Origin of the sequence: Streptomyces sp. NPDC019531, from assembly GCF_044903305.1 — a bacterium.
Lineage (GTDB): Bacteria > Actinomycetota > Actinomycetes > Streptomycetales > Streptomycetaceae > Streptomyces.
Genome location: NZ_JBJDQL010000004.1, coordinates 113042 through 169752, shown reverse-complemented (window position 1 = coordinate 169752; position 56711 = coordinate 113042). Strand labels below are relative to the sequence as shown.

Here is a 56711-nt window from a genome sequence, read left to right as displayed (position 1 = left end):
GATACTGAGTGCGGCAGTCCCGGTAGCGGACGGCGTCCAGCGCGTTCTGATAGAGCTCTCGGACCGCCAACTCCCGGTCTCCGTAGAGCTGTTCTCCCATCAGGAGTTCCTGGACGCGGTCCTCGGCAAGTTGGAAGCGGATGCCGTCGGAGAGCCGGTCGGGGGAGTTCCCGGTCAGGCGAACCAGGCTGCCGTCGGCGTAGGGCGGCAGGGTGCCGAGCGGGACGAGGGCCGGGTGCCCGCCTCGGTTGATGTCCCGCAACAGTTCGTCGACCCGCCCGGCGTGCGCGCGCAGGGCGATCTGGACGGCCGGGTGAGCGCATACGGCGTTGAGGGAGCGGCCCATGCCGGAGATACGCCAGTCGGAGCCACGGACGGTGTCCAGGAGTGTGCCAAGGCCGACGCTGTCGTGGATGCCGATGTGCTCGACCACGATCTCGGGCAGGTCGACCGGGTCCACGGCCATCGCGTACGCCGCCTTGACCAGGGCCGAGACCAGAGCCATGCGCACCTCGTGCTCGTCCCCCGTACTGGCGGCGATGACGTCATCGTCCTCGCCGCGGTCACCCGCGGGGGGCGCGGGCTCCGGGATGCGCCGTGTCGAGAACGGCGCCGCGCGGTGCTCCTTGAGCAGCCGCATCAGCCGGTCCGCCGAGAGCGCCTCGGCCACCCAGGAAGGCTGGTCGGGTCCGGTCGTCGCGTCCCCGATGAGGGCCTTGAGCGCCACCGCCGAGTACAGCTCCGGCTTCTGGATCAGCCAGCGGTGAAGCAGCCACCACCGGATGCCCTCCACGGACGCGCTCGCCGCCTTCTCGTCGCGCAGGGTCAGCAGCCTGCGCTTGAGCCGCGGGAACTGCTGGGCGAACTTGCGGAAGCGAGTGTGCTCGGGTACCGAGGCTCCGGTGTCCGTCAGCAGGGTTCTGCGCTGGGTGGTCTCCTGCGCCCAGAAGGTCTGCTCCACGAGGGGCACCAGCACGGCGAGGGCGGCCTCGGTGGGGGACAGGGGCGCGTCGGCGGCCAGTCGGCCGGTGAGGAACCCGAGCCTGTGGTGGGTGCGCTCGGCGAGCTCGGTGTCGTACCAGGGGTCGTCGTGGAGGGCGTGCGTGGCGTCCTCGTACGCCGTGGCCAGGCGGCCCGCGAGAAGGACGCAGGCCTGCTGGAGCGACTGGCGGGCGTTGCCTTCGGGGGTGCGGTGCCAGACAGGGTGCTTCTCGACCGAGCGGATCCACGGGTGGGTCCTGGTGAGCCGGTCAGGGCCGGGAAGCAGCGGGAAGTCGCCGTCGCCCGGCGGGGTGTCGGCGCGGACCGTGATCTGCTGCGCGAGGCCGTCCTTGCCGTAGCCGCGGTGCAACTCCGTGACACGGTGCTGGACCCGTGCGGAGAAGTCGTGCAGCCGCAGCGCGTGCGGATCGGCCGTGATCGTATCCGCGACGGCGCGGGAGAAGAGGCTGAACGACTCTCCTGGCTGGGTCCCGGTGTCGTGCCCCGGCTGGATCTGGTCGCTCGGCCGGACGAACCGCGCGAACTGCGGCGCCGTGCAGGCGTACACGTACGCGACCTTGCGATGCAATGCCTCGGCGACCTTGCGTTGTGACCAACGGCGCAGGCCTGGCGGGGCCATGGTGTCCGGGTCGATGCCCTCACGGCAGGCGTCGATGAGGAAGACGACATGCGCGGCGGGAGATTCCTCGATCTCCCGCTCCCACCCGATCTCGATGCAGGTCTCGGCGAAGACCTCCACGTCGAAGGAGGCGTCCTCCGGGATCAGGTAGTCCTTCCCTTTGAAGTGCTGGCCGTGTCCACTGAGGAGGATCAGCACGGTGTCGCCTCGGCCCGCCTCGCGCAGAAACGTGCGGATCCGGCTGTTGACCGTGTTCGGCGTGATCCCGCGTCGGCTCTCGACGATCTCGGCGGTCTGGAATCCGCGGTCGGCCAGCGCGTCACGCATCCGTTGCAGGTCGTCGGGAACGAACGGCAGGTTCTGGATCCGCGGATCGTCGTACTCGCTCGCTCCGATGAGCAGCGCCCTGTGCTGGGGCATCACGCCGTACCTGTCCCCCTCAGCCATGCCATGCCCGCCATCAGCTGTGCCGGAGGAACAACTCTAGTTCCACGAGGGACATTTGTGGCCAGGGATGGGCAGTCCGAGGGCTAGGTCCCTAGGGCGGGTGTCGGACGCCCTAGGCGGGCCGGACGTACAGCCGTAGACCGGTCTCCATCTCGCCGTACGCCTGCTCGTCCTCCACACTCGCCCGTGCGAATCCGGCCCGGGCGATCACCCGCTGGGAGGGCGCGTTGTCCGGCTCGATGGTCGCGCAGAGGCCGCGGACGTCGTCGCGGGCCAGGGCCCAGTCGCTCAGGGCGCGCAGGGCCTCGGTGGCGTAGCCGTGGCCGCGGGCGCTTTCGGCGAGGTCGTAGCCGACTTCGGTGCGGCCGTCCTCGTCGGGGGCGCCGTGAAAACCCATGCCGCCGATCGCGCGGCCGTCCTCCCTGCGTACGAGGGTGAAGAGGCCGAACTCTGGGCGGTGGACGCCTGCTTCGTAGGCCTTGATGGTCATGCCGGCGGCCTCGCGGGTGCCGTCGAAGGGGCCGTCCTCGACCCATTCGAAGCCGCCGTCGCCGCCCGCCGCGAGGTCGGCGGCGGAGGCGGGGGTGACGCCCTGGAGGGTGAGGCGTTCGGTGGGCAGGACGAGGTTGTTGCTCCAGCGCCACTCCGTGCGCGGGGCGCGGCCGGGGAGCTCGCCGCGGCCGGTGGCCCACAGGAGGGTGTGCCAGGCGTCGGGGCCCGGCTGGACCTCGGGGAAGATCCGGGTCAGTACGTATTCCGGGAGGTGGGCGGGGGGTTCGTACGTCCGGCCCAGGCCCTCCATGATGTCGTGCGTGTGCAGCAGGACCTCGGCGACGCCCATCGCGGCGAAGCCCTCGCGGTTCGCGCTGCGGAAGGGGTACGGGTGGAAGGCGCGGACCTCGCGCGGGGTGCTGCGGATCGTCGCGGCGAACAGGACACCGGTCGTCTCGATGACCTGGAGGGCGCCCTCGGCGTCGGTGCCCTCCTCCAGGAAGAGGTTGAAGGGGACGTACGCCTTCTGCGCCCGCCCCGCCAACTGGCCCGCGTACGAGATGAGATCGCTCGCGATGTGCTCGGCCACCTGCAGACAGGTCCACTCCACCCGGCCGGCCAGTACCTCGCCCCAGTCGTCCCGGTCCACCGTCGTCCGCAGCGCCGCCACCGCGTCCGCGACGGCCTCCGTCACCCGTTCCCCGCCCATGTTCTGCATGTGGGGCAGGGTAGAGGCCGCGGGTGCCTGGAGGTACCCGGTTTTCCGGCGGGGTTAAGGGTAGGCCCGTCAGGGCCACCAGTCCTCGGCCTCGTGCCGGAAACCGAGTTCCGTCGCCTTCGCGGCGACTTCCCGGAACGGGCGGCGGACGCGGAGGGCGGCTGAGGCGATTTCGGCGAGGGTGGCTCGGTTGGCTGTGTCGTAGCGGGGGGCGCGGCCGTGCTGGAAGGCACGGATCAGGATTTCGTCGACGGCCGCAGCGGGTGTGCTGGCCCCGTGCAGGGCGCCGGACAGACGGTGGTAGCCGGGCAGGGCCTGGGCCAGGCGCAAAGGGTCCCGCCAGGCGGATCCAGGGGCGACCGTAGCCTTGTCACGGTCCGGGAAATCGAAGTCTTTCATCGCTGCACTGAATTCCGCGCTGCCCGGCTTCGGCAGAGTGGGGTTGATCCGGCGAAGTCGATTGATCCCCGCAAAGTCCATGGGCACGTTGGCGCCCCTCCTGTTGAGCGCTGCCGCGTATCCGTGTGCCGGCGTGAGTTCGGGGAGCGGCGGCTCGGGCAGGACGAAGCCGAGGCCCCTCAGCGTCCGGGCCACTGACTCCGTGGGAGAACCGATGCGAGCTGCCGCGTAGAGCAGCTGACCTCTGCTGACCTGTCGGGCCTCCTCGGGCGAGATCCGTTGTTCGTAGGAATGCCCCATCAGGTTCCGGGCAAGTGAACGCACCGTCTCGGCCGTCCCGTCGGGCTCGACGAGGGTGTCGAGGACGGCCGCGGGAATGACGTATCCCAACTCCTGGAGGCGGTTCGCCGCCTGACGCGGGTGGTCCTGCGCGTAGAGGTGCGCCAGGTGGATGCAGTCCCCTGGGAGGACGAACTCGGACGAGGAAGCGGCTCGTCTTCCGTTGCCGCTCAACTCGCGGATGTCCCTGTGCGAGGTGAGGAGGGGCAGGTCGTCGAGGGAGGCGTCCTTCAAGGGGCCCAATTCTTCCACGGCGTAGCCGAGTGAGTGCAGTCGTGAGGCGACTCGGCCCGGGGCGCTCCACCGGCTCACCGCGGTGGCGAGCACTTCACACACGGGGACGGTGAACTGGTCGGGGCGCCATGGCCTGAGGTCGTGTATCTCCCTCGTCAGCGACCTCTGGTGCCCATGAGTGGTGGATCTGCCCGTGACACGCACGGCATAGGCTTTCGTGACGTCGTCCAGGGCCCGTGCCCAGGCATCGCGATCGCTCCCGGTGAGCAGCATCAGGTCCGACGGCTGGGCCGCCGGCAAGGACCCCATGGGCAGCTCAGGGTGGAGGGCCGACAGCCGCCAGCGCAACACGTTCTCCGGCATGCACAGGATCAGCAGTGCCGCGACCGTGTCATACGGTCCCTCGGGCCACGGGAAGGAACCTGTGGCCACCGGCAGGAGGAGCAGGTCCGGTGGGAAGAACCCGGTTCTGCCGGCGTCCAGTGTCCAGTCGTAGCTCTTCCAGGAGATGTCCTTCTCCACCGCGCGGATGGTGATTGCCTCCGCCATCTCAGCGTCCTGTTGCATGAGGGCGTCCAGCCATGCGGGAGACAACAGGCCAGGTGCGTCGAAGAGTTCGTCAAGAGCGGCCAGACTGCGCACGCGCACGAGTTCCTCGTCGTGTCGGCTGAGCTTCTTTCGGTCGACGGAAAGGGTCGCCGCGGCACCGTGGAGGTCGACCACACGGCCGAACAGAGTGGTGTCATTGGAGATTCCGTCGACGAGGACTGCGCCCTTGCCGTCGGTCCACCACATGCCGCTCTCCCGGCATGCCGCCACCGAACCGGGTCTGGACGCGGTGGCCGAGGTCGAGAACTGCCGACCCAGTTCACGGGACCAGACGTAAGGAGAGGTGTCCGAGTCCGGCCCGTAGCGCAGGCGAAGGCGCTCGGGTCCCGACGGCGGCTCACCGCTCGCCCCTTCCTCCACCGGCGCCGCCAGCGCCCCCGGCTCCCACCGCAACACTCGTCCACCCACGGGTGCCCGCACCACATACGGCGACACCCACAGGTACTTCTCCAACTCCTCCCCGCTGGACGGGATCTTCTTGCCCGGCACTCCGTACAACCGCACCCGAGTCCCGGCCTCCCGCCCAGGCCCCAGGTCCTCCACCCGGAATAGGTTTCCGGGCCCCGCGATCGTCACCTTCAGTTCGTGCCCCGGCCGTCCAGCGCGGTCCAACCGGCAGGTCCACACCGAGAGTTCGTCGGCGATCATGAAGTAGCTGAGGACTCCTAGGCCGAAGCGGCTCACCGGGACGTGCGAGACGGGTGGGTCGAGGGCGGCCCACAAGGCGCCCTCCTCGCGGTACTCGGGCAGGTCGACGAAGCGGGAGCCGCCCTGGGCGAAGGCGCGGCTCAGTTCGGTGACGCCCATGCCGATGCCGTTGTCGGCGCACTCCAGGTAAGGGCGGCCATCGGGGTCCACGCCCTCCGTGAAGACGATCTCACCCCGCCACTCGGGGGGTGTCACGCCGGTGCGGCGTAGGTACTCCGTGCGGGCCGTGCGGTAGCGGAGCGCGTCCAGACCGTTCTGATACAGCTCGCGGATCGCCAGCGCCCGGTCGCCGTAGAGCTGTTCGCCCATGAGGAGTTCCTGGACGCGGTCGTCCGCGAGCCGGAAACGGATGCCGCTGGAGAGTTCAGCGGGGGCCGCTCCGCTGGGGCGGACCTGCTGGGCGTCGGCGTACGCAGGCAGGGAGGCCAACGGGGACAGGGAACTGCCGCGCTTCGCCGCCTCCTTGTTGATGTCGCGCAGAAGCGTGTCCACCGTCTCGGCGTGCCGTCTGAGGGCCAGTTCGATGGCGGGGTGCCCGCACAGTGCGCTCAGCGAGCGGCCGGCGCCCGCGGACACCCAGTGCGACTGGCGCAGTGTGGAGCGCAGATCGGTGAGGGAGACGCTGTCGGAGATGCCGAGGTGCTCGACCAGGACCTCGGGCAGGTCGGCCGGGTCGACGGCGAGCGCGTGGGCGGCCTTGAGAAGGGCGGAGACCAGTCGCTCGCGGACCGTGTGTTCGTACGGCGTGCTGGGGGCGACCTGGCGTTCGTTGTCCAGGGCGGTGCTGCGGACGGTGCCCGCGACGGCGGCGGGGGCGACGCGCTGCTCCTTCAGATAGGCCAGCAGGCGTGGGGCCGACAGCTCCGAGACCGCCCACGCGCGCATCGGCACGTTCGCGTCGTCACAGGCGAGGAACTCGCAGGTGAACGCCTCCGTGTGCTGGACCAGCCAGCGGTGGACGCCCCACCAGCGGATGTCGGAGAGTGCCCCCGACGGCTTCTGTGTCAGCGTGCGCAGCCGTCGGCCCAGTCGTGGGAACGAGGTCAGGAACACGTCCAGCTCGGCCTCGGACAGGTCATGGTGGGCGGCCTGCTGCGCCCAGTGCGCCTGCGCGGCGAACGGCAGCACGGCCAGCAGCGCGGCCTCGGTCGGGGAGAGTTCGGTGTCTTCGGCCAGGCGCAGCAGCAGGAAGCCGACGCGTTCCGTGGTGCGCTCGGCCAGCTCGCCGTCGTACCAGGGGTCGTTGACGATCTTCTGCTCGGCGGCGGCGCAGGCGCGCGCATAGCGGGCTGCGAGTCGGCCGCAGACCGCTTTGAGCGCCGTCACACTCGGCTCCTGGGCGGGGGCGGTGAAGCTCCAGGAGTGATGATTCGTGACTGCCTCGGTCCAGGTCCGTTCGGCGCCCTTGAGGTCCGCGGTGCTCTCGGTCGGTGGGAAGAGCGTGAAGGTGTCCCGATCCTCCTCGGTGCGGACGCGGACCCGCTGCGCGGGCCCCGGTTTCGCGTATGCCGTGTGGAGGGCGTCCACGCGCTCCTGGGCGGCCGTCTCGAACTCGGCCAGCGTGCTGACCGGGCCGGCCAGCAGGTCGGTGACCGTGCGGGAGAAGAGGCTGAAGGTATCGCCGGGTTTCGTGCCCACGTCATGCCCGCCGCGGACCCGGTCACTGTCCCGGACATAGCGGGCCACCTGGGCCTGCGAGCAGGCGTAGACGTAGGCAACCTTACGACGCAGGGTGGCCGCGACGGTACCGCTCGACCAGGGCGCCGTACCCATGGTGTCGTCGCGGACGCCCTCTCGGCAGGCGTCGATGAGGAAGACCACCTGGGCGGCCGCCGTGTTCTCCAGATTGCGGCCCCAGCCGATTTCCACGCACCCGTCGTGCGCGGCGAGCATGGTCGGATCGAAGTCCTGGGGGACCAGGTAGTCCGTGCCGTCGTCGTGCACCCCGTGGCCGCTCAGTACGACGAGCAGACGGTCGTCCTGGCCGGCTGCGGCGAGGAAGCGTGACACCGCGCCGTTGATCACGTTGGGCGTGAAGTACGGTGCCTGGGCCACCTGGACCTGGTGGAAGCCGCGCGACTTCAAGGCGGACGCCATGCCGTCCAGGTCCTCCCGGACGAAGGGCAGCGAGCTGATCCCCGCCGCCTCGTACTGGGCGACCCCGATGAGCAGAGCCTTGTAGCGGGTCAATCCGACAACCGCCCTCAGGGCCGCTTGAAGACCAGTGTCAGCCCGCGGGTGCCCTGCACTTGGCCGGTGCCGATGAGCTGGATGCCACCGCTCGCGGTGACCTGGAAGGACAGCTGGGCCTCGGCGAGGGGCAGAGTGCCGCCCCGGGCCTCGGCGTCGGCGAACAGCTGCTGGAGGGCGTCGACCGTTTCCGCGAGGTTCTTGCGGAGAGGGCCGAGCGGCACTGACCGCAGGACGGGGCCACCGCCACCGCCACCGCCGCCGCCGCCGCCGCCGAAGATGCTCAGTGTGTCGCCTTCGCCCTCTTCGGTGTCGCTGACCCAGAACTCCAGGCTCGGCTGGGTGAGTTCGGTCTCGTTGTCCATGCGCAGGCTCTCCCCGTGACGACGCTGCGCCAACCTTATGGCTTCACAGGCCGGTTGAGGAGATGAAACGACAGACGTCAGCCGAGCTCAGCCATGGAGGAGCTCCAGCTCGGAAGCCAGGTTGTAGCGGGCCGTCGCCTCCCATTCGCGTTCCCCGTACGGCGTTCTGAACAGCCGGGGCAGATCCAGCAGTTGACGCAGGATTCCGGACCGGCCCTCGCGGAAGGCGTCGGTCGGGACGAAGCCGTACTCCTCGCGTACGGCGGCCGTGTAGGCGGCGTACGCGGAGGGCGGGGCGGCGAGGATCGCGAGGTCGGCGTCGCAGAGGACCTGGCCGTTGCGGTCGTCGGCGGCGGGATCGTGGCTGACGGTGAGGCGGACCAGGCGGGCGACCTCGGCCGTGGCCTCCTGGGGGACCCCGGCTTCGGCGAGGGCGCGTTCGGCCAGGCGGGCGGAGCGGTCCTCGTTCTCCGAGCGGTCCGGGAGATAGACGGCGTCGTGGAACCAGGCGGCGAGGCGGACCAGGTCCGGGGCGTCGGCGTACGTCTCCAGCACGTCGACGTGGTCCAGGACCGCCGTGAGGTGTGTGAGCGTGTGGTAGTGCCGCTGCGGCTCCTGCCAGCGGGTGAGGAGGTTGTCGGCGTACGGCAGCGGGTCGGGGCCGTCGGAGCCCCTGGCCGCGTTCAGGGCGTCGGTGAAACGGGCGCGGAGGGTGTCGAGATCGGCCATGGCCTCATTGTCTCGCGTGTCGCTCCTGGCACGTTGGGCGCATGACTGACGTACGAGACCCTTCGCTGCCCGGCCGTCTCCTGACCACCGAACGTGACGCGCTGATCCCCCTCCTGCGCTCCCGCCCGGACGCCGACTTCGCGCTGCCGACGGCCGCGTGTCCCGGCTGGAGCGTGCGGGACGTGCTCGCGCACTGTTCGTCCGCCCTGACGCGGGTGGTGGAGGGCCGGTTCGAGAAGGGCGTGTTCTCGCCCGAGTCCAACGACCGGGACATCGCCGAGCGCGCGGACTGGACGAACCAGCAGGTCGTGGACGAGCTGGAGCGCGGGATGACGCAGGCGGGGGCGGCGATCGCCCGGGCGGGCGGGGTGCTGGACATCATTGGGCTGGGGTGGGGGTCCCCCCACGCCTTTGAGGCAGTGGGGGAGGGTGCACGCGGGTGATGTGCGGGAGGTCCTCGGGGAGCCGGGGGCGTACGGCGGTGCCGGTCTGCCGGACGCACTGGCCCTGTTGGTCCGCACCACCCAGGAACGCGGCCACCTCCCCCTCCACGCCGACCTCGACGACCTGGACGAACCGCTCCGCCTGGGCGACGCGGCCGGCGACCGCACTCCGGCGCGTTACATCGGGGACGCGGCGACTCTCGTACGGCTGTACTCGGGGCGTCCGCTGCGGGGGCGGGCGTACGAGCTGGCGGGGGTGGAGGTGAAGGAGCTGAACATCTTCGGGTGACCCCGTATGACTCCTGACCCCGTACCCTAAAATTGGACTAGACCTGTAGCTGTCCGATCGATCGTCCGATGAATGGGGTCCGATGAGCAAGCGTGCGGTCCTGGAAGTGGTTGCCCTCGACACCGAGGACGCGGTCGCGGCCCAGGCGGGAGGCGCGGACCGGCTGGAGCTGGTGACCGACATGGCGGCCGACGGTCTGACGCCGACGGTCTCGACGGTCGCCGGGATCCGGGCCGCCGTGGACATCTCGCTGCGGGTGATGCTGCGGTTGTCGGACGGGTTCGGGGCGGGGGACGCCGGGCGGCTGGTGAGGACGGCCCGCGAGATGAGGTCCGCCGGGGCCGAGGAGTTCGTGCTGGGGTTCCTCGACGCTTCCGGTGAGGTGGATCTGGCGTCCGTGGAGCGGGTCGTCGGGGTGCTGGACGGCTGCCGCTGGACCTTCCACCGCGCCATCGACCACACGGCGGACCGGGACGCCCTGCGCAAGCAGCTGGCCGATCTGCCGGGTCTGGACACCTACCTCACGGCGGGTTCGGCGGCGGGCGTCGACGAGGGGCTGCCCGTGCTGCTCGCGGAGGCGGCGAGGGCGGGGGAGCCGGGGTACGAGCAGCAGCTGCTGGTGGGGGGCGGGCTGCGCCTTGACCATGTGCCGGGCTTGCGGGCGGCCGGGTTCGACGCGTTCCACATCGGCGGGGCGGCGCGGCCGGGGGGCTGGGGGGCGCCGGTTTCGGCGGAGGCGGTACGGGAGTGGCGCCACGTTCTGGACAAGGGGTGAGCGGACCCACCCAGGGCGCGGGGAACTGCGCGACCGACCCCCGCGCCCCCGCACTCGCCCGCCGGGCTGACGCGAGGGCGGCGGGGTGCTCAACAGGGGCCCTTCCAGGGCGACATGGCGGAACGGATCAGCACCCTACCCGGCAAGCTGCGCAGGCAACGGCGCCGCGTGCGTCACGATCAGCCCCGACACCGCTCGGGTCAGAGCCACGTACAGCCGGCGCAGCCCGGTCCGTTCGTCCGGTTCGCCGTCCACCACGGCCTGCGGCTCGTCCAGGACGACGTAGTCGTACTCCAGGCCCTTGGCGAGGGACGCCGGTACCAGGGTCAGCCGGGTCTCGGCGGTGGTCTCCTCGCCGGGGGCCAGGAAGCCGATCCCCGCCGCCGTCAGCGCCTGTGTCAGCTCGGGCACCCGGGCGTCCGCCGCGATCAGACCCGTCGATCCCTCGTTGCGCAGCAACTCCTCGCACGCGGCGACCACTTCGGCCGTACCCGAGGTCTCGCGCAGGTCGAAGAAGCCCGGGTTCTCACGGACCGACGCGACCGGGGTCAGGCCCGGCGCGATGTGCGGGAGGAGGAGGGAGGCGTATGTGATGACGTCCGTCGGCACACGGAAACCGGCCGTCAACTCCTCGATCACCCCGTCGGACTTGCCGAGGTGGGCCAGCGCCTCGTCCCAACTCCGCGTCGCCCAGGGCGTGGTGCCCTGCGCGAGGTCTCCGAGGACGGTCGCCGAGCCGGTCGAGCAGCGGCGCCCGACCGCACGGTACTGCATGGGGGAGAGGTCCTGCGCCTCGTCGAGGACCACATGCCCGAGGGAGTGCGTGCGCTCCACGATGTCCGTCGTCTCGTCGACCAACACCGTGTCCGCGGCGGACCACTTGGCCGACTTCACGGACCGCACGGGCTTCGCCCACAGGATCGTCTTCTGCTCGTCCTCGTCGAGGACCCCGTCCGCGTGTACGGCGAGGAAGTCCGCGTCCGTCAGCAGGCGCAGGACGAGTTTCGCCGGGTCGACGGGCGGCCAGATCTGCTTGACCGCCGCCTTCACCGCCGCGTTGCGGGCCACCGCGTCCTGCACGCGGTCGTCGGGGGCCTCCCCGGACCGCTCCATCTGCACCAGCACGGCGTGCGCGATGCGCTGCGGGAGGGCCTCGCGGGCGGCGCCGTAGCGGATGCCCCGGTCGAGCAGCTCCCTCACGATCTCCTCGACTTCGTACGCCGGGACCCGCCACCGGCGTGATCCGCGCACCACCATCACCGGCTCGGTGGGCATGGTCACGTGCGCGTACACGGCCCGCCTGAGCACCTCCGCCATCCGCGCGTCGCCCTTGAGGACCGCGGCGGCCGCGTCGTCGGCGCCGCGCACCTCGACGTGCGCCACCAGGTCGTCGACGGTCGCCTGCTTCACCGTCAACTCGCCCAGTGCGGGCAGCACTTGCTCGATGTAGTGCAGGAAGGACCTGTTCGGTCCGATGACGAGGGTGCCGGTGCGGGCGAGCCGCTCGCGATGGGCGTAGAGCAGGTACGCGACCCGGTGCAGGCCGACGGCCGTCTTCCCCGTGCCGGGACCTCCCTGCACACAGACCGTGCCGCCGAGACCGGACCGCACGATCTCGTCCTGCTCGGGCTGGATGGTCGCCACGATGTCGCGCATCGGGCCCACGCGCGGGCGCTCGATCTCCTGCTGGAGCAGCTTGCTGGTGGCCGCAGCCCCCGACGGCTCTGCCGGGTCGGAGAGGTGTTCGTCCTCGTAGGCGGTGATGTCGCCGCGGGTGTAGCCGAAGCGGCGGCGCAGCCCGATGTCCATCGGGTCCTTCTTGGACGCCCGGTAGAACGGCTGTGAGACCGGCGCCCGCCAGTCGATCACCATCGGGTCGCCGTCGTGGTCGTGGACGTGCCGGCGCCCGATGTAGAAGCGCTCGCCCTCCGCGCCCTCCGCCTGGTCGGCGCCGGGGGAGTGCAGGTAGTCGAGGCGGCCGAAGAACAGCGGGGTGTCGCTGAGGTCGGCCAGCGACTTGATCCGCTCGTCGATCTGGCGGGCCAGGACCTCGGCGTTGACCCAGTTCGCGGTGACGTCCTTGATGTCCAGCGACTCGGCGTCCTCGCGCATGGCGCGCAGGGCGGCTCGGGAGCCGGCGAGGTGGGAGCGTTCGCGGGCGAGCGGGTCGTCGGCTACGGGTGGCGCGGGCGTGGACGGCCTGGACAAGGGGGTGCCTCCGAAGGTGCTGCGGGATGTGGCTGCCGGGTGGGTGGCAGCGAGATGCCGACCGGTTTCCGGCCGGTCGGCGGCGCTCCGGGAGGGAGGCGGGCAAGAGCGGAGATTTTAGAGGTGGCGGCGGCCGGAACGCCAACGGTTTTTCCGTCCCCCTAGGGGAGGGCCCCTCAGCCGGGTGGGGGAGGCTCCACCCACAGGGTGTACCCAGGTAGCACAAGAAGTGGCTACCTGGGACCGATGCCCTCTTTACGTCTGCTCAGCCACCATGGATGCATGAGCGCAGCGACCTTCACCCCAGCCCCCGGTCGCCCGTCCGGGGCGACCCCCCTCTCCGGTATCCACAGCACCCACCGCCTGGGCAACGCCCTCCGAGCGATCCGCGTCTTCACCGGCGCAGCCTTCGACGTCGTCATACTCGGCGAGTACGGCGAGGAGGCGGGCGTCCGCCGCCGCTGAGCGCGGCGCCGGCTCAGCCCTCCGCCAGCAGCTCGTCCGCGTCCACGATCCGGTAGGCGTACCCCTGTTCCGCCAGGAACCGCTGTCGGTGTGCGGCGAAGTCCTGGTCGATGGTGTCGCGGGCGACCACGGAGTAGAAGTGGGCCTGGTGGCCGTCCGCCTTGGGGCGCAGGACCCGCCCGAGCCGCTGGGCCTCCTCCTGGCGGGAGCCGAAGGTGCCCGAGACCTGGATGGCGACGGTCGCCTCCGGCAGGTCGATGGAGAAGTTCGCGACCTTGGACACCACCAGCACGCTGATCTCGCCCTCCCGGAAGGCGCCGAAGAGCTTCTCGCGCTGGGCGTTGGAGGTCTCGCCCTTGATGACGGGGGCGTCCAGGTGCTCGCCGAGTTCGTCGAGCTGGTCGATGTACTGACCGATCACCAGGATCTGCTGGCCCGCGAACCGCCGTACCAGAGCCTCCGTGACCTTCCGCTTGGTCGCGGTCGTGGCACAGAAGCGGTACTTCTCCTCCTGCTCGGCGGTGGCGTAGGCGAGCCGCTCCGAGTCGGTGAGGTTCACCCGGACCTCGACGCAGTCGGCGGGCGCGATGTACCCCTGCGCCTCGATCTCCTTCCACGGCGCGTCGAACCGCTTGGGCCCGATGAGCGAGAAGACGTCCGACTCCCGCCCGTCCTCCCGCACCAGGGTCGCGGTCAGCCCGAGTCTGCGCCGGGCCTGGAGGTCGGCGGTGAACTTGAAGACGGGCGCGGGCAGCAGGTGCACCTCGTCGTAGAGGATGAGCCCCCAGTCCCGGGAGTCGAAGAGCTCCAGATGCGGGTAGACGCCCTTCCGCCGGGTCGTGAGCACCTGGTAGGTGGCGATGGTGACGGGCCGGATCTCCTTGCGCGTCCCGCTGTACTCGCCGATCTCCTCCTCGGTCAGCGAGGTCCGCTTCACCAGCTCGTGCTTCCACTGCCGGGCCGAGACGGTGTTGGTGACGAGGATGAGGGTGGTCGACTTGGCCTGCGCCATGGCCCCGGCGCCGACGAGGGTCTTGCCGGCACCGCAGGGCAGGACGACGACCCCGCTGCCGCCGTGCCAGAAGTTCTCCACGGCCTGCTTCTGGTAGGGCCTGAGCGCCCAGCCGTTCTCGGCCAGCTCGATCGAGTGCGCCTCGCCGTCCACGTACCCCGCGAGGTCCTCGGCGGGCCAGCCCAGCTTCAGCAGCGTCTGCTTGATCTGCCCGCGCTCGGAGGGGTGCACGACCACGGTGTCCGGATCGAGCCGCGCCCCGACCAGCGGGGTGATCCGCTTCGAGCGCAGGATCTCCTCAAGCACCGGCCGGTCGGTGGTGGTGAGGACGAGCCCGTGTGCCGGGTGCTTGCTGAGCGTGAGCCGCCCGTACCGGTCCATGGTCTCGGCGACGTCGACGAGCAGGGCGTGCGGCACGGGGTAGCGGCTGTACTGCACGAGCGCGTCCACCACCTGCTCGGCGTCGTGCCCGGCCGCCCGCGCGTTCCACAGGCCCAGCGGGGTCACCCGGTAGGTGTGGATGTGCTCGGGCGCCCGCTCCAGCTCGGCGAACGGCGCGATGGCCCGACGGCACTCGTCGGCCTGCTCGTGATCGACCTCAAGCAGCAGGGTCTTGTCGGATTGGACGATGAGAGGACCGTTCACGTACATGCATCCTTCCGCGCGGGCCAAACCTCCAGTGTGCCCCATCCCGCGGGCCGTGCGGCGCCTGGAATCAGGCGGTGCGATCCCGATAGGGTGTGCCAGGTTTCGCGTGCACGCTCCTGACAAAGCACGCGTGTGTGCGAAGGATGCCGATGGACGCTAGCGCCGGGGTCGACTCATGTCTGCTTGATGTCACGGACCTCAGTATGGAAGCGCTGGACGAGATGCTCGAAGAGCTGCCGGACACCGTGCTGGGCGCGGCGCTGCGCCGCATGGTCGACGAGGCGGTCAACCCGGTCGGAGTTCCGTACGCCGCCTTCGACTCCTCGATCTGACCGGGTCCCACCCTCCTGTTCTCCCTCCCCGCTCGCACTCGGACGGATGTCCGAAGCCGACAGCTTGAGGCGCCACCGCGCTGGGTATGACCCGGTGTGCTCCGACGTACAGGTGGCATGCCGGCGGGCCGGCCAGGGAGGTATCGGGGGACGCCTTGGTTCAGGAGCCGTACTTCTTCCTCAGCTACGCGCGGAAGGACAATCCCGACGAGTTCGTCAAGCGGTTCTACGACGATCTCGTACTGGAGCTCCGCCGGATCGGTGCCGACCCGGCGGCGCAGCCGCCCTTCCGGGACGTGGAGCGGCTCGGCCTGGGCGCGGACTGGGCCCGGGTGCTCGGTGCCGCGGTCGGGCACTGCCGTGCCTTCGTCGCGCTGTACTCCCCGGCGTATCTGAACAGCCTGTACTGCGGCAAGGAGTGGACTGCGTTCCGGGCCAGGCTGCACGAGTACCGCCGGGAGACCGAGATCGACGTCCCCGCGCTGGTGCCGGTCCTGTGGGCGCCCATGGAGGGGGAACTGCCGGAGGAGATCGCCCGCTTCCAGTACCACGAGGCGGGGATGGGCCAGGAGTACGTCACCCACGGGCTGATGCAGATCCTGCGTACCGACCCGACCGGTCCGGTGTACCGCGGGATCGTCGAGCGGGTCGCCGCCCGGGTGCGGATGGCGGCGGACCGGTTCCGGCTGCCGTTCGCGCCGAGCCTGGACCTCGGCGAGGTGCAGGGACTGTTCCCGGTGGCCGAGCATCAGCGGGCCGCCGCACCGGGCACCGGGCATGTCCAGGTCTTCCTGGCCGCGGGGGTCGCCGACCCGCTGCCGGAAGGGCGTCGAAGGCCGGAGTACTACGGGCGCTCGCCCCGGGAGTGGACGCCGTACCATCCGCCCAGGCACCCCACGGTCGCACACCGGGCACAGAAGGTGATCGTGGAGGAGGGCTACACCAGCAACATCGAGGTCGTCGACGCCGAACTGAGCAGCCGCCTCGACGAGACGATGGTGAACAACCAGACCAGCATCCTCCTCGTCGACCCGTGGGCGGTACGCACGCCGGGCTACCGGGACGCGCTCGCCGACTACGACGGCCAGAACCGCCCCGCCACCGGTGTCCTGGTGCCCTGTCATGACTCCGACGAGGAGTCCGGCGACAACGCGGTCTGGCAGGACCTGAGCCGGGTGTTCTGGCGCAACTGGCGTCGGCAGAACGATCCGCACGACCCGCTGTTCCGGGTGCGGGTCGGTGCGGACGAGTTCGACGACCGGCTCGCCGTGATGCTGGCGGTGGCGCAGAACCGGCTGATGGAAATGGAGAGCACCACCCCCTTCCGGCTCCCCGAGGGCCCGCCCCCGCCCCCACTGAGCGGACTCACCATCCCGAACCTGCCCGATCCCCCCGAGCCCTCCGGCTCCCCTGGCTCCCCTGCCTCCCCCGACCCCGCCGGCCCGCCCCCGTTCCCCGGCGCCTTCCCCGCCACGAAGGACACAGACGATGACCAGTAGCCCCACAGGACCGGGCAAGATCGTCACGTTCTACTCGTACAAGGGCGGCACCGGACGCACCATGGCGCTCGCCAACGTCGGCTGGATCCTCGCCAGCAACGGCCATCGGGTGCTGCTCGTGGACTGGGACCTGGAGGCCCCCGGTCTGCACCGCTATCTGCATCCCCTGCTGGTCGACCCCGAACTGCGCTCGTCCGACGGCCTGATCAACATGGTGCAGGCCTATGTGCGCACCGTGCTGAGCCCCGAACCGCCGACCGCCGGCGCCGGGGCCGACGACTGGCTGCGGGCCGCCGCGGACCTGACGCCGTACACCGTCGGACTGCTCCTGGAACTCCCCTCCGGGGGCCGGCTGGACTTCCTGCCCGCCGGGCGCCAGTCGGCCGCCTACTCGGCCGCCGTCACCAGCTTCAACTGGCACAGCTTCTACGACCGCCACGGCGGCGGGCACTTCCTCCAGGCACTGCGCGAGGAGATGATCGCCTCCTACGACTATGTGCTCATCGACAGCCGGACCGGCGTGAGCGACACCTCCGGCATCTGCACCATCGTCCTGCCCGACGTCCTCGTCGACTGCTTCACGATGAGCGTCCAGAGCATCCGCGGCGGTGTGGACGCCGCAGCCGCCGTACAGCGCTCCGCGCCCCGCCCCATCAAGGTGCTGCCGGTCCCCATGCGGGTCGAGGAGGCCGAGACCGAACGGCTGGAGGCCGGACGGGACTTCTCCCGCGCCGAGTTCGAGCCCTACCTGTCCTGGCTCTCGGAGGGTGAGCACACGCGCTACTGGGGCGAGATAGAGATTCCGTACAAGGCGTTCTACGCCTATGAGGAGATCCCCGCCACCGTCGCCGACCGGCCCCACCAGGAGCGCTCGCTGCTCACCGCGTTCGAGCGGCTCACCGAATGGGTCTCGGAGGGCCGGGTGCGCAGACTCGCCCCGCTGCCGGGCGACCGGCGAGCCGAACTGCGCACCGCCTATCTGAGGGCGCCCCGCGCCCTGCCCACCCAGGTCTACCTCAGCTACGCACCGCTCGGCCGCGTCTGGGCGGAGTGGGCGGCCGAGGCCCTGGAAGCGGTCGGCTACCAGGTCTCGCTGCACAGCACCATCGCCCCGGACGGCACCGTCCTGCCCGAGGTGGCCGGCACCCTGAGCGGCCAGGGCAGGGTGCTGGCCCTGCTGTCGCCGGAGTACGCGACCCAGTCGCGGGCCGCCACCATCCGCCTCCAGCTGGCCGGACACGAGACACTCGGCGGCCCAGCACTGCTCGCCGTCCGGCTCCAGGACCTCGACCCGGCGGCCGTGGGCCCGTACCTCGACAGAGCCGTCGCCGATCTCAGCCGGTGCGGTCCGGCCGAGGCCGTCGACCAGCTCCTCGCCGTCCTCGGACCGCCCCCGGGCCGCCGTCTCCCCGACGGCTCCGCCTCGGCCGGCGCCACGGCCCTGCCCGGCTTCCCCGGCTCGATCCCGGCGGCCCAGCGCCTGCCGTCCCGCAACCTGTCCTTCACCGGGCGCGGCCCGCTGCTGGAACGACTGCGTGACCACTTCACCGCCGGCCCCACCGCCACCGTGCCCAGCCAGGTGCTGTACGGACTCGGCGGCATGGGAAAGACCCAGACCGCGCTGGAGTACGCACACCGCTACAAGTCGGCCTACGACGTGGTCTGGTGGATGAACGCCGCACAGCCCGGCCTGATCCGCTCCGCCCTCGCCGACCTCGCCCCCTACCTCGACCTGGAGGAGGGCGAGGACGTGGGCAGCACCGCCGAGGCCGTGCTGCGCGCGCTCGGGCAGGGACAGCCGTACGACCGCTGGCTCCTGGTGTACGACAACGCGGGCAGCCCCGTGGAACTCGACGGCCTCCTCCCCGCCGGGCCGCCCGGCGGGCATGTGCTGATCACCTCGCGGGACCGGGCCTGGGTCAACAGCGCGGGCCGGGCCGAGGTGGAGGTCTTCACCCGCGCCGAGAGCGTCGAACTGCTGCACAGGTTCAGCCCGTCGCTGTCCGCTGAGGACGCGGAACAGATCGCCCACGAACTCGGCGACCTCCCCCTCGCGGTGGGCCAGACCGCGACCTGGCTCGGTGAGAGCAACATGCCGGTCGACCGCTACCTCGCCCAACTGCGCGACCGCCCCGCCGACATCCTCGACCACACCCAGCTGCCGCTCCGCGAGTACCCCAACTCCGCCGCCCGGACCTGGCAGATCGCGGTCGAGGACCTGCGCACACGGGACCGGGCCGCCGCCGAGATGCTGGAGATCTGCTCCTTCTTCGGCCCCGATCCGATCCCCATGCGGCTGCTCTACGGCCGGGCCGTCACCCGGGCCCTGACCATGGACGCGGACGAACCCCGCGACGAGATGGCCGTCGCCCAGCTGTTGCGCCTGCTCAACCGGTACGGACTGGCCCGCAGCGACCAGGGCAGCGAGACCCTGACCGTGCACCGGCTCGTCCAGGCGGTGATCCGGGACGGCGCCGGCGGACAGCGCTGGGCGGAGCTGCGCGGGGTGGTGCACACCGCGCTGGCGGACTCCAACCCCGGCAACCCGGAGGCCACCGCGGACTGGGACGAGTACGACGAACTCCTCCCGCATCTGGAGCCCTCACGCGCGGCGTCCGACCCCAATCCCGAGGTCCGCAAGCTGATCATCGACTCGGTGCGCTACCTGTGGAAGCGCAGCCTCTACAGCACGGCCCACGGCCTGGCCGTACGCACCCTGGAACGCTGGGGGCGGCCGGACTTCCCGGGCGGCGGCCCCGACGACACCCACACCCTGCTGCTGCGCACCCAGCTGGGCAATGTGCTGCGCTCGCTGGGGCGGCTGGACGAGGCGTACGAACTCGACGTCGACGTACTGCGGCGGCTCACCGACACCAGGGGCGCCGAGTACCCGGCCACCCTCGCCGCGGCCGGCAACGTCGGCGCCGACCTGCGGGCCCTCGGCCGCTACCAGGAGGCCCGTGAACTGGACCGCAACACCTACGAGGCGGCGTACGCCGAATTCGGCGAGGACCACCAGCGGACCCTGATGTACGCCAACAACCTGGGCATGTCCGAGTACCTGGCCGGCGACCGCCGGGCCGCCCTGGACCTGCACCGGTCGGCCTACGAACGGCAGCGGCAGAACCAGGGCAGCATGAAACCGCGCACCCTGAACCTGGCCAACAACTACGCCCGCGACCTGCGCGAGACCGGCGAGCTCCAGCAGGCGCTGAGCCTCCTGGAAACCACCACCCGCCTCTACCAGCAACTTCTCGGCGACGGGCACAGCGACACCCTGCGGGCCCGCAAGAACCTGGCCGTGGCCCTGCGCCGGGACGGCCGCTATGTCGAGGCCCGTGACATTGACCAGGACATCTACAACCGCTATCTCCAGGCCCACGGCCCCGACCACTACGACACCCTCGCCGTCGCGTGCAGCCTGGCCGGCGATCTCGCCGCGCTCGGCGAGACCGCGCAGGCGCTGGAGCTCGCCGAGCGGGCCCTCGGCCGCTACAAGGACTACCTGGGCGAGGAGCACCCGGTCACCCTGGTCTGCGCCAACAACATGGCGGTGTACCTGAGGCTGCTCGGCCACGGGGACCAGGCGCTCGCGTCCTCGGCACGCACCATGGAGCACCTGCGCACCGTCCTCGGGGAGTCCCACCCGTACACCTACGCCTGCATGCTCAACCACGCCAACGACCTGGCGACCGCCGGCCGGACCCAGGAGGCCGCCGACCTGGAGGCCAAGGCCAGGGAGGGGCTGCTCGCCGCCCTCGGCCCCGACCACTACGACGTCATCGGCAGCGGCTCCAACCTGTCGCTGAGCCTGCGCGCCCTGGACCGCGCGGCGGAGGCGGACCACCTGCGCGAGGACGCCCTGGCCCGCGCCCGACGCACCCTGGGGGAGGACCATCCGACGACACAGGCGATCGCGCGCGGGATACGGCTGGACTCCGACATCGAGCCACCGACGACGTGAGAGGGCCGGGGTGCGGTGGGGCGCTTGCGTCGTGCCGTCGGGCACGGCCGGGGAGCCGTCCTGGAGTCGCGGGTGCGGTAACTGACGGGTTGTAGGATGCCGCCACCCGCCCCACCCGTTCCCGTGTCGACCCGGCCGTCGGCGGGAGCGGCTCCGGCGCGTCCCAGCGAGGCTGGTCCATGGTTCCCTTCCGGCAGTTCCTGCTGAAGATCCACAGCCGCTGCAATCTCGCCTGCGACTACTGCTACGTCTACGAGTCGGTGGACCAGAGCTGGCGCGACCGCCCCCGCGCCATGGCCCCCGGCACCGTGCGCCGGGCGGCCGCCCATATCGCCGAGCACGCCCGGACGCACGCCCTGACGGAGGTCCACGTCATCCTGCACGGCGGGGAGCCGCTGCTGGTCGGAGCCACGCGACTGGACGCCGTACTGCGGGTGCTCGCCGACGCCCTCGACGGGGTGGCGGAGCTGCGGCTCAGCATGCAGACCAACGGTCTGCGGCTCGCCGAGGACCCGGCCCTGCTGCCCGTCCTGGCCCGCCACCGAGTACGCATCGGGGTCAGCCTCGACGGCACCGCCGCCACCCACGACCGGCACCGCCTGCGCCCGGACGGACGCGGCAGTCACGCCGACGTCGCGCGGGCGCTCCGGCTGCTCGGAGACGGCCCGTACCGCGACCTCTACGCAGGCCTGCTCTGCACCATCGACCTGGCCGCCGACCCCGTGGAGACCTACGAGGCCCTGCTGGCCTTCTCCCCGCCCCTGCTCAACCTCCTCCTCCCGCACGGCACTTGGCACACCCCACCGCCCGGCCTCGCCGCCCGTACCACCCCGCCCCGCACGGCGCCCGGACCCACACCCGTGGAACCCGTGCCGTACGCGCGATGGCTGTGCGCGGTGTTCGACCGCTGGTACGACGCGCCCCGCCGGGAGACCGGGATCCGGCTCTTCGAGGAGATCCTGGCGCTGCTGCTCGGTGGCACCGCACGCAGCGAGGCCGTCGGACTGACCCCGGTCGACCTCGTCGTCGTCGAGACCGACGGCACCATCGAGCAGGCCGACTCGCTCAAGGTGACCTACCCGGGGGCCCCGTCCACCGGCCTTGACGTCTTCCGGCACACCTTCGCCGACGCCGCCCGCCAGGAGGCATTCCGGGCCCGCCAGCGCGGGCGGGCGGGACTCGCCCCGGTCTGCGCGGCCTGTCCCCGCTCAGCGGTCTGCGGCGGCGGCCTGTACGCCCACCGCTACCACCCCGGGGCCACCCCGACCCCCTTCGCCGCCCCGTCCGTCTACTGCGCGGACCTCGCCGTCCTCGTCGACCACATCGCCGACCGCCTGCGCCGGGACGTCACCCGGCTGCGGGCGGCTTCGCAGCCGGTACCGAGGTGACGGCGCCGCCCCGACCCGTGAGGAGCGAGCTCTCCGTGCCCCCCGCCCCGCCCACACACGTCGTGGCCCCTGCCGTGTTCGACGCCCTCGCCCGTGCCCGGGGAGGCGCCCCGGCCGTGGCCGGGCTACGGCGCGGACAGCTCAGCAAACGCATGCTGCTGACGGTCGCCGTACGCCGCTCGCTGCCCGCCGACGCAGCCTTCGACGCGTCCTGCCGACGCCTTGACCGGATGCGCGGGGACGACCCGCAGGGCTGGCAGGAGACGCTGCTCCACCCCTATCTGGACGAGGGCCTGGCCCGCGCGCTGGCCGAACACGCCCGCGGTGGTCGGCCCGACCTCACCTGGTTCGGCGAACTGGTCCACGGCGGACCGGCCGCCCTGTCCGGGCCGCGACTGCTGTCCACCGAGTGCGACGGCGTCGTACTGCGTCTGCGGCTGGCCGACCGCGGCCCCTTCCGCACCGTGCACGGCCACCGGCCGGCCGGCACACAGACCGACGACGAGGTGCGTCACTGGCAGCAACTGCTGGACGGCGCCTGGCAGATCCTGGTCCGTCGCCATCCCTGGCACGCCGAGGCCGTCGCCGCCGGACTGTCCACTCTGGTGCCGTTGTGCCCCGCACCCGGCGGCACCTCGGTCAGTTCCGCGGCCCGCCGGGCCTTCGGCGCGGTCGCCCTGTCCCCGCCCGGCGACCCGGTGCTCCTCGCCCTCACCCTGGTCCACGAGTTCCTGCACATCCAGCTCGGCGCCCTGCTCGACATGGTCCCGCTGCACGGTCCGGTGTCGCCGGCCCGCTATCACGCGCCCTGGCGTCCCGACCCCCGGCCGCTGGACGCGCTCCTCCAGGGGACCTATGCCCACCTCGGCGTCTGCGACTTCTGGCGCACCGAACGCGACACCGCCCCGCCCGACCCCCGGGCCGAACGGGAGCACGCCACCTGGCACGGGTACACCCGCGGCGCCGTCGACACGCTGCTCGGCAGCGGCGAACTCCTTCCGGCCGGACGCCGCTTCACCGAGGAGATGCGCCGCGCCCTCACCCGGCCGGAGGGCGACGCCGGGCAACCATGAGGGCCCCGCGCCTGTCTGAACGGGCGGGAACGGGGTGGTGGGAGGGGAAGCGCATGGGGATGTCCGCGAGCAGATGGGCGGTCGGCGGGGGCGCGGTCGTGGTACTGGTGGCGACAGCGGCCTGGGCGAGGTGGCCGACGGGTGTGGACGCCCGTCTCTGGACGGAGATACGCCCCGTCATCGAGGCCCGCCTCACCGCGGACGCCGAGGGCGACGGCCCCGGGGCGGACACACCGGCCCTCCGCGCACGCTGGTTCTGCCGGGCCGAGGCCCTGGAACTGGAGGAGCGCGCGGGCCGCGTCCGGGCCGGAATCGACGCCTACTGCCTGGAGTACGGCGCACGCGACGGCACCCTCGTGGAATGCGGCGGCTCACACTTCCCGCAGGTCGTACGGCTGCGGCGGGAGGCCGACGGCGACTTCCACGTCGTGGCCCGTGAGGAGCCGCCGGACGGGGCGGGCTACGCGGAGTGGACCCGGCACACCTTCGGCTTCCTCGCCGAGTCCCGTCTCACCACCACGGACCCCGAGGACCTGACCACCGCGGCCCGCACCCACTTCGGCCTGACGACGACCGCCCCGGTGGTCCAGGACTGCTGAGCGGCACCTAGGGGCTGTTCCAGGTTTCCCGTCGTCCGCCCGAAGGGCGGGCCCTGCGGCGTCCGGTGCGGTGCCTCGGCGTGCGGCCGGATCGTCCTCGTACTGGACGTACTTGGATGATTCGGCCGTGCGGCGGTGGGGGCCCCTCCCGCTCGAGCGAAGCCGAGAGTGGGGGAGCCGTGCCGGGCGTCGCGGGGCAGACGGGAAACCTGGAACAGGCCCTAAGCCCGCGTTCAGTCCTGCGCGAGCTCCGCCACCCCCGTCACCCGGTGCAGCGGATACGTCCGGACCTCGTCCGCCGTGTGGTCGTACGCCGTCACGAAGCCGCCCTCGACCCGGATGGGGGCGATGACGCGCTGACTGGCGGCGCCCTCGGCGTTGACGTAGCCGATCCACAGGGCCTCGCCGGTGAGGACGGCAGCCTGCATGGTGGCGAGGGTCTCGGCGGCGCTGGTGCGGGGGAGTTCGCCGGTGGAGACAGGGGGATGGTCGGTCGGCTTGCGGGGGGCCGTGGAGGCCAGGTCACCCGCGCGGATGGCTCGGATCGCGGCCGACAGAAGCGTCGCGTCGGGAACCGGCGGGCCGTCCGGGACGGGTTCGGGTGCCGTCCGCGGTGCGGTGCGGTGGGCGTGCGCGCGGGTGATCAGGACATCGCCCTCCGCGGACTCGGCGGCCGGGGCGAAGCCCATCGCGCGCAGGCCGTCCAGGAGTGACGCCGGATCGGCCTGCGCGGCCAGCACCGTCGGGGCCAGACGGCGCAGCCGCAGGCCCGCGGCGCGCTTGTCGGCGAGGATCTCGTTGAGCAGGGCGTCGTCGTCGCAGCGGACGTACGCCGAGGCCGCGCCGACCCTCAGATGACCGTGCCTGCGCGCCACGTCGTCGATCAGGTACGTCAGCGGCTGCGGGACCGGCGTCCGCGCGTGCGCGGCGAGGAAGGCGTGCAGGTCGGAGGCCGACTGCCCGGCGTCCAGGGCGCGGCGCACCGACCCGGGCGTGAACCGGTACACCGTCGCGCCGCCCTTCGACTCCACGTCCGCGAGCACACCCAGCACCTCGGCGAGCGGCCGCTCCAGCGGGCCGGGGGCCACCGCGGTCAGGTCGGCCTGGAGCAGGACGTGGTCGAGGGGCTCGGGCAGCAACGGCGCGAGCAGCCGGGCGGCCGCGGCGGAGGCGGTGGCCTGTTCGGCGGGGGAAAGGGGCTCGGGGAGCGGGAGAGGATCGGCGGGTGCCGTCGGCCGGTGGTGCACGGGAAGCTTGTCCCCCGGCCCTTCCGGTGCCCTGACCGGCGTTTTCGGCGGGGTCGCGCCCAGCAACGCCCGCCCGTGCCCGGACAGTGCCCCCCGCCCCGTCACCCCGAGCAACTCGGCTTCCTTCAGCGTCCACTCCGCGAGCCGTGACCGCAGGTCGTCGTCCCGCTGGGGTCCCCGCAGCGGGCGCTCCCAGCGCAGCCGGGCCAGCACCGACCCGGTCGACGGTGACGCGCCCTCCGGCAGGGCCGCCAGCAGCGTCAGCACCCGGTGCCGTACCTCTGGAGCGGCGCTGCGGTCGAGGCCGGGGCCCAGCGTCGACAGCGTGCGGTCCTTCGCGTCCCGGCCGCCGATCAGCCCGGACACCCGCGTCGCCGTCAGCCACGCCTCCACAAGCCGGGCCCAGCGCTGTGCCGCGGGCTGCTCCAGCCACTCGTCATGGGCCGGGGTGGCCGCGTACCGCTCGTCGGCCTCGCCGTCGGAGGCCAGCAGGCCCGCCGCGTACGCCAGCTCGACCCAGAACGCGGCCACCGGTTCCGCCACGTCCAGGGCGACCGCCGTGCGCTTGAGGTCACGGACGCTCAGGCCGCCCGCCCGCAGCACCGCGGGCCCGCCCTCGTCCCAGTCCTTCAGCAGCTCCTCGACGGTCGCGAGCGCGGTGTACGCCTGTCCGGCCGCCGTCGCGTCCACAACCTGTGGACGGTGCGTCGCGGCCGGCTCCACCGCCGGCGGCACCGGCTCCACCTCACGGTGCGCGCGGCCGCCGCGCAGATGCAGGGCCACCTCCCGCGGCAGTACGACCGTCCCGGGCGCTGTCGGCACCAGCAGCCCCAGGTCCAGCAGCCGGCGCAGATGGGCCGCGGGATCGGCGGTGACCTGACCGTACGGCGGCCCCCAGACCAGCCGGGCCAGCACTGCCCGCGACTCCTCCGGCAGCCCGGCGAGCAGCGCCGACATCCGCTTCCGGTCCGTGAACAGCGCCGTCAGCGACGCCACCGCCGACACCGCGTCATGGGTCGAACCGAGGCCCGCCTCCGTCACGATGTCCTGGACCCGGCCCGGCGACATCCCCGCCGTGGCCTCCTGCACGGTCGGCCCAAGACCCGTCGGCGACGGATGCTGCGGCGAGGGCGCGAGCAGCTCACGGGCCGTACGGACCAGCCGCAGCCGGTCGTCGTCGCCCCAGACCAGGGCCTGCTCCCGCAGCACCCCGAGGGCGCGGGGGAGCGCCGCCGCGACCGCCGGGTCGCCCGCGTCACCGGTCAGCAGCGCCAGCAGTTCGTCGTACGGCGCCGGGTCCGCCGCCACGGCCAGTGCCTCCGCCGTCTGCAGCGCGAAACGGTCCAGCCGCTCCAGCGCCCGCACCACCGACGCCCGCGTCCCGGCCCGGGTCGCGAGCTGCGTCAGGTCCGTGGGCACGGGGGTGATGAGGTCGGGGCGGGCACGCAGCAGCGCGGCCAGGGACGCGTCGTCCCTGGCCCGGAGCGCTTCCGCGAGGGAGCGCGGCGGTACGGCCGGGTTGCTCATCCGACCAACGGTAGCGGGTGGCGGGGCGGGGCAGGAGGGACGTACCCGCGCAGTCGGGGGGCGTCCGGACGAGATCCGCCTGCGCTACCGTCGTGCCACGGGGTACCGAACGCGCCAACCCCGGAGGGGACTTCGTGGGTATCGAGAGCGACCAGGTCGTCTACGAGTATCTGAGCCGGGTCGGCGATGTCGCGCAGCAGCGGCAGTTGCCGTCGTCCACCCGAATGCGGCTCGTCTCGGAGCTGCGGGGCGAGATCGACCGGCGACGCGCGAAGGCGCCGGTGGACTCGCCCGCCGCGGTCCGCCGGATCATCGCCAGGCTGGGCAGCCCCGACGAGGTGGTCACCGCCGCGGGAGCCACAGCGGGCAGCACTCCCCAGACGCCGGTCGTCTCCATGCCCGTACAGCGGGACCGGGGGTCGCAGGACGACGGCGAACAGCGGCGGAAGGGCCTGCGCAAGGCGATCCCGCACCCGCGCCCCGCCGACCCGTCGCCGCAGCCCCGGACCTCCTCCGGGCCCCACCTGGCCGGCCTGGACGAGCTCGGCGACACCGCCTCGCAGCCCGACTGGTGGCGGGTGGACAGCAGCCCCTTCGGCGTGGGCGACAGCGTGCCCGGGTTCGTCGGCGGAGTGGAGATCCCGGAGCTGCTGAAGCCTCCGCCGCCGAAGGAGAAGGTGGAGGAGAAGCCGGCACCGGCCGTGGAGAAGGCGGTCGAGGCACCGGCGACGAAGACCCGTACGGCCTGGTGGCGTCTGAAGCGGCCCGCCGAGACCGCGCCCGCTCCGGTCGTCGAGGCCGCCCCCACCCCGGTTCGCCGCCGCCCCTTCTCCCGTGCCGGAGGCCTCGGCACCGGGGGCTGGAGCAACCCCCTCCTCCTGATCGCCGCCGCCCTCCTCGTCACCGGCGCCGTGCTCGGCAACTTGCTTGTCCTCGTCGTCGGCTGGCTCATCGCCTGGGCCTCACGCCGCCTCACCGACGCGGAGACCAAGTGGGCCATCGTGTTCCTGCCCGGCCTCTCCCTCACCGCGGGCCTCGTCTGGCTCTGGGGCCGCACTGAGGGCCGCTGGGGCGACCCCATCGCCGAGGGCCAGATGAACGACGCGGTCACCGAGACCTGGCCGTGGGTGGTCCGCGGCGCGGCAGTGGCCTCGGCCCTGTTCCTGGTCTGGCGCTCGCAACGGCGACGGTAGCCAGAGGGGACCCCGATCCGACCGACGCTTGGCGGTTCCGGCGGCTCCAGTGGCCCTGGCGGCCCTGGCGGTTCCGGTAGTCCAGGCGGCTCTGGCGAACTGGGCGGCTCAAGCGGCCCGGTGGTCCTGATGGCCGGCGGTTCCGGCGGCCCCGGTGATCCCGACGGTCCGCGCGGTCCTGCTCGCCCCCGCCCCTGCCCGCCGCCCCCCTCCCGCCCCGGAAACTCGGTGTCTGCGGGCCTCTTCGCGCGGGCACAATGGCCCATATGGCCTCTACAAGCATCCCCGCCCCGACCGTCGGCTTCGATCTCGACATGACCCTCATAGACTCCCGGCCCGGCATCCACGCCTGCTGGGTGGAGCTGTCCGAGCGGACAGGGACGTACGTCGACGCCGACCAGGTGATCACGAGGCTCGGGCCGCCGCTGGAGGAGGAGATGGCGTACTGGTTCGCGGCGGACCGGATTCCGGCCATGTCGGACCTCTACCGCGAGCTCTACCCGTCGTACGCCATCACCGGCACCCTCGCGATGCCCGGCGCCCGCGAGGCGATCAGGGCCGTACGGGCGGCCGGCGGGCGGGCCATCGTCGTCACGGCCAAGTGGGAGCCCAACGCCAAGCTCCACGTGAAGCACCTCGGCATGGAACCGGACGCGGTGATCGGCAACCTGTGGGCCGAGCAGAAGGCGGACGCACTGCGCGAGCACGGCGCGAGCGTGTACGTCGGCGACCATGTCGGCGACGTCCGTGGCGCGCGCCGGGCGGACGCCCTCTCGGTCGCGGTGGCCACCGGACCGTGCAGCGCGGCGGAACTGACCGAGGCCGGAGCGGATGTGGTGCTCACCGACCTGACGGAGTTCGAGGAGTGGTTTTCGGACTACGACGGCTGCTGATGTCCGGCCCGCGCCTGACGCCTTCCCGCCGCGACTGATTGCAACACCCCCGCACCGGCCACCACGAAGCCGACAGCCATGAGCATGCTCAATCCGAACATGTACGTCGGAAAAGGCGTCGTTCCGAGCAGGAACGGGGCCACGGTGACGAGAGTGGCCAGCGCACCGATGAAGAACACGATGGCTCCGGCACGGATCAGTCGGTCACCGGGAACGGCGGAATTCGTTTGGGTTTTGTCACGCACCGGACCAGGGTAGTTCCCTGCCCGAAGGAACAACCGGGCGACGTCTTGTCACCGGCCTGAAGACCAATAGTCTTGGTACCGGCGGGTCCCGACGACCCGCCCCAGTGCTATCAAGAGCAGTTCCTGGGCGTTTCCGAAGCAGTTTTCCGACGAGTACGAGGACGAGGACAGACGTGCCTACCGGCAAGGTCAAGTGGTTCAACAGTGAGAAGGGCTTCGGCTTTCTCTCCCGTGACGACGGCGGTGACGTCTTCGTCCATTCCTCGGTCCTCCCCGCCGGAGTCGAGACGCTGAAGCCCGGGCAGAAGGTGGAGTTCGGAGTGGTCGCGGGCCAGCGCGGTGACCAGGCCCTTTCGGTGACCCTCCTGGAACCCGCACCCTCGGTCGCGGCGGCCCAGCGCAAGAAGCCGGACGAACTGGCCTCCATCGTCCAGGATTTGACGACCCTCCTGGAGAACATCACGCCGATGCTGGAGCGCGGCCGCTACCCCGAGAAGACCGCCGGCAAGAAGATCGCGGGCCTGCTGCGCGCTGTCGCCGACCAACTCGACGTTTAGTTGAGCGAGATACGGACCGAGGAGCCGTCCCCCGAACTGCTGGAGCGGATCGGACGGCAGCGCCGCCACACCCTGGAACTGCTCACCGTCTGCGCCGTGGGCCTCGTCCCGTGGACGATCCTGCTGGCCTTCACGCTGCCCAGCGGTTACACGGTCCGTCAGTGGCGCACCACCTGGGTCGGTTTCGACGTCCTGCTCGTCCTCGCGATGGCCGCCACGGCGGTACTCGGCTGGCGCCGCCACCGAGCCGTGGTCGTGGCGGCCGTGGCCACGGGTGCCCTGCTGGTCTGCGACGCGTGGTTCGACGTGTCACTGGCCCTCGGCACCCCGGACGTCTGGTGGTCGGCGGCACTGGCGGTGTGCGTGGAACTCCCTCTGGCGGGTTTCCTCATCCGAAAGGTGCTGGGCATGCTGTCACTGGCCCAGTGGCCCAGCGCCCCTAGAGGCACGGGGTGACCAGCCCCGACGGCGCGTCAGACGAACGACAACGCGTCAGGCCACAAAGCCGGCACCAGCCCTTCCGCCGCCGCCCGGGTCAACAACCCCCGAACCGCCGCATACCCGTCCTCCCCCAGATCCGCGGTGAACTCGTTGACGTACAAACCAATGTGCTGATCGGCAACCGCGGGATCCATCTCCTGCGCGTGCTCCATGACATACGGCCGGGACACCTCGGGCTCGTCCCAAGCGGCCCGCACGGACGCACGGATGGACTCGGCGAGCGATGACAACGTCTCCGCTCCCAGCGACCGCTTCGCGATGATCGCCCCCAACGGAATCGGCAACCCCGTCGTCGACTCCCAGTGCTCCCCCATGTCCGCCAGCTTGTGCAACCCGTAGTTCTGGTACGTGAACCGAGCCTCGTGGATCACAAGGCCCGCGTCGACGTGACCGTCCCGCACGGCCGGCATGATCTCGTGGAACGGCATCACGACGATCTCCCCGACACCACCCTTGAGGACGTCCGCGGCCCACAGCCGGAACAGCAGATACGCGGTCGACCTCTCGGACGGCACCGCGACCGTGCGACCGGTCAGTTCGAGACCGGCCTCCCGGGTGAGCACCAGCGGCCCGCACCCCCGCCCCAGCGCACCCCCGCACGGCAGCAGCGCGTACTCGTCGAGGACGTACGGCAGCACGGCGTACGACACCTTCAGTACATCGAGCTCACCGCGCTCCGCCATCCCGTTGGTGATGTCGATGTCCGCGAAGGTCACGTCCAGCGCGGGCGCCCCCGGCACCCGGCCATGGGCGAGCGCGTCGAAGACGAACGTGTCGTTCGGGCAAGGGGAGTAAGCGATCTTCAGGTCACCGGTCATATGGGCTCCAACCCTCCAGTACGGTCGTCAGCTTCCCGAAGCCCTCCGTCAGCGCCGCGAGCGCCTCACCGATGCGCCAAGCGGCCCGGTCGCGCGGCCCGACCGCGTTGGACACGGCTCGGATCTCCAGCACCGGCAGGTCCCGCGCGGCGGCCGCCTCGGCGACTCCGAAGCCCTCCATGGCCTCGGCGAGGGCGGTGGGGTGGCGTGTGCGCAGAACGGCGGCCCGGGTGGCGGTGCCGGTCACCGTGGAGACGGTGAGCACGGCCCCGATCCGCGCCCCGGTGGCCGACGCGACCTTCCGTACGAGTGCTTCCGGAGGACGGTGGCTGACGGTCCCGAAGCCCAGTTCGGTCACCGGAACAAACCCGTCCGCGGTCTCGGCCCCCAGGTCCGCCGCGGTGATCTCGTCGGCGACGACGAGGGAGCCGACGGGGGCGTCCGGCAGGAACCCGCCGGCGATTCCGGCGGAGACGACGAGGCCGTAGGGGGTACCGGCGAGGGCGGCGGCGGTACGGGCGGCGGCCCGCGCGGGCCCGACGCCCACGGCGAGGACGTCGACCGGCTCCCCCGACAACGCACGGGCCACCGCGTCCCGTTCGGCTGGGACGGCGGTGGCCACGAGGATGCGCATCAGTAGTCGGAGTTCTCCAGCTTGAAGTTCCACACGCCCTTGTACTCCTTGCTCTCGCCGCTGGACGTCTTGTCCTGCTCGACGATGCTGATGTACAGCGTCTTCTGCGGGGCCTGGCCCTGCTGCTGGGCGAAGAGGTCGACGCCGTCGAAGGAGTAGTACGTCTTCTTGTAGGCGTACGTCATCTGCTGGCCGTTGATCCACAGCGCCCAGCCGGTGTCCGCGACCTCGGGGTCGACGCCGACGCGCAGGGTCTCGCTCTGCTTGACCTTGATCGTCTTGACGTCCGACTTCTCCAGGGCGCACTTGGCGGCCTTCGTCTTGCCGAGGTCGTCGCCGTCGTCGTAACAGACGGCGTCGGAGCTCACCGAGGTCGAGCCGACCGTGACGGTGACGCGCGGCGTCGGCTTGTCGCAGGCCGACAGGACGAGCAGTCCGGCGGAAACGAGGCCGGCGGCGGCGACGGCGCGGCGGCGTCGCACATCGGATTGCAGCGTGGTCATGGCCGAAGGCTATCGGGCACGTCCTACGGTCCTCTTATGCGGGGTACGGCGTGCCGTGCCTCAGGGGGTGCGTTACGCCACTCGCGCCTTGGACGGGCTCCCCTGCCGTGCCGAGCTCAGCAGCCCCTTCGCGGTGGCCAGCCAGCCCGCGGCGACGACCGCGGCGGCCACGGAGAGGCCGAGGTAGCCGTTGAGCGGCATCACGATGCCGACCGCGCCGCCGAACACCCAGGACACCTGGAGCAGCGTCTCGGAGCGGGCGAAGGCGGAGGTGCGGACCAGTTCGGGCACGTCGCGCTGGATCAGCGCGTCCAGGGACAGCTTGGACAGGGCCTGTGAGAACCCGGCGACGGCCGCCAGACAGGCCACCAGGAACGCCCCGAAGAAGATCGCGGTGGTGATCGCCGCGCCCAGCACGAACGCCACCACCGTCACGATGATGATCTCCGGTGCCTTGGATCTCAGCCATGCCCCGACGGCCGTGCCCAGCGCGTTGCCCACGCCCGCCGACACGGCAACCAGGCCCAGCGAGACCGCCGCGCTCTCCCCGGTCAGGGGATGCTCGCGCAGCAGGAAGGCGAGGAAGAAGGTGAGGAAGCCGGAGAGCCAGCGCAGCGCGGCGTTGGCGCCGAGGGCGTGGGTGACGGCGATGCCGACCGTTCGCAGCCCTGGCCGCTTGACCGGCTTGAGATGCGGCCCGTGCAGATGTTCCTCGTCGGCGGCGAGCAGCGCCACGTCCTCGCCCTTGGCCGAGTCGACCTTCGGCGGCAGGGAGAAGGACAGGAACATACCGGCGACGAAGATGACGAAGGCGCCGTAGAGCGGCCAGCGCGGCCCGATGGCCTGCAGCCCCGCCCCGACGGGCGCCGCGATGCCGGTGGCGAGGAGCCCGCCGAGGGTGACGCGCGAGTTGGCCTTGACGAGGGAGAAGCGGGGCGGGAGCAGACGGGGCACGACCGCGCTTCTGACGACGCCGTACGCCTTGGAGGCCACCAGTACGCCCAGGGCCGCCGGATACAGCTCCAGGCTGCCGGTGGCGACGGCGCCGGAGATGATCAGGGCGAGGAGGGCGCGGGCGAGCATGGAGCCCGCCATGGCGGCCCGGCGGCCGTGCGGGAGGCGGTCGAGGAGCGGTCCGATCACCGGGGCGAGGACCGTGAAGGGCGCCATGGTGATCGCGAGGTAGAGGGCGACGCGCCCACGGGCCTCGTCGGTCGGGACCGAGAAGAAGACGGTCGACGCCAGGGCGACGGTGATCATCACATCGCCCGCGCCGTTGACGGCGTGCAGTTCGATCAGCTTGCCGAGGCCCGACTCGCCCGCCCCGTGCGCGTGGGTCGCCTTGCGGATGCCGCGGGCCGTTCCGGTGAACGGGAAGTGCAGGGCACGGCCGACGGCACGGACGGACCCTGCCATCCGGCCCGTCCCGCCACCGATCCCGGTGGCTCCCTGGTGTGTCCTCGCGGCTGCCACCCCGTCATAGTGCCCCGAGAAAGCTGTGAGTAGTGCGGTTACCGCGCGTATGAACGCATATGAAGCGCCTCCCAACGCCCTCTGGGAGCAACGAACCCTCACGTCGGTGTAGGCCGAGCGGCGGCGAACAGGTAGCGTGCGTAGCGCGCCGTGGCGAACGTTCTCGGCCGCGCGCCTCTCGGACATCCCGCAGAATGGATGGGAGCAGGTGCGCCCGAGCGCGATCGGGCGCGGACGTCGACGCGGTCCTGCGGTCCGCTCCGTCCGCACCCGCCGCCTTCAGGCCGGCGCACCCGAGTGACGGCGTAGGAGAGAAGCGATACCTGTGAGCGCAGCGACAACGCGAAGCCGCACCCCCGACCGCCTGTGCGCCGAGGCCGTCGACCTCGCCCGCGCCGCCGCCGAGGAGGCCGCCGCGCCCGGCGTGGTGGGTGAGCACGCGAGCCTGGTGTCCGAGGGTGACCGGGTCGTCACGCACTTCTTCGAGTGCAAGGAGCTCGGGTACCGGGGCTGGCGCTGGGCGGTGACGGTCGCGCGGGCGTCCCGCGCGAAGGTCGTCACCCTGGACGAGGTCGTGCTGCTGCCCGGCCCGGACGCGCTGCTCGCTCCCGAGTGGGTGCCGTGGAGCGAGCGACTGCGCCCCGGCGACATGGGTCCTGGCGATCTGCTGCCCACGGACGCCGAGGACCTGCGTCTGGAGCCGGGGTACTCCGGCGAGGACGAGCCGCTGCCGAGCGCGCCGGTCTCGGAGGAGATGGCCGAGCTGGTGGAGGCGGAGGACGCCGAGGTCACCGAAGGCTCCCCCGCGAACCTGCCGATGGCCCCGTCCCGGGGCTCGATCGCGGCGGTCGCCGAGGAACTGGGTATGCGCCGGGCGCGGGTCCTGTCCCGCTACGGCCTCCATGTCGCCGCCGACCGCTGGGAGGACTCCTTCGGCGCGCAGACCCCGATGGCCCAGGCGGCCCCGGCGTCCTGCGTCAGCTGTGGCTTCCTGGTCCCGCTGGGCGGCTCCCTGGGCCAGGCCTTCGGCCTGTGCGCCAACGAGTTCGCCCCGGCGGACGGCCGGGTGGTGTCGTTGTCGTACGGCTGCGGAGGCCACTCGGAGGCGGCGGTCATGCCGAAGCCGCCCCAGCCGGCGGCTCCGGTGATCGACGAGACGAGAGTGGACCCGTTCCCGCTGCGGCCGGCCCGGGACTCGGGGTCGGTGCCGGAGGTTCCGGACGAGGCGGCGGCGGAGCTGGGGCACTCGTAGGGGCTGCCCCACCACGTTCCTCCGGAGTGGCGACATACGGCGGCCCGCCCGTGTTCGCCCCCGCGAACCCTCCCGAGCTACGGTCTGCCCTCCTCGCGGTACCTTCGTCGTCACGCCGATGAGGAGAGTCAACGTGAGCAAGTTCGTGCGGCCCGCCGCCGAGGGTGCCGACCCGTTCGGGACCGCCCGGCTCAGGCGAGGTGTGCTGGACGCCTGGGCCACCAGTCCCGCTCGTTTCCGGGAGGACGCCAACGCCGAGGAGGACCTGGTCCTCGGCGGTTACCGGGACCGGCTCGTCGTCGAACTCGCCCAGAACGCCGCCGACGCGGCGGCCCGGGCGGGAGTGCCGGGACGGCTCCGGCTCACCCTCCGCGAGGGCGTCCTGTTCGCCGCCAACACCGGCGCCCCGCTGGACGCGGCCGGCGTCGAGTCCCTCTCCACCCTCCGTGCCTCCGCCAAGCGCGAGCCCCGGAGCGGCGCGGACGGCCCGGACGGTGCGGTCGGCGCGGTCGGCCGGTTCGGTGTCGGCTTCGCCGCGGTGCTCGCCGTCACCGACGAGCCCGCCGTCGTCGGCCGGCACGGCGGGGTCCGCTGGTCCCTCGCCGAGGCCCGTGACCTCGCCGCCGACACCGCCCGCCACAGCCCGGGGCTCGGGGACGAGGTCCGGCGGCGTGACGGACATGTGCCGCTGCTGCGGCTGCCGTTCGCCGCCGAGGGCACCGCCCCGGACCCGTACGACACCGTGGTCATCCTCCCGCTGCGCGACACCGCCGCCGCCGACCTCGCCGAGCGCCTCCTGCACACCGTCGACGACGCCCTCCTGCTCGCCCTGCCCGGGCTCGAAGAGGTCGTCATCGAGACGGACACGACCCGGACGATCAGCCGCCGCACCGACGGCGTCTTCACCGTCGTGGAGGACTCGCGCGACGGTACGACCCGGTGGCGAACGGCCTCCGCGCACGGGCCGCTCACCCCCGAACTGCTCGCCGACCGGCCCGTCGAGGAGCGGCTGCGGCCGCACTGGTCGCTGACCTGGGCCGTGCCCTCCGACACCGACGGCACCCCGGCGCACCCCCGCACCAGCCTCGTCGTGCACGCCCCGACCCCCAGCGACGAGCCCCTCGGCGTCCCCGCGCTGCTCATCGCGTCCTTCCCGCTGGACACCACCCGCCGGCACACGGCGCCCGGGCCGCTCACCGACTTCCTGGTGCAGCGCGCGGCGGACAGCTACGCCGAACTCCTCGCCGGCTGGCGGCCGGTGAGCGAGGGCATCATCGGGCTCGTGCCCGGACCGCTGGGCAAGGGCGAGCTGGACGGGGCCCTGCGGCAGGCGATCCTGGAGCGGCTGCCGCGCACCGCGTTCCTCCCTCCCGCGCTTGAGCCCGGCGACGACTCGGAACTGCCCGAGGCCCTGCGCCCCCGCGAGGCCGAGGTCGTCGAAGGGGCGGGCGCCGACACCGTGCGGGTGCTCGCCGAGGTGCTGCCGACCCTGCTGCCCGCAGGGCTCGAACGGCGCGTGGAACTGCGGACGTTGGGCGTCGCCCGGATCCCGCTGACCGACGCCGTCGACCGGCTCGCCGGACTGGTGAAGCAGCCGGCCTGGTGGCAGCGGCTCTACGACAGCCTCGCGGGCGTCGACCCCGACCGGCTCTCCGGCCTGCCCGTGCCGCTCGCCGACGGCCGGACCACCATCGGGCCCCGGCAGGTGCTGCTGCCCACGTCGGACGGCTCCCTGGCCGACCCCGAGACGCTCGCCCGGCTCGGCCTCAAGGTCGCCCACCCGGACGCCGCCCACCCGCTCCTTGAGAAGCTCGGCGCGCTGCCCGCGACCCCGCGCGCGGTGCTCACCACGCCCCAGGTCCGGGCCGCGGTGGCCGCCTCCCTGGACGACGACGGGGGCGCGAACTGGGAGGAGGACACCCCGGACGCCGAGGAACTGGCCGACACCGTCCTCGCGCTGGTCCGGGACGCGGGTCTTGAGCCCGGTGACGAGCCGTGGCTGGGCGCGCTCGCGCTGCCCGACGAGGAGGGGGAGCCGGTGCCGGCCGGTGAACTCGTCCTCCCCGGCAGCCCGTTCGCACAGGTCATGCGGGAGGACGAACTGGCCTTCGTGGACGCCGAGCTGGCGGACAAGTGGGGAGAACAGCCCCTGGCCGCCTGCGGTGTGCTCGCCAACTTCGCCCTGGTCCGCGCCACCGACGTCGTCCTGGACCCGGACGAACTGGAGCCGCGTGAGGGCGACTTCGCCGAACCGGACGACGCCGGGCTGCTCGACGCCGTGGACGTGTGGTGCGAGGACATCCTCGACCGGTTCCCGGACACACCCGTACCGCCGGTCGCCACCGAGCTGGTCGCCGTACGCGATCTCGACCTGGTCGACGAGGACAAGTGGCCGCAGGCCCTTGCCCTGCTCGCCCAGCCGCCGCTCCGGGACGCGCTCACCCAGCAGGTCCGCATCCTGCTGCCGGACGGCACGCACGAGGTCGTGCGGCCGTACACCGCCTGGTGGTTGCGCGGAAACCCGGTGCTCGACGGCCGCCGCCCCGCCGGTCTGCTGGCGGCGGGCGGCGACCCGCTGCTGCGCGGGCTGTACGACGAGGCCGACGCGGCCGGGTTCGACGACGAGCAGGTGCTGCGGGCGCTGGGAGTGCGGACCTCGGTGGCCGCGCTGCTGGAGGAGCCGGGGGGCGCCGCCGAACTCCTCGACCGGCTGGCCGACCCGGAGCGTGCGGTTTCGTCCGCCCAACTGCACGCTCTCTACGGTGCGTTGGCCGACCTGGACCCCGAACAGGTCACCCTGCCCGACGAGTTGCGCGCGGTGACCGACGGCCGGGTCGCGGTCGTGGACGCGCCCGACGCGGTGGTCGTCGACTCACCGGACCTGCTCCCGTTCACGGAGGGCGTCCCTCTCCTCCCCGTACGGCCGTCCCGGGCAGCGGAGTTGGCCGAACTGTTCCAGGTCCGCCGCCTGAGCGAGTCGGTGACGGGTTCCGTGGACTCCGAGGGCACCGAGCACGACGTACCGGAGCCGGTACGGGTGCTGCTGGGCGCCCGGACCCCGTCCACCTACGTCGAGCACGAGGAACTCGTCGTCGACGGCGTGGAGATCGACTGGCGCCTCACCAACGACGGCATCCTCCACGCGTCCACCCTGGAAGGCGTGGCCGCGGGCCTCGCCTGGGCGGCGGGCCAGTGGCCGCGGCGCTTCGAGGTGGCGGCGCTGCTGGAAGACCCGACCCGCACGGAGGAACTGGCCAGGGACCGCTGGTTCGACTGAGACAAGGGGGCCGTCCTGGCGGACGGCCCGTGGAAGATTTTCCCGGTCCCCTGCAACGCATCACGGCGAGCGCGCATCTGACCCCACGAGGCCGTCAGGCTCACGACCACTCCCTGGGGGGAACCCATGCGCGCACGCACCACCGTGGCCGCCGTCTCCGGTGCCCTGGCCCTGTCCGCCCTCGCCGTCCCGGCCGCGCAGGCCGACGGCGGGGGCGTCCACAAACCCAGTGCCGCGGAGCGTTTCGGCGTCTCCAGAGCCACGATGAGTGCCGCCGCCGACGAGGAACTGCCGGTCGTCTCCAACGTGAAGGTCAACGATGGCAAGGACATCGTGGCCGGTACGACGGGTGCCAAGACCTACACGGTGTCGCTGACCGCCAGTCACTCCGCCGGTGTCCAGGACGCGTACATCGACCTGTGGCACGGCAAGGACCGCGCCCACGTCGACGGCGTGTTCGGGCCGAACGAGCAGACCGCCGCCTGCACCCCGGTCAGCGCCACGACCTCGAACTGCAAGCTGACCATCACGGTCGACCCGCTCCGAGAGCTGTTCATGAACTCGCTGGCCGGCACCTGGCACGTGACCGCCGCAGCGTTCGCCGCCGACGAGGCGGGCAGCATCTACTGGAACGACTTCTACAGCACCCACCGCGTCCAGCGCCTGTCCAAGCTCACCGTCAACGCCGCCCCCGAGCCGGTGAAGAAGGGCAAGACGATCACCGTCACGGGCAAGCTGACCCGGGCCAACTGGGAGACCAACAAGTACGCCGGTTACTCGACCCAGCCGGTGAAGCTGCAGTTCCGCAAGAAGAACTCCAGCACCTACACCACGGTGAAGACCGTCAAGACCAACACCAAGGGCGACCTGAAGACCACGGTGAAGGCCACGGTCGACGGGTTCTTCCGCTGGAGCTTCGCGGGCACCTCCACCACGCCGGCGGTCAACGCCGCGGGTGACTTCATCGACGTCAGGTAAGTCGAGCAAGTCGGCCTGAAGTAAAGCGTTGCGCATGTGCGAACAAAATCACGCCCCACGCGTACAACCTGCCCCATGAGCAAGCGATCTTGTCACTGAGTCATCAGACTCCAAGATCACTTCTCTCCTCATGGGGAACGCACATGCGCATACGCGCCCTCGTCCTCGCCGCCTCCGGCGCCGTGGCACTCTCCGCCCTCGCCGTGCCGGCCGCCCAGGCCGCCACGGCCGGGCCCGCCGTCACCTTCTCCCAGCTCAAGGTCAACGGCGGCAAGAACATCGTGGTCGGCCCCACGGCCCAGGTCACGGTCACGGCGACCTACACCGTGACGAAGCCCGCGAGTCTCAGCGCGAGCTCCTTCCAGAGCGGGCCCGTCCTCTACCGCGGCGCCACCCTCAGCCTGAACTCCGACCCGCTCGGCGGCGACGAGCCCGGCACCTGCACGGCGTCCTCCTCGACGGTGCTGAAGTGCACGGCGAAGATCCAGTTCCGCCCCAAGGGCTCCGACGCGACCGGCGACCTGATCAGCAGCGAGGCGGGCAGCTGGAAGCTGGGCGCGGTCGCGGTCAACGCCGACGGTGGCATGACCTGGCAGGGCAACCTCGGCACCACCAAGCTCCAGCGCAAGGCCACCCTCACCACCGACGCCTCTCCGGAGCCGGTGAAGAAGGGCAAGACGATCACCGTCACGGGCAAGCTGGCCCGCGCCAACTGGGACACCAACAAGAACGCGGGCTACTCGACCCAGCCGGTGAAGCTCCAGTTCAAGAAGAAGGGCAGCAGCACCTACACGACCCTCAAGACCATCAAGACGACGTCCACGGGCACGCTGAGGACGACGACCACGGCGACGGCTGACGGCTACTACCGCTACAGCTTCGCGGGCACGACGACGACCTCGTCCGTGAGCGCGGCGGGCGACTTCGTCGACGTCCAGTAGACCGCGCCCCACTGGGGCGCGGGGAACGGCGCGACCAGCCACGACGCATCCGCGGACGACACTCGACGGAACGGTCCCGGCTGAAGCCCAGCGCTAAGCGGAACCGCGGCGGTCCACCCACCTCCACAGGAGTTCCAGGGTGGCCGCCGCCACCACCGAGATCCCCACCGCTATCCACGGCATCGTCACCCCGACCAGCTTCAGCGCGAAGAAGTCCTGGAGCCAGGGCACGGCCAGGACCAGGACGAACCCGAGGCCCATCGCGGCGACCAACGCGAGACGCCACCAGGTGTACGGGCGGGCGATGATCGCCAGCACCCACATCGAGATCAGGAACAGGGTCAGCGTCGCCGCACTGGTCTCCGCGTCCAACGCGCCCGACCCCGTGTAGTGGTGACGGGCGATCAGATAGGTCACGAAGGTCGCGATCGCCGCGACCACCCCGCCCGGGATCGAGTACCGCATCACCCGCCGCACGAAGTGCGGCTGAGCGCGTTCGGTGTTGGGCGCGAGGGCGAGGAAGAAGGCCGGCACACCGATGGTCAGCGTCGACAGCAGGGTCAGGTGCCGTGGCAGGAAGGGGTATTCGACCTGCCAGCACACCACGAGGATCGCCAGCAGTACCGAGTACACGGTCTTCACCAGGAACAGGGTCGCGACCCTGGTGATGTTGCCGATGACCCGCCGGCCCTCGGCGACGACGGACGGCAGGGTCGCGAAGCTGTTGTCGAGCAGCACGATCTGCGCGACCGCCCGGGTGGCCTCGGACCCGGAGCCCATCGCGACGCCGATGTCGGCGTCCTTGAGGGCGAGTACGTCGTTCACCCCGTCTCCGGTCATCGCGACCGTGTGCCCGCGTGACTGCAGCGCCCCCACCATGTCCCGCTTCTGCTGCGGGGTGACCCGCCCGAACACCGTGCCCTCGTCGAGCGCCTCCGCCATCCCGTCCTGGTCGGCGGGCAGCCGCCGCGCGTCCACCGCGCTGCCGTTCAGCCCCGCCTTGGCCGCCACCGCCCCCACCGACACCGCGTTGTCCCCGGAGATGACCTTGGCGCGCACGTCCTGCTCGGCGAAGTACCGCAGAGTGTCGGCCGCGTCGGGGCGCAGCCGCTGTTCCAGTACGACGAGGGCGGTCGGCCGCGCTCCCCGGGCCACGTCGGGATCGTCGAGGTCCCGGACGGCCCGGGCCAGCAGCAGCACCCTGAGCCCCTGTTCGTTGAGCCTCCCGGTCTCGGCGAGGGCGGGGTCGCCGGGGGAGAGGAGCACGTCCGGTGCCCCCAGCAGCCACGAACTGGCCTCGCCGCCGTCCTCGCTGAAGGAGGCGCCGCTGTACTTGCGGGCGGAGGAGAAGGGCAGCGACTCGGTGCAGCGCCACTCCTCGGCGTCCGGATAGGTGTCGATGATCGCCTGGAGCGAGGCGTTGGGCCGCGGGTCGGACTCGCCGAGGGCGCCCAGGACCCTGCGTACGTACGACTCGTCGGCGCCCTTCAGCGGCCTGAGCTCGGTGACGTCCATGCCGCCCTCGGTGAGGGTGCCGGTCTTGTCGAGACAGACCGTGTCGACGCGGGCGAGGCCCTCGATGGCCGGGAGTTCCTGGACGAGGGCCTGTTTCCGGCCAAGCCGGATGACACCGATGGCGAAGGCGACGGAGGTCAGCAGGACGAGTCCCTCCGGGACCATCGGGACGATCCCGCCGACCGTGCGCGCGATCGAGTCCTTGAGGTCGTTGTCCTTCACGAACAACTGGCTGATGATCAGGCCGATCGCGGTCGGGACCATCATCCACGTCACGTACTTGAGGATCGTGGAGATGCCGGAGCGCAGTTCGGAGTGGACCAGGGTGAAACGGGAGGCCTCTTCGGCGAGTTGGGCGGCGTAGGCCTCGCGGCCCACCTTGGTCGCCTTGAAGGCGCCGCCGCCGGCGACCACGAAACTCCCGGACATCACGTCGTCCCCGGGCCGCTTCACCACCGGGTCGGCCTCGCCGGTCAGCAGCGACTCGTCGATCTCCAGGCCGTCGGCCTCGACGCACACCCCGTCCACGACGGCCTTGTCGCCGGGCCCGATCTCGATGAGGTCGTCGAGGACGATCTCCGACGTGCTCACCTCGGCGGCGGTCCCGTCCCGTCGTACGGTCGGCCTGGCCTCGCCGATCACCGCGAGCGAGTCGAGGGTCTTCTTGGCCCGCCACTCCTGGACGATGCCGATCCCGGTGTTGGCGAGGATGACGTACCCGAACAGGCTGTCCTGGAACGGCGCGACGAACATCATGATCAGCCAGAGCACACCGATGATCGCGTTGAACCGGGTGAAGACGTTCGCCCGGACGATCTCCGCCAGGGTCCGGCTGCTGCGCACCGGCACGTCGTTGACCTGGCCCCGCGTCACCCGCTCGGCGACCTCGGCCGCGGTGAGGCCGGTCACCGCCGGAGACAGGGCCGTCGTGGGGTCGAGTTCGGCGCCCGCGTCGATGTGCGTCATGCATTCGACGGTACGTGCGGTTTTGCGGCTTCACTCGCCGAGTGGGCGGAAGTTCCGACCTGGGGAGGAGACGGCCGAGGGTGTGTGATGCCGTGGTACTAGGGGACGCTCCTCACTCGGCAGCAGACTCGGCCGCCGCCTTCTTGATGGCCGCGTCCCGCTTCCGTACGTACCAGGTGCCGTAGATCCCCAGCACACCTCCGGCGAGGCAGGTCCACAGCCACCAGGTGCGGTCGTGGTCCGCGAACCAGCCGTAGAAGGGGAGCTGCACCAGGAAGAGGACGAACCACAGGATCGTGCCGCCGGTGATCGTGGCGACCACGGGGCCCTCCAGGGGCTCCGGTGCCTCGTGCTTGAAGGATCCCGAAGAGAACACGTCCATGGGGACAGCTTACGAGGCGATCACATCTACGCGCGGAGATGGCCATGGTCGAAGTTATACGTTCATACTGAAACGGTTTGTGCCTGTCCACTTCTGCTCGTAGGAACATCCAATGCCGACCGCCCTCGACCGCTACTTCAAGATCTCCGAGAGGGGCAGCAGTCTGCCTCGGGAGATCCGGGGCGGCTTCGCCACGTTCTTCGCGATGGCCTACATCATCGTGCTGAACCCGATCATCCTCGGCAGCGCCAAGGACATGTACGGCCATCAGCTGGACAACGGCCAGCTGGTCACCGCGACCGCCGTGACCGCCGCCTTCACCACGCTGCTCATGGGCGTGGTCGGCAACGTCCCGATCGCCCTTGCCGCGGGCCTCGGCGTGAACTCGGTCGTCGCGCTCCAGCTCGCGCCCCGGATGTCCTGGCCGGACGCGATGGGCATGGTCGTCCTGGCCGGCTTCATCGTGATGCTGCTGGTCGCCACCGGCCTGCGCGAGCGTGTGATGAACGCGGTGCCCTTCGGACTGCGCAAGGCGATCTCGATCGGTATCGGCCTGTTCATCATGCTGATCGGGCTGGTGGACTCCGGCTTCGTCTCCCGTATCCCGGACGCCGCCCAGACCACCGTCCCGCTCCAGCTCGGCGGCGACGGTCACCTCAACGGCTGGCCGGTGCTGGTCTTCATCCTGGGCGCCCTGCTCACCCTCGCGCTGATCGTCCGCAAGGTCTCCGGCGCGATCCTGATCTCGATCGTCACGATGACGGTCCTCGCGGTGATCATCGACGCCGTCGCCACGGTCCCGTCCTGGGGCCTGACCACTCCCAAGTGGCCCGGCAACCCGGTCGCCACCCCGGACTTCGGTCTGCTCGGCAAGGTCAGCCTCTTCGGCGGCTTCGACAAGGTCGGCGTGCTGACCGGCGTCCTCTTCGTCTTCACGGTCCTGCTGTCGTGCTTCTTCGACGCGATGGGCACGATCATGGGCGTCTCCGACGAGGCCAAGCTGACCGACGCCCAGGGCCAGATGCCCGGCATCAACAAGGTGCTCTTCGTGGACGGCCTCGCGGTCGCCGCGGGCGGTGCGAGCTCGTCGTCGGCGACTACGGCGTTCGTGGAGTCGACGGCGGGTGTCGGCGAGGGAGCGCGCACCGGTTTCGCGAATGTCGTCACCGGCGGACTCTTCACGATCGCGCTGTTCCTCACGCCCGTCGCCACGATGGTCCCGTCCCAGGCGGCAACCCCCGCACTGCTCGCGGTGGGCTTCATGATCCTGGCGAACTCGGTCAGGGACATCGACTGGGCCGACCACACCATCGCGATCCCGGCCTTCGTGACGATGGTGATGATGCCGTTCACCTACTCCATCACCAACGGCATCGGCATGGGCTTCATCACCTTCGTGGTGCTGCGCCTGGCGGCCGGCCGGGGCCGGGAGGTTCCGGTGCCGATGTATGTCGTGGCCGCGGTGTTCGGCTTCTACTACCTGATGCCGGCGCTGGGCCTGACGTGACCGGCTCTCACGTGACCCCGTAGAACTTCTCTGTCTCGTCGACGGCGGACTGGAACCGCTCGTCGAAGTCGTCTCGAATGAGCGTCCGGATCACATAGTCCTGGACGCTCATTCCCCTTTTGGCCGCATGGTCCCGGAGCCGATCGAGCAGCTCCCCGTCTATCCGCAGGCTGAGCACGCTTGTCCCCATGAACCGAGGGTCGCCGCCGACGGGGAGCGCCGTTCACGTTCCGCTGCCGACTCACTCGTATGGGTGAAGATCGGGTTTCAGTGGCCGGAGTCACGGGAATCTGTGCGCACGCCAGCTTGTTTAGCGAGAGTAATGAGTTACGCTAAGGAGATGTCGGACCTTACCCATGGCGACGACGCTGCCGCCGTGAACTCCCTGCGATCAGCCGTGATGCGACTGTCCCGTCGGCTCAAGCACCAGCGGGTCGACGAGTCACTGAGCCCCACCGAGATGTCGGTGCTGGGCACCCTCTCCCTCTGCGGACAGGCCACGCCGGGCGAGCTCGCCCGCAAGGAGCACGTCCAGCCGCCGTCGATGACCCGCATCGTGGCGCTGCTTGAGGCCAAGGGACTGGTCCGTCTGGAGCCGCACCCCGAGGACCGGCGCCAGAAGGTCGTCACGAAGACCGAGCAGGCCGAGGCCATGCTCGCGGAGAGCCGCGCCAAGCGGAACGCCTTCCTGGCCACCCTGGTCGACGGCCTCGACGAGGACGAGTGGGCGAAACTGCGCGAAGCCGCCCCCGTGCTGGAGAAGCTCGCACACCTTTAAGCCGCAACCAGGAGGCGAACACTTTGAGTACGGGACCCGGAGCAGACTCCGCACCCGCACCGACCACCCTCGACACCTCGCCCACCCCCAGAACCCGCAAGTCCTCCATGTTCAGCTCGCTGAAGGTCAGGAACTACCGCCTGTTCTTCGTCGGCCAGGTCGTCTCCAACATCGGCACCTGGATGCAGCGCATCGCTCAGGACTGGCTGGTGCTCAGCCTCACCGGCTCCGCCACCGCCGTCGGTGTGACAACGGCCCTGCAGTTTCTGCCGATGCTGCTCTTCGGCCTCTACGGCGGTGTCCTCGTCGACCGGCTGCCCAAGCGCCGCGCGCTGCTGTTCACGCAGTCCGCGATGGGCGCCACCGGCATCGCGCTCGCCGTCCTCACCCTGACCGGCCACGTCCAGGTCTGGCACGTCTACGTCGCCGCCTTCGCCGTAGGCCTCGCGACCGTCGTCGACAACCCGGCGCGTCAGTCCTTCGTCTCCGAGATGGTCGGCCCCGACCAGCTGCAGAACGCGGTCAGCCTGAACTCCGCGAACTTCCAGTCGGCCCGTCTGGTCGGCCCCGCCGTCGCGGGCGTCATGATCACCGGCGTCGGCACCGGCTGGGCGTTCCTCGCCAACGGCCTGTCCTTCGTCGCGCCGCTCGTCGGCCTGATGATGATGCGGGCACGTGAGTTGTACGCCGTCGAGCGTGCCCCGCGCAGCAAGGGACAGCTGAGGGAGGGGCTCCACTACGTGGCCGGACGCCCCGAGCTGATCTGGACCATCGTCCTCGTCGGGTTCGTCTCCACCTTCGGCTTCAACTTCCCCGTCTATCTCTCCGCCTTCGCCGATGACGTCTTCCACGCGGGCGCCGGCTCCTACAGCCTCTTCAACACCTTGATGGCCGTCGGCTCCCTCGCAGGCGCCCTGCTCGCGGCCCGGCGCGGAACCGCACGGATGCGGGTGCTCGTGGTGGGCGCGGTGGCCTTCGGCGCGCTGGAGATCGTGGCCGCGACCGCCCCCTCGCTGTGGCTGTTCGCCCTGCTCATGGCCCCGATCGGGATGTTCGGCATGACGGTCAACGTCACCGCGAACACCAGCGTGCAGATGGGCACCGACCCGGCCATGCGGGGCCGGGTGATGTCCCTGTACATGATGGTGTTCATGGGCGGCTCCCCGGTGGGCGCCCCGATCGCCGGCTGGGTCACCGACGCGTACGGCGTCCGCGCCGGCCTCGCGGTGGGCGGCGCGATCGCCGCGGCGGCGGCCGTGACGATCGGCCTGGTCCTGGCCAGGGTCGGCAACCTGCGGCTGTCGGTGGGCTGGCACCGAGGCCACCCGAAGGTGCGGTTCGTCCCGCGCGAGGTGCAGGAACAGCTGGCTCCGGCGGCGTAGGGATGGCGTCCGGGTCAGTCGCGGGGGAACTCGTCGGTCTTGAGGACGAGGCCGACCACTGTGCCGGTCAGGTCGATCGCGTCGCCGAAGTCGAGGCTGAGCTCGCCTCGGTACTCGCCGTCCTTCGGCTGGGTGTGCAGGTGCCACTTGCCGCTGTACGCGTCCACGATCAGGTACACCGGCACATCGGCGAGGGCGTAGGCGGTCTTCTTCGGGCCGTAGTCGTTGGCAGCGGTGTCCTTGGAGATGACTTCGGCGACGAATTCGACGTCCTTGTAGTGCCAGCGGCCCTTGTCGTCCACGTGTGCGTCGTCGGCGATCAGGGTCACGTCGGTGGCGAACCCATTGAGCCGACCGGGGTAGTCGATGCGTACGTCGGACATCAGACGCTGCCGGGGATATCGACTGCGCAGTTGGTCGAGGATGTCGAAGATGATTTGCCAGTGAGTGCGGCGCTGCGGCGACATACAGATCTGCCCCCCGACGATTTCGGTCTTGTATCCCTCGGGGATGGGCATCTTCTCCAGCCACCCGAACATCGTGTCGAGTGTGAGCTCGTCACTGCTTTCGGCCATCTCGATCCTGTCGTCAAGGACGGTCATCGTGGCGCTCCTCCCCGACCGCCGCTCGGTCACGGACAGCCGCGCAGTACAACGATACGCACGGTGACCGGGTCACGCGTGGGTGCGGCAGTGAGACTGGGCGCATGAGACTGTTCGCCGCCGTGCTGCCTCCTGAGGAAGTCGCCCACGAACTGGCCGCCGAGGTCGCGCGGCTGAAGAAGCTGCCCGGCGCGGACTCCCTGCGCTGGACCGGCCGCCCCGGCTGGCACTTCACGCTCGCCTTCTACGGCGGGGTCGACGACGACGTCGTACCGGAGCTGTCGGTGCGGCTGGAGCGGGCGGCTCGGCGGACCCCTCGCTTTCCGCTGGCCCTGCGCGGCGGTGGGCAGTTCGGGCACGGGCGGGCGTTGTGGGCGGGCGCCTCCGGCGAGCTGCCGGTACTGCGGCTGCTGGCCGGGCGGGCGGAGGCGGCGGCGCGGAAGGCGGGGGTGGAGATGGGGGAGCATCGGCGGTACAGGGCTCACCTGACCGTGGCGCGCAGCCGCGAGGCCTTTGATGTACGGCCGTATCTGGAGGCGCTGGAGGGGTTTGTGAGCCGGAGCTGGACCGTCGACGAGCTGGCGCTGGTGCGGAGCAATCTGCCGACGTCCGGGGGGCCGGGGGAGCAGCCCCGCTATGAGGTGGTCGGGCGTTGGGCGCTGAATGGGGGCGGTTAGGCTCGATACGTGGACCCGAAGACGCGGAACCGGATCATGGCCGGTGTGCTTGTGATGATGTTCGTCGTTGTTGCCCTTGCTGCGGCCCTCGGCAGGTAGGCGAACTGCGGCCAGATTCTTGGCGCGGGCCCGTCGTGGCTGGTCGCGCCCGCGGGGCGGAGCCCCATATCGACTCCGCCCCGCGCCCCTGTCGGGGCGCTGCTACCAGGCGAAGGCTTCCGGCGAAGGACCCGTGCCCGGGAAGATCTCGTCCAGGCCGGCCAGGATCTCCCCGCTCAGCTCCAGCTCGACCGCCCGCAGCGCGGACTCCAGTTGTTCGGCGGTGCGCGGGCCGACGATCGGGCCCGTGACGCCGGGACGGGTGAGGAGCCAGGCCAGGGCTGCCTCGCCGGGCTCCAGGCCGTGCTTCTCCAGCAGGTCCTCGTACGACTGGACCTGGGCGCGCTTGGCCGGGTCCTTGAGGGTGTCGGCGGCGCGGCCCGAGGCACGGCGCCCGCCCTCGACCTCCTTCTTGATGACCCCGCCGAGCAGACCGCCCTGCAGCGGGGACCAGGGGATCACTCCGAGGCCGTACTCCTGCGCGGCCGGGATGACCTCCATCTCCGCGCGCCGCTCGGCGAGGTTGTAGAGGCACTGCTCGCTGACGAGACCGATGGTGCCGCCCCGCCTGGCGGCGATCTCGTTGGCCTGGGCGATCTTGTAGCCGGGGAAGTTGGAGGACCCGACGTAAAGGATCTTGCCCTGCTGGACCAGGGTGTCGATCGCCTGCCAGATCTCCTCGAACGGGGTGGCGCGGTCGACGTGGTGGAACTGGTAGATGTCGATGTAGTCCGTCCGCAGGCGCTTGAGCGAGGCGTCCACGGCCCGCCGGATGTTCAGAGCGGAGAGCTTGTCGTGGTTCGGCCAGGCCCCGCCGTCGGCGGCCATGTTGCCGTAGACCTTGGTGGCGAGGACGGTCCTGTCGCGGTTCGCGGCGCTCTTCGCGAACCAGTTGCCGATGATCTCCTCGGTACGGCCCTTGTTCTCGCCCCAGCCGTACACGTTGGCGGTGTCGAAGTAGTTGATGCCGGCGTCCAGAGCCGCGTCCATGATCGCGTGGCTGTCCGCCTCGTTCGTCTGCGGTCCGAAGTTCATGGTGCCGAGGACGAGTCGGCTGACCTTGAGGCCCGTGCGTCCGAGTTGCGTGTACTTCATGACCACCTAGCCAACGGTGTGGAGTGCGCTCTAGGCAAGCGATCGCCGCCCGTACCAAGAGCGGTTCAACGTCCGGCCATGATTTCGCAAGCCGAGGGGAGAGCCGCTGATTCGGACGTACGTTCCCGTCCGTGAACTCAGATCACGAACCCCACAGAACCGCGCGGCGCTCCGTCCTGCGCGCTGCCGTCACCGGAACCGCGGTCCTCGGCACCGGCCTCGCCGTCGCCGCGCCCGCTGCCGCCGCTCCCGGCAAGCGGCCCACCACCGCTGAGGAAGCCCTGCGCGAGCTGGCCGCGGGCAACCGGCGCTGGCGCACGTATCGGGAACGGCACCCCGACGAGACGTACGCGGTCCGGCAGGCGCTGACGACCGAGCAGCACCCCTTCGCCCTCGTCCTCAGCTGCATCGACTCCCGGGTCGCCCCCGAACTGGTCTTTGACCAGGGGCTCGGCGACCTCATGGTCGTCCGCAGTGCCGGGCAGGTCCTCGACGAGGCCGTACTCGGCAGCCTGGCCTACGGCGTGCTCGAACTGGGGATACCGCTGCTCATGGTGCTCGGCCACCAGTCCTGCGGAGCCGTGAAGGCCACGGTCCAGGCGGACGAGTCGGGGGAGCAACTACCGGCCCACATCCAGTACTTGGCCGACCAGATCAGCCCCGCGATCGACCGCACGAAATCCGGTGACGCGCGCATCGACTCGACGATCGACGCGAACATACGGCTGATCCGGTCACGGCTCGCGGCGGAACCGGATCTCGCCGCGAAGGTGGACTCGGGGTCGCTGGCGATCGTGGGGGCACGCTATGAACTGACCACGCAGAGGGTGCACCAGGTCAGCTGAGGGTCCAGCTCCGGAGGTCACGGGACGCGCGTGAGCGTCGGTCGGCTACCGCGGGTGCACGGTGTAGGTCAGGTGGGTCACCCGCGACGACGGTTCCGAACGGATCGGCTCCAGCGCGACCTTGGACGCGTCCACGCCGTCGAACAGGCGGGTGCCGGTGCCGAACAGCACCGGTGACAGCGTGATCGAGAACTCGTCGACCAGACCGGCGTTGAGGTGCTCCAGGATCGTCGCGCCGCCCCCCGCGATGCGGACGTCGCGGTCGCCGGCGGCGGCGCGGGCCTGGTCGAGTGCGTGCTCGATGCCGTCGTCGACGAAGTGGAACGTGGTGCCGCCGGGCCGCTCCCACGGGTCGCGCCTGGTGTGCGTCACGACGAAGACCGGGGTGTGGAAGGGCGCCTCCCGCGGCCATGACCGCTCGCCGAGGTCGAACATGCGCTTGCCCATGACACTCGCGCCGGTGCGCTCGAACGTCTTCCGCGCGATGTCGTTGTCAAGGCCCTCCTCGCCGCCCTCGCCCAGTTTCAGGTTCTCCCGGAAGAACCGCAGCGGGAACGCCCACTGCTGCAGCTCCGTCCACTGCGCCATCCAGCGCTGAACGTCCGGGTCGCCCTGTCTCTCGGGCGCGAAGAGCTCGTCCTGAGCGGGCACCGGCTCGGGCGCGATGAAGCCGTCCAGCGACATCGACACACTGAAGAACACCTTCCCGGCCATCAGCCCTCCGCCCCCTTCCGTGCGAGGTCGGCGACGTAGGCCGCCAGGTTGTTCAGCGTCTGCCGGCCGCCCTCGATCGCGTGGTACTTCTCGACCGCCTCGTCGCGCGCTTCCTTGGTGGGGAACACCGTGCGCATCACGATCCGGGTCGCCGCGCCGTCCGGCGCGAAGGTCAGGAGCGACTCGAAGGCGTTCGGGTCGTCGCGGGACTCACCGTGCAGCAGCGCGATCCGCTCGGGCGGGGTGATCCGCAGCCAGCGGATCCACTCGGGGTAGTCGGTCCCGTCCGGCCCGTGCAGCACGAAGACCCACTCCCCGCCCTCGCGGAACTCGAAGGACCGCGTGGTGGTGGTGAACCCCTCCGGACCCCACCACCGCGACAGATGCCGGACCTCGGTGAACGCCTCGAACACCAGCTCCCGCGGGGCGTCGATGACCCGGGAGATCACGATCTCCTGGTCGGCCGTCGCCTGCTCCGCCCGCGTCTCGTGGCTTGCTCCTGCCATCGGTCAGTCCTCCTGCGGTGTCTGCTTGAGGTCCTGCACGTAGGTGTCCAGCCGGTCGAAACTCTCGTTCCAGAACCGCTCGAATCCGCCGACCCACTCGTGGACCGGCCGCAGCCCGCGGGCGTCCAGGCCGTAGAGGCGCTGCTTGCCCGCCCCGCGGACCCGCACCAGCCCCACCTCCCGGAGGACCCGCAGGTGCTTGGACGCCCCCGGCTGGCTCATCCCCAGCTCCTGGGCCAGGTCGCTCACCGGCCGCTCACCCGCCCGCAGCAGCGCCAGGATGTCCCGGCGCTGCGGCTCGGCGATCGCGTTGAACGCGTCCGACGTCGTCGCTGCTCGTGCCATGGCAGCCATCGTATTCCCATATCGGAATGCGTCAAGCGGACGGGGAATCGGGTGCGAACCGGCGGGCGGCGGAGTCCCCCCAACCACCGGTCCTGGTCACATGTCCGGGCGGGTCGCCTGGATCTCCCGGTGGATCGCCCACGCGTCCGCCACCGGGCCCACATGGCCGAGTTTGTCGGGGTTGATCACCGTGCGGATCGTCTGGACGCGGCCGTCGAGGATGTCGAGGGCCAGAGTGTGGAGGACCTTGCCGTCACGGTCGTGGAAGATCGCGCCCGGTTGGCCGTTGAGCTCGTGCGGTGTGAAGGTCACCTCGACGTGGGCCATCCGCGGGAAGACCGAGCCGAGCAGTCGCGCCACGTTCGACGCGCCGGTGATCGCCCTGGCCAGCTGCGGTGCCTTGCCGCCGCCGTCGCCGACCATCGAGACGTCGGTGGCGAGGAGTCCCTGGAGGCCCTTGACGTCGCCTTCGCGCAGGGCGTCGAAGAAGCGGGACGCCAGTTCCTCACGCTCCTCCCGGGCGGCCTCGAAGCGGGGGCGGCCCGCCGCCATGTGGCGCCGGGCCCGGGAGGCGAGTTGGCGGCAGGCCGCCTCGGAGCGGCCCACCGCCGACGCGACCTCGGGGAAGCCGAAGTCGAAGACCTCCCTCAGCACGAACACCGCGCGCTCCAGCGGGCTGAGCCGCTCAAGCAGCAGCAGGGCCGCCATCGACACCGAGTCGGCGAGTTCGGCCGCCCGCTCGGGGTCGTCGTAGGGGTCGTCGAGGAGCGGTTCGGGCAGCCAGTCGCCGACGTACTGCTCCCGGCGGACCCGGGCCGAGCGCAGTACGTCGATGGAGAGACGGGTCACCGTGGCCGAGAGGTAGGCCTTCACCGACCTGGGTTCGGTCGAGGTGGACTCGTAGCGCAGCCAGGTCTCCTGGACGGCGTCCTCGGCCTCGCCGACGCTGCCCAGGATGCGGTAGGCGATGGAGAACAGCAGCGGCCGCAGCTCCTGGAACTCCTCGGTCCTGGTCAATGCCTGTTCCCTGGTGGTCGTGGGTCAGCCGGTGAAGGACTCGGGGCCGAAGCGGCCCCACGCGATGAACACCGCGAGCGCGAGGTAGGCCAGGTTCACGGCCACGAGGGCGGATTCGCCGCGGCGGCCGTGGGTGATCATCGCGCCGATCATCAGGAGGACCCAGCAGACGGCGGTCACGGGGACCAGCACCGGTGCGATGTCGAGCGCGGCGGTCAGCACCAGGCCTGCCGCGGCGAGGAGTTCGAGGATGCCGAGGCCCTTGACGAAGGCCGTACTGGCGTCCCCGGTCCAGCCTCCGCCGTGGGCCGCGGCCAGCTTCTCCCTGGGCACGAAGGTCTTGGTGATGCCGCCGGTCAGGGCCACGGCGGCCAGCAGTCCGGCGGCGATCCACAGCGCGAGGTTCATCGTCCACTCCTTGGTCGGGGCTTGCCGTCACTCCCCGGGACGAGACAGCTGCCTCCGCTGTGACATGCCTTGTTCTCAGGGGGTGCGCAGGCTCGCGAACACGGATCGCACGCGGGTGCCGTCCGGGGCGTCCCAGGCGCCGGAGACCTGGCCGGACGGTCCTTCGGGGGCCGTGGGCGACAGGATCCGGTGGACGTGGAGGACCGTGCCGTCCGGGAGGGCGAGCTCGGTGCCGTCCCGGTCCTCGGTGACCTGGGCGGGGCCGGTCGGGAGGGCGGGACCGGTCCAGGAGTGGGTGACCTCGTGGTCGGGGGTGTCGCTGATGCTCTGGGCCATGGCCTGGGCGCGGCCCTCGAACAGGGCGAGGAGTTCGGTGCGCAGGACGGTGTCGTGGAGGCCGTCGTAGGCCCAGCGGGGTCCCAGGACGCCGTGTTCCATGGTGCCGACGAGGGCGTGGTCCGCGCCGGGGAGCGGGGCGGCGCGGTAGGTGAGGGGGACGTGGTAGGCGACGGGCTCGGGGCCGGAGGTGTCGAGGGCCACCATGAACTCGATCCCGACCTCGCCCTCCGGGTCGTCCAGCCGGAACCCGCCGGCCTTGGTCAACTCCGGTGCACCGGCACCGGCGTACCAGGGGCGGGTGGGCAGCCAGGTGGTGAGCAGTTCCAGCTTGGTGGGCTTCAGCGTGGTGTGGTGGATGATCGCCATGCGACGGATTCTGTCAGTCAGTCGCGGGGGAACTCATCGGTTTTGAGGACGAGGTCGATCACCGTGCCGGTCAGGTCGATGTCGGTGCCGAAGTCCACCCGCTGCGGGTCCTCGTAGTCCCCGCTCTTGGGGTTGGTGTAGACGTGACACCGGCCCTGGTAGGGATCGGCGATGACGTAGAGGGGGACCTCGGCCTCCGCGTACGCGAGCCTCTTCGGGACGTAGTCGTTGTCGGCCGTGCCTTTGGAGATGACCTCTGCGACGAACTGGACGTCCTGATAACGCCAGTGGCCCGTGGCGTCCTTCTTCGCGGAGTCCTTGAGCAGAGCGACGTCCGGGCAGAAGCCGTTCTCGTGGCCGGGGAAGTCGATGCGAACGTCCGAGAACACCTTGACCTTCCTCCCGAACCTGTCTTCGAGAGCCCAAAGGAACTTGCGGATGATCTCCCAGTGGGTGTCCCGCTGCGGCGTCATATGAACGTTGCCCCCGACGATCTCGACCCTGTATCCCTCGGGGACGGGCATACGCTCAAGCCGCTCGAACCACTCGTCCAGGCGCTCGGTATTGGCGTCGGCGTCGGCCATCTCGATCCTGTCTGGAAGGACGGTCATCGTGGCGCTCCTCCCCGGCTGCCCCACGGACAGGTGCAGCCGCGCGGTACAACGATACGCACGGTCACCAGGACACGCGGAGAGGAACACATGCCCGAACTCGATCCCGTCCCCCTCCTCCGAGCGGACGCCGAGGATGTTGTCGCGCGTCAGTACGGCGGGCGGAGTTGAGCGGGCTCAGTCCGTGGCGTCCGGAGCCGTCTCGGACTTGGTGTGGAGGACTTCGCGGGCCTGGTCCGCGGCGCGGGTGATGCTCTCGGAGACGAAGTCGAGGAAGCGGGCGACGTTTTCGAGGCGGACGGCGGCCGGGGTGCCGGGGCCGAGGACGGTCACGCCCTGGCGGGCGGTCTCGGCGAGCTGGATGGTGCCGCGGGCGCTGGCGATCATGGACTGGTACCAGACGTCGTCGTCGGCGACATAGCGCTCGCGGCGGCGTTCGTCGCGCTCCCTGCGCACCAGGCCCTGGCCCTCCAGGAAGGTGATGGCCTTGGAGATGGACGCCGGACTGACCTCAAGGCGCCGGACGAGTTCGGCGGCGGTCATGCTGCCGGTGTCGCTTGTGTAGAGGCAGGTCAGCACCCTGGACATCATCTTGGGCGCGCCGCTCTGCATGAGCACGGTGGTGAACGTCTCCTCGTACTCGCGCACCGCCTCGGGGTCGCGTCCGTACGCGAGTTCGGGTGCGCCCGGCGAGCGGGGCGCGGTCTGGCGGCGGCGGTGGGCGCGGCGTTCGGTGGCGCGGTGGGCGAGGTCGGCGCGGTAGGCGGTGGGGCCGCCGTTGCGCATCACCTCGCGCGTGATGGTCGAGGTGGGGCGGTCCAGGCGTCGGGCGATCTCCGCGTAGGCGAGGCCGTCGGCCAGTCCCAGCGCGATCTGCTGACGTTCCTGCTGGGTGAGCCTGCCTCCCGGCATCGCGGTCTCCTTCGTGGTGCGTGATGCCGGGAGCATAGCGTTCACTCGCGAGCTATTGCAACGATCGGGCATCTGGTGTTGCGTTAATTTCAGAACCGTTGCAATGAAAATGAACCGTTTACCTGCTGTGATGCCGTTTCTATGCAACGAATGCGTTGCCAGTTCTGTGAATGCAACGTAGCTTTTCGTTCATCAGAAACAGCCGCGAGTGCAGGAGAACAAGATGCAGAAGTTCGACACCACCACCCCCGTGACCGCCGTTCTGGACATCCCCGCCGGGCGCGTCCAGTTCATCGCCGCCGACCGCTCCGACACCACCGTCGAGGTCCTGCCCGCCGACGCCGGCAAGAGCCGGGACGCGAAGGCGGCGGAGCAGATCGAGGTCGTCCTCGGCGACGACGGGGTGCTGCGGATCACGGCCCCGGAGGCCAGGAACCAGTACTTCGGCCCCTCCGGGTCCGTCCGGATCACCGTCCAGTTGCCGGCCGGCTCCCGGGTCGAGGCGAAGGCGGCCGCCGCCGAGTTCCGGGCCGTCGGACGCCTCGGCGACGTCGTCTTCGAGGGCGCCCACGGCCCGGTGAAGATCGACGAGGCCGCGAGCCTCCGCCTCACCGCCGCCGACGGCGACGTCACGGTCGGCCGTCTCACCGGCCCCGCCCAGATCAGCACGCAGCGCGGCGACATCCGGATCGCCGAGGCGGTCGACGGCACGGTCGTCCTGACCACCCAGATGGGCGACATCTCCGTCGACGCCGCCTCCGAGGCCTCCGCCTCCCTGGACGCCAGCACCTCCTACGGCCGTATCCGCAACGCCCTCAAGAACACCGAAGGCGCCTCCGCCGGCCTGAACATCCGCGCCACCACCGCCCACGGCGACATCACCGCCCGCAGCCTCTGACCCGCGGACCCGACAAGGAGCACTCCTCATGACCAGCTTGGCCATCGCCGCGAGCGGGCTGCGCAAGTCCTACGGCGACAAGACCGTCCTGGACGGCATCGACCTCCAGGTGCCCGTCGGCACGATCTTCTCCCTGCTCGGCCCGAACGGCGCGGGCAAGACCACGGTGGTCAACATCCTGTCCACGCTGATCTCCGCCGACGGCGGCCAGGCACGGGTCGGCGGCCACGACCTCACCGCCGAGGCGCAGGCGGTGCGGGCCGCCATCGGTGTCACCGGCCAGTTCTCCGCGGTGGACGGTCTGATCACCGGCGAGGAGAACATGCTCCTCATGGCGGACCTGCACCACCTCGCCAAGGGCGAGGGGCGCCGGGTCGCCGCCGAACTGCTGGAGCGCTTCGATCTCACCGAGGCGGCGAAGAAGCCCGCCGCCACCTACTCCGGTGGCATGAAGCGCCGCCTCGACATCGCCATGACCCTGGTCGGCGGCCCGCGGATCATCTTCCTCGACGAGCCGACCACCGGTCTCGACCCGCGCTCCCGTCACACCATGTGGCAGATCATCAGGGAGCTGGTCTCGGACGGGGTGACGGTCTTCCTCACCACCCAGTACCTGGAGGAGGCGGACCAGCTCGCCGACCGCATCGCCGTCCTCAACGGCGGCAGGATCGTCGCGGAGGGCAGCGCCGCCGAGCTGAAGCGGCTGGTTCCCGGCGGCCATGTACGGCTGCGCTTCTCCGACCCCGCGCCCTACGAACGAGCGGCGACCTCCCTGCGCGAGACCACTCGGGACGACGAGGCCCTCACCCTGCAGATCCCGAGCGACGGGAGCCAGCGCGAGCTGCGCGCCGTACTGGACTGGCTCGACGCGGCCGGCGTCGAGGCCGACGAACTGTCCGTGCACACGCCCGACCTCGACGACGTGTTCTTCGCCCTCACCGGCACCGACCAGCCCAAGGAGACCGCCCGATGAGCACCCTCGCCCTCGCGGTACGCGACTCGTCCACGATGCTGCGCCGCAACCTCCTGCACGCCCGCCGCTACCCCTCCCTCACCCTGAACCTGCTGCTCACCCCGATCATGCTGTTGCTGCTCTTCGTCTACATCTTCGGCGACACCATGAGCGCGGGCATCGGCGGCGGCGACCGCTCCGACTACATCG

50 protein-coding genes and 1 pseudogene (2 of these 51 running past the window's edge) are annotated in these 56711 nt (G+C 71.0%); 25 read left to right on the top strand and 26 right to left on the bottom strand.

Translation table 11 applies throughout. From position 1 onward, the window contains the following. The 5 genes from ACI2L1_RS06995 to ACI2L1_RS06975 all read right to left on the bottom strand — a co-directional run. Nucleotides 1–2041, bottom strand: the start of a protein-coding gene (locus ACI2L1_RS06995; RefSeq protein WP_404738273.1) for a caspase family protein. Its footprint begins 2672 nt before the window's first position; the window shows 2041 of its 4713 coding nt (coding positions 1–2041); its start codon is at nucleotides 2039–2041; its stop codon lies off the left edge, out of view. Between the two features lie 139 nt (nucleotides 2042–2180). Continuing rightward, entirely contained in the window at nucleotides 2181–3278 is a 1098-nt protein-coding gene (locus ACI2L1_RS06990; RefSeq protein WP_404738272.1) for a GNAT family N-acetyltransferase, read from the bottom strand. A gap of 69 nt (nucleotides 3279–3347) precedes the next feature. Then, nucleotides 3348–7757 (bottom strand): caspase family protein, encoded by a 4410-nt coding sequence (locus ACI2L1_RS06985; RefSeq protein WP_404738271.1) that lies wholly within the window; start codon nucleotides 7755–7757, stop codon nucleotides 3348–3350. Between the two features lie 14 nt (nucleotides 7758–7771). Next, nucleotides 7772–8122 carry a hypothetical protein gene (locus ACI2L1_RS06980; protein WP_404738270.1) on the bottom strand — a complete coding sequence of 117 codons (351 nt, stop codon included), beginning with the start codon at nucleotides 8120–8122 and terminating at the stop codon, nucleotides 7772–7774. An 87-nt stretch (nucleotides 8123–8209) separates the two neighbouring features. Continuing rightward, a complete protein-coding gene (locus tag ACI2L1_RS06975) occupies nucleotides 8210–8851 on the bottom strand; it encodes a hypothetical protein (RefSeq protein WP_404738269.1) in 642 nt (213 codons plus the stop codon). A 41-nt stretch (nucleotides 8852–8892) separates the two neighbouring features. Here ACI2L1_RS06975 and ACI2L1_RS06970 point away from each other — a divergent pair. Both ACI2L1_RS06970 and ACI2L1_RS06965 read left to right on the top strand, forming a co-directional pair. Continuing rightward, nucleotides 8893–9583, top strand: a pseudogene (locus tag ACI2L1_RS06970) (maleylpyruvate isomerase family mycothiol-dependent enzyme). A gap of 82 nt (nucleotides 9584–9665) precedes the next feature. After that, complete coding sequence (locus ACI2L1_RS06965; protein ID WP_404738268.1) at nucleotides 9666–10358, top strand: copper homeostasis protein CutC; 693 nt, start codon at nucleotides 9666–9668, stop codon at nucleotides 10356–10358. 135 nt (nucleotides 10359–10493) lie between these two features. Here ACI2L1_RS06965 and ACI2L1_RS06960 read toward each other — a convergent pair whose 3' ends face one another. After that, complete coding sequence (locus ACI2L1_RS06960) at nucleotides 10494–12566, bottom strand: HelD family protein (protein WP_404738267.1); 2073 nt, start codon at nucleotides 12564–12566, stop codon at nucleotides 10494–10496. Between the two features lie 282 nt (nucleotides 12567–12848). Between ACI2L1_RS06960 and ACI2L1_RS06955 the strand changes: the two genes are divergently transcribed. Beyond that, entirely contained in the window at nucleotides 12849–13031 is a 183-nt protein-coding gene (locus ACI2L1_RS06955) for a hypothetical protein (RefSeq protein WP_404738266.1), read from the top strand. 13 nt (nucleotides 13032–13044) lie between these two features. Here the strand turns inward: ACI2L1_RS06955 and ACI2L1_RS06950 are convergent, their stop codons facing one another. Continuing rightward, nucleotides 13045–14688, bottom strand: coding sequence for a DNA repair helicase XPB (locus tag ACI2L1_RS06950; RefSeq protein WP_404738265.1), 1644 nt, complete (start codon nucleotides 14686–14688; stop codon nucleotides 13045–13047). A 146-nt stretch (nucleotides 14689–14834) separates the two neighbouring features. Between ACI2L1_RS06950 and fxsA the strand changes: the two genes are divergently transcribed. The 6 genes from fxsA (at nucleotide 14835) to ACI2L1_RS06920 (ending at nucleotide 23546) form a co-directional block, all read left to right on the top strand. After that, nucleotides 14835–15023 carry an FxSxx-COOH cyclophane-containing RiPP peptide gene (gene fxsA / locus ACI2L1_RS06945; protein ID WP_404738264.1) on the top strand — a complete coding sequence of 63 codons (189 nt, stop codon included), beginning with the start codon at nucleotides 14835–14837 and terminating at the stop codon, nucleotides 15021–15023. Between the two features lie 155 nt (nucleotides 15024–15178). Next, nucleotides 15179–16522 carry an FxsC protein gene (fsxC, locus tag ACI2L1_RS06940; protein WP_404738263.1) on the top strand — a complete coding sequence of 448 codons (1344 nt, stop codon included), beginning with the start codon at nucleotides 15179–15181 and terminating at the stop codon, nucleotides 16520–16522. Further along, a complete protein-coding gene (gene fxsT, locus ACI2L1_RS06935) occupies nucleotides 16512–20486 on the top strand; it encodes an FxSxx-COOH system tetratricopeptide repeat protein (RefSeq protein WP_404738262.1) in 3975 nt (1324 codons plus the stop codon). The genes fsxC and fxsT overlap by 11 nt, the downstream gene beginning before the upstream one ends. Before the next feature lie 179 nt (nucleotides 20487–20665). Continuing rightward, nucleotides 20666–21874, top strand: a complete 1209-nt coding sequence (locus tag ACI2L1_RS06930; RefSeq protein ID WP_404738261.1) for an FxsB family cyclophane-forming radical SAM/SPASM peptide maturase — start codon at nucleotides 20666–20668, stop codon at nucleotides 21872–21874. Nucleotides 21875–21909: 35 nt separating this feature from the next. Further along, complete coding sequence (locus ACI2L1_RS06925) at nucleotides 21910–22947, top strand: aKG-HExxH-type peptide beta-hydroxylase (protein ID WP_404738260.1); 1038 nt, start codon at nucleotides 21910–21912, stop codon at nucleotides 22945–22947. A gap of 59 nt (nucleotides 22948–23006) precedes the next feature. Further along, complete coding sequence (locus tag ACI2L1_RS06920) at nucleotides 23007–23546, top strand: hypothetical protein (protein WP_404738259.1); 540 nt, start codon at nucleotides 23007–23009, stop codon at nucleotides 23544–23546. A 233-nt stretch (nucleotides 23547–23779) separates the two neighbouring features. Here the strand turns inward: ACI2L1_RS06920 and ACI2L1_RS06915 are convergent, their stop codons facing one another. Beyond that, nucleotides 23780–26320: a helicase-associated domain-containing protein gene (locus ACI2L1_RS06915; RefSeq protein ID WP_404738258.1), complete on the bottom strand. Its 2541-nt coding sequence runs from the start codon at nucleotides 26318–26320 to the stop codon at nucleotides 23780–23782. 134 nt (nucleotides 26321–26454) lie between these two features. Here ACI2L1_RS06915 and ACI2L1_RS06910 point away from each other — a divergent pair, with 134 nt between their 5' ends. Next, entirely contained in the window at nucleotides 26455–27513 is a 1059-nt protein-coding gene (locus ACI2L1_RS06910; RefSeq protein ID WP_404738452.1) for a hypothetical protein, read from the top strand. Between the two features lie 266 nt (nucleotides 27514–27779). Beyond that, nucleotides 27780–28406: an HAD family hydrolase gene (locus ACI2L1_RS06905; protein ID WP_404738257.1), complete on the top strand. Its 627-nt coding sequence runs from the start codon at nucleotides 27780–27782 to the stop codon at nucleotides 28404–28406. Here the strand turns inward: ACI2L1_RS06905 and ACI2L1_RS06900 are convergent. Beyond that, entirely contained in the window at nucleotides 28391–28651 is a 261-nt protein-coding gene (locus ACI2L1_RS06900) for a hypothetical protein (protein ID WP_404738256.1), read from the bottom strand. The genes ACI2L1_RS06905 and ACI2L1_RS06900 overlap by 16 nt on opposite strands. Nucleotides 28652–28824: 173 nt before the next feature. Here ACI2L1_RS06900 and ACI2L1_RS06895 point away from each other — a divergent pair, with 173 nt between their 5' ends. Next, nucleotides 28825–29208, top strand: a complete 384-nt coding sequence (locus ACI2L1_RS06895; RefSeq protein WP_362664471.1) for a cold-shock protein — start codon at nucleotides 28825–28827, stop codon at nucleotides 29206–29208. After that, the gene (locus ACI2L1_RS06890) at nucleotides 29209–29664 is read left to right on the top strand and encodes a hypothetical protein (RefSeq protein ID WP_404738255.1); all 456 of its coding nucleotides are present in this window, start codon (nucleotides 29209–29211) and stop codon (nucleotides 29662–29664) included. It abuts the gene before it with no gap. A 17-nt stretch (nucleotides 29665–29681) separates the two neighbouring features. On the opposite strand, the gene ACI2L1_RS06885 is transcribed toward ACI2L1_RS06890, so the two are convergent. The 4 genes from ACI2L1_RS06885 to ACI2L1_RS06870 form a co-directional block, all read right to left on the bottom strand. After that, entirely contained in the window at nucleotides 29682–30527 is an 846-nt protein-coding gene (locus ACI2L1_RS06885; protein WP_404738254.1) for a 1,4-dihydroxy-6-naphthoate synthase, read from the bottom strand. Beyond that, on the bottom strand, nucleotides 30517–31161 hold the full coding sequence (locus ACI2L1_RS06880; protein ID WP_404738451.1) for a futalosine hydrolase: 645 nt from the start codon (nucleotides 31159–31161) through the stop codon (nucleotides 30517–30519). The genes ACI2L1_RS06885 and ACI2L1_RS06880 overlap by 11 nt, the downstream gene beginning before the upstream one ends. Beyond that, nucleotides 31161–31664 carry a hypothetical protein gene (locus ACI2L1_RS06875; protein ID WP_404738253.1) on the bottom strand — a complete coding sequence of 168 codons (504 nt, stop codon included), beginning with the start codon at nucleotides 31662–31664 and terminating at the stop codon, nucleotides 31161–31163. The genes ACI2L1_RS06880 and ACI2L1_RS06875 overlap by 1 nt, the downstream gene beginning before the upstream one ends. Before the next feature lie 72 nt (nucleotides 31665–31736). Further along, a complete protein-coding gene (locus tag ACI2L1_RS06870) occupies nucleotides 31737–33080 on the bottom strand; it encodes an MFS transporter (RefSeq protein WP_404738252.1) in 1344 nt (447 codons plus the stop codon). A gap of 382 nt (nucleotides 33081–33462) precedes the next feature. On the opposite strand from ACI2L1_RS06870, the gene ACI2L1_RS06865 reads away from it, so the two are divergent. The 4 genes from ACI2L1_RS06865 (at nucleotide 33463) to ACI2L1_RS06850 (ending at nucleotide 39585) form a co-directional block, all read left to right on the top strand. After that, nucleotides 33463–34389, top strand: coding sequence for a DUF3027 domain-containing protein (locus ACI2L1_RS06865; protein WP_404738251.1), 927 nt, complete (start codon nucleotides 33463–33465; stop codon nucleotides 34387–34389). 133 nt (nucleotides 34390–34522) lie between these two features. Next, complete coding sequence (locus ACI2L1_RS06860) at nucleotides 34523–37666, top strand: sacsin N-terminal ATP-binding-like domain-containing protein (protein ID WP_404738250.1); 3144 nt, start codon at nucleotides 34523–34525, stop codon at nucleotides 37664–37666. Between the two features lie 126 nt (nucleotides 37667–37792). Next, nucleotides 37793–38644 (top strand): DUF5707 domain-containing protein, encoded by an 852-nt coding sequence (locus ACI2L1_RS06855; protein ID WP_404738249.1) that lies wholly within the window; start codon nucleotides 37793–37795, stop codon nucleotides 38642–38644. 143 nt (nucleotides 38645–38787) lie between these two features. Further along, complete coding sequence (locus ACI2L1_RS06850; protein WP_404738248.1) at nucleotides 38788–39585, top strand: hypothetical protein; 798 nt, start codon at nucleotides 38788–38790, stop codon at nucleotides 39583–39585. Nucleotides 39586–39678: 93 nt separating this feature from the next. On the opposite strand, the gene ACI2L1_RS06845 is transcribed toward ACI2L1_RS06850, so the two are convergent. Further along, nucleotides 39679–42066: a cation-translocating P-type ATPase gene (locus tag ACI2L1_RS06845; RefSeq protein WP_404738247.1), complete on the bottom strand. Its 2388-nt coding sequence runs from the start codon at nucleotides 42064–42066 to the stop codon at nucleotides 39679–39681. A 112-nt stretch (nucleotides 42067–42178) separates the two neighbouring features. Next, complete coding sequence (locus ACI2L1_RS06840) at nucleotides 42179–42448, bottom strand: DUF2530 domain-containing protein (protein WP_404738246.1); 270 nt, start codon at nucleotides 42446–42448, stop codon at nucleotides 42179–42181. Nucleotides 42449–42560: 112 nt separating this feature from the next. On the opposite strand from ACI2L1_RS06840, the gene ACI2L1_RS06835 reads away from it, so the two are divergent. Next, entirely contained in the window at nucleotides 42561–43955 is a 1395-nt protein-coding gene (locus ACI2L1_RS06835; protein ID WP_404738245.1) for an NCS2 family permease, read from the top strand. A gap of 7 nt (nucleotides 43956–43962) precedes the next feature. On the opposite strand, the gene ACI2L1_RS06830 is transcribed toward ACI2L1_RS06835, so the two are convergent. Next, a complete protein-coding gene (locus ACI2L1_RS06830) occupies nucleotides 43963–44145 on the bottom strand; it encodes a ribbon-helix-helix protein, CopG family (RefSeq protein ID WP_404738244.1) in 183 nt (60 codons plus the stop codon). A 150-nt stretch (nucleotides 44146–44295) separates the two neighbouring features. On the opposite strand from ACI2L1_RS06830, the gene ACI2L1_RS06825 reads away from it, so the two are divergent. Both ACI2L1_RS06825 and ACI2L1_RS06820 read left to right on the top strand, forming a co-directional pair. Further along, nucleotides 44296–44733, top strand: a complete 438-nt coding sequence (locus tag ACI2L1_RS06825; protein ID WP_404738243.1) for a MarR family winged helix-turn-helix transcriptional regulator — start codon at nucleotides 44296–44298, stop codon at nucleotides 44731–44733. 23 nt (nucleotides 44734–44756) lie between these two features. Then, nucleotides 44757–46115 carry an MFS transporter gene (locus ACI2L1_RS06820; RefSeq protein WP_404738242.1) on the top strand — a complete coding sequence of 453 codons (1359 nt, stop codon included), beginning with the start codon at nucleotides 44757–44759 and terminating at the stop codon, nucleotides 46113–46115. A gap of 14 nt (nucleotides 46116–46129) precedes the next feature. On the opposite strand, the gene ACI2L1_RS06815 is transcribed toward ACI2L1_RS06820, so the two are convergent. Further along, nucleotides 46130–46717 (bottom strand): Uma2 family endonuclease, encoded by a 588-nt coding sequence (locus ACI2L1_RS06815; protein ID WP_404738241.1) that lies wholly within the window; start codon nucleotides 46715–46717, stop codon nucleotides 46130–46132. 104 nt (nucleotides 46718–46821) lie between these two features. Here ACI2L1_RS06815 and thpR point away from each other — a divergent pair, with 104 nt between their 5' ends. Next, nucleotides 46822–47394 carry an RNA 2',3'-cyclic phosphodiesterase gene (gene thpR, locus ACI2L1_RS06810; protein WP_404738240.1) on the top strand — a complete coding sequence of 191 codons (573 nt, stop codon included), beginning with the start codon at nucleotides 46822–46824 and terminating at the stop codon, nucleotides 47392–47394. Nucleotides 47395–47595: 201 nt separating this feature from the next. Here the strand turns inward: thpR and ACI2L1_RS06805 are convergent, their stop codons facing one another. Then, nucleotides 47596–48588 (bottom strand): aldo/keto reductase, encoded by a 993-nt coding sequence (locus tag ACI2L1_RS06805; protein ID WP_404738239.1) that lies wholly within the window; start codon nucleotides 48586–48588, stop codon nucleotides 47596–47598. 131 nt (nucleotides 48589–48719) lie between these two features. Here ACI2L1_RS06805 and ACI2L1_RS06800 point away from each other — a divergent pair, with 131 nt between their 5' ends. Next, nucleotides 48720–49433: a carbonic anhydrase gene (locus tag ACI2L1_RS06800; RefSeq protein WP_404738238.1), complete on the top strand. Its 714-nt coding sequence runs from the start codon at nucleotides 48720–48722 to the stop codon at nucleotides 49431–49433. Between the two features lie 45 nt (nucleotides 49434–49478). Here the strand turns inward: ACI2L1_RS06800 and ACI2L1_RS06795 are convergent, their stop codons facing one another. The 8 genes from ACI2L1_RS06795 to ACI2L1_RS06760 form a co-directional block, all read right to left on the bottom strand. After that, nucleotides 49479–50147 (bottom strand): dihydrofolate reductase family protein, encoded by a 669-nt coding sequence (locus ACI2L1_RS06795; RefSeq protein WP_404738237.1) that lies wholly within the window; start codon nucleotides 50145–50147, stop codon nucleotides 49479–49481. Next, a complete protein-coding gene (locus ACI2L1_RS06790) occupies nucleotides 50147–50653 on the bottom strand; it encodes an SRPBCC family protein (protein WP_404738236.1) in 507 nt (168 codons plus the stop codon). The genes ACI2L1_RS06795 and ACI2L1_RS06790 overlap by 1 nt, the downstream gene beginning before the upstream one ends. Before the next feature lie 3 nt (nucleotides 50654–50656). Beyond that, on the bottom strand, nucleotides 50657–50998 hold the full coding sequence (locus tag ACI2L1_RS06785) for an ArsR/SmtB family transcription factor (RefSeq protein WP_404738235.1): 342 nt from the start codon (nucleotides 50996–50998) through the stop codon (nucleotides 50657–50659). 96 nt (nucleotides 50999–51094) lie between these two features. Beyond that, complete coding sequence (locus tag ACI2L1_RS06780; RefSeq protein WP_404738234.1) at nucleotides 51095–52015, bottom strand: RNA polymerase sigma-70 factor; 921 nt, start codon at nucleotides 52013–52015, stop codon at nucleotides 51095–51097. A gap of 24 nt (nucleotides 52016–52039) precedes the next feature. After that, nucleotides 52040–52423 carry a DoxX family protein gene (locus tag ACI2L1_RS06775; RefSeq protein ID WP_404738233.1) on the bottom strand — a complete coding sequence of 128 codons (384 nt, stop codon included), beginning with the start codon at nucleotides 52421–52423 and terminating at the stop codon, nucleotides 52040–52042. Nucleotides 52424–52498: 75 nt separating this feature from the next. Beyond that, the gene (locus tag ACI2L1_RS06770) at nucleotides 52499–53128 is read right to left on the bottom strand and encodes a 1,4-alpha-glucan branching protein (RefSeq protein ID WP_404738232.1); all 630 of its coding nucleotides are present in this window, start codon (nucleotides 53126–53128) and stop codon (nucleotides 52499–52501) included. A 17-nt stretch (nucleotides 53129–53145) separates the two neighbouring features. Next, a complete protein-coding gene (locus ACI2L1_RS06765) occupies nucleotides 53146–53739 on the bottom strand; it encodes a Uma2 family endonuclease (RefSeq protein ID WP_404738231.1) in 594 nt (197 codons plus the stop codon). 177 nt (nucleotides 53740–53916) lie between these two features. After that, nucleotides 53917–54651, bottom strand: a complete 735-nt coding sequence (locus tag ACI2L1_RS06760) for a helix-turn-helix domain-containing protein (RefSeq protein WP_404738230.1) — start codon at nucleotides 54649–54651, stop codon at nucleotides 53917–53919. 223 nt (nucleotides 54652–54874) lie between these two features. Between ACI2L1_RS06760 and ACI2L1_RS06755 the strand changes: the two genes are divergently transcribed. The 3 genes in view from ACI2L1_RS06755 to ACI2L1_RS06745 are tightly spaced (at most 28 nt apart) and all read left to right on the top strand, a layout consistent with a single transcriptional unit that may run on beyond the window. Then, a complete protein-coding gene (locus tag ACI2L1_RS06755; protein ID WP_404738229.1) occupies nucleotides 54875–55549 on the top strand; it encodes a DUF4097 family beta strand repeat-containing protein in 675 nt (224 codons plus the stop codon). Nucleotides 55550–55577: 28 nt separating this feature from the next. Further along, nucleotides 55578–56522 carry an ATP-binding cassette domain-containing protein gene (locus tag ACI2L1_RS06750; RefSeq protein WP_404738228.1) on the top strand — a complete coding sequence of 315 codons (945 nt, stop codon included), beginning with the start codon at nucleotides 55578–55580 and terminating at the stop codon, nucleotides 56520–56522. Continuing rightward, nucleotides 56519–56711: the beginning of an ABC transporter permease gene (locus tag ACI2L1_RS06745; RefSeq protein ID WP_404738227.1), read on the top strand. Its footprint extends 593 nt past the window's final position; only the first 193 of its 786 coding nucleotides appear in the window; its start codon is at nucleotides 56519–56521; its stop codon lies off the right edge, out of view. The genes ACI2L1_RS06750 and ACI2L1_RS06745 overlap by 4 nt, the downstream gene beginning before the upstream one ends.

What these genes read in the sequence shown, in the direction of transcription:
- ACI2L1_RS06990 (WP_404738272.1), bottom strand. Translation starts at nt 3,278, where the DNA reads ATGCAGAACATGGGCGGGGAACGGGTGACGGAGGCCGTCGCGGACGCG.
- ACI2L1_RS06980 (WP_404738270.1), bottom strand. Translation starts at nt 8,122, where the DNA reads ATGGACAACGAGACCGAACTCACCCAGCCGAGCCTGGAGTTCTGGGTC.
- ACI2L1_RS06975 (WP_404738269.1), bottom strand. Translation starts at nt 8,851, where the DNA reads ATGGCCGATCTCGACACCCTCCGCGCCCGTTTCACCGACGCCCTGAAC.
- ACI2L1_RS06965 (WP_404738268.1), top strand. Translation starts at nt 9,666, where the DNA reads ATGAGCAAGCGTGCGGTCCTGGAAGTGGTTGCCCTCGACACCGAGGAC.
- ACI2L1_RS06955 (WP_404738266.1), top strand. Translation starts at nt 12,849, where the DNA reads ATGAGCGCAGCGACCTTCACCCCAGCCCCCGGTCGCCCGTCCGGGGCG.
- fxsA (WP_404738264.1), top strand. Translation starts at nt 14,835, where the DNA reads ATGCCGATGGACGCTAGCGCCGGGGTCGACTCATGTCTGCTTGATGTC.
- fxsT (WP_404738262.1), top strand. Translation starts at nt 16,512, where the DNA reads ATGACCAGTAGCCCCACAGGACCGGGCAAGATCGTCACGTTCTACTCG.
- ACI2L1_RS06930 (WP_404738261.1), top strand. Translation starts at nt 20,666, where the DNA reads ATGGTTCCCTTCCGGCAGTTCCTGCTGAAGATCCACAGCCGCTGCAAT.
- ACI2L1_RS06920 (WP_404738259.1), top strand. Translation starts at nt 23,007, where the DNA reads ATGTCCGCGAGCAGATGGGCGGTCGGCGGGGGCGCGGTCGTGGTACTG.
- ACI2L1_RS06915 (WP_404738258.1), bottom strand. Translation starts at nt 26,320, where the DNA reads ATGAGCAACCCGGCCGTACCGCCGCGCTCCCTCGCGGAAGCGCTCCGG.
- ACI2L1_RS06905 (WP_404738257.1), top strand. Translation starts at nt 27,780, where the DNA reads ATGGCCTCTACAAGCATCCCCGCCCCGACCGTCGGCTTCGATCTCGAC.
- ACI2L1_RS06885 (WP_404738254.1), bottom strand. Translation starts at nt 30,527, where the DNA reads ATGACCGGTGACCTGAAGATCGCTTACTCCCCTTGCCCGAACGACACG.
- ACI2L1_RS06880 (WP_404738451.1), bottom strand. Translation starts at nt 31,161, where the DNA reads ATGCGCATCCTCGTGGCCACCGCCGTCCCAGCCGAACGGGACGCGGTG.
- ACI2L1_RS06875 (WP_404738253.1), bottom strand. Translation starts at nt 31,664, where the DNA reads ATGACCACGCTGCAATCCGATGTGCGACGCCGCCGCGCCGTCGCCGCC.
- ACI2L1_RS06870 (WP_404738252.1), bottom strand. Translation starts at nt 33,080, where the DNA reads ATGGCAGGGTCCGTCCGTGCCGTCGGCCGTGCCCTGCACTTCCCGTTC.
- ACI2L1_RS06855 (WP_404738249.1), top strand. Translation starts at nt 37,793, where the DNA reads ATGCGCGCACGCACCACCGTGGCCGCCGTCTCCGGTGCCCTGGCCCTG.
- ACI2L1_RS06850 (WP_404738248.1), top strand. Translation starts at nt 38,788, where the DNA reads ATGCGCATACGCGCCCTCGTCCTCGCCGCCTCCGGCGCCGTGGCACTC.
- ACI2L1_RS06845 (WP_404738247.1), bottom strand. Translation starts at nt 42,066, where the DNA reads ATGACGCACATCGACGCGGGCGCCGAACTCGACCCCACGACGGCCCTG.
- ACI2L1_RS06840 (WP_404738246.1), bottom strand. Translation starts at nt 42,448, where the DNA reads ATGGACGTGTTCTCTTCGGGATCCTTCAAGCACGAGGCACCGGAGCCC.
- ACI2L1_RS06835 (WP_404738245.1), top strand. Translation starts at nt 42,561, where the DNA reads ATGCCGACCGCCCTCGACCGCTACTTCAAGATCTCCGAGAGGGGCAGC.
- ACI2L1_RS06830 (WP_404738244.1), bottom strand. Translation starts at nt 44,145, where the DNA reads ATGGGGACAAGCGTGCTCAGCCTGCGGATAGACGGGGAGCTGCTCGAT.
- ACI2L1_RS06825 (WP_404738243.1), top strand. Translation starts at nt 44,296, where the DNA reads ATGTCGGACCTTACCCATGGCGACGACGCTGCCGCCGTGAACTCCCTG.
- ACI2L1_RS06815 (WP_404738241.1), bottom strand. Translation starts at nt 46,717, where the DNA reads ATGACCGTCCTTGACGACAGGATCGAGATGGCCGAAAGCAGTGACGAG.
- thpR (WP_404738240.1), top strand. Translation starts at nt 46,822, where the DNA reads ATGAGACTGTTCGCCGCCGTGCTGCCTCCTGAGGAAGTCGCCCACGAA.
- ACI2L1_RS06805 (WP_404738239.1), bottom strand. Translation starts at nt 48,588, where the DNA reads ATGAAGTACACGCAACTCGGACGCACGGGCCTCAAGGTCAGCCGACTC.
- ACI2L1_RS06795 (WP_404738237.1), bottom strand. Translation starts at nt 50,147, where the DNA reads ATGGCCGGGAAGGTGTTCTTCAGTGTGTCGATGTCGCTGGACGGCTTC.
- ACI2L1_RS06790 (WP_404738236.1), bottom strand. Translation starts at nt 50,653, where the DNA reads ATGGCAGGAGCAAGCCACGAGACGCGGGCGGAGCAGGCGACGGCCGAC.
- ACI2L1_RS06785 (WP_404738235.1), bottom strand. Translation starts at nt 50,998, where the DNA reads ATGGCACGAGCAGCGACGACGTCGGACGCGTTCAACGCGATCGCCGAG.
- ACI2L1_RS06775 (WP_404738233.1), bottom strand. Translation starts at nt 52,423, where the DNA reads ATGAACCTCGCGCTGTGGATCGCCGCCGGACTGCTGGCCGCCGTGGCC.
- ACI2L1_RS06770 (WP_404738232.1), bottom strand. Translation starts at nt 53,128, where the DNA reads ATGGCGATCATCCACCACACCACGCTGAAGCCCACCAAGCTGGAACTG.
- ACI2L1_RS06765 (WP_404738231.1), bottom strand. Translation starts at nt 53,739, where the DNA reads ATGACCGTCCTTCCAGACAGGATCGAGATGGCCGACGCCGACGCCAAT.
- ACI2L1_RS06760 (WP_404738230.1), bottom strand. Translation starts at nt 54,651, where the DNA reads ATGCCGGGAGGCAGGCTCACCCAGCAGGAACGTCAGCAGATCGCGCTG.
- ACI2L1_RS06755 (WP_404738229.1), top strand. Translation starts at nt 54,875, where the DNA reads ATGCAGAAGTTCGACACCACCACCCCCGTGACCGCCGTTCTGGACATC.
- ACI2L1_RS06750 (WP_404738228.1), top strand. Translation starts at nt 55,578, where the DNA reads ATGACCAGCTTGGCCATCGCCGCGAGCGGGCTGCGCAAGTCCTACGGC.